The organism is Spirulina sp. CCY15215 (genome assembly GCF_016888125.1).
Taxonomy (GTDB): domain Bacteria; phylum Cyanobacteriota; class Cyanobacteriia; order Cyanobacteriales; family Spirulinaceae; genus CCY15215.
Genome location: NZ_JACSWA010000595.1, coordinates 1 through 57,671, shown reverse-complemented (window position 1 = coordinate 57,671; position 57,671 = coordinate 1). Strand labels below are relative to the sequence as shown.

The 57,671-nt window shown below is 43.3% G+C and carries 41 protein-coding genes (1 of these 41 running past the window's edge); 18 read left to right on the top strand and 23 right to left on the bottom strand.

Features of this window, described 5'->3' with window-relative positions; all coding sequences use genetic code 11:
* Positions 1 to 775, bottom strand: partial view of a pathogenesis-related family 1 protein gene (locus JUI58_RS22600; RefSeq protein WP_239121651.1) — the 5' portion only. It extends 77 nt beyond the left edge of the window; the window shows 775 of its 852 coding nt (coding positions 1-775); its start codon is at positions 773 to 775; the stop codon falls past the left edge of the window.
* 174 nt (positions 776 to 949) lie between these two features.
* Here JUI58_RS22600 and JUI58_RS22595 point away from each other — a divergent pair, with 174 nt between their 5' ends.
* Positions 950 to 1,414 (top strand): M67 family metallopeptidase, encoded by a 465-nt coding sequence (locus JUI58_RS22595; protein WP_204106104.1) that lies wholly within the window; start codon positions 950 to 952, stop codon positions 1,412 to 1,414.
* Between the two features lie 262 nt (positions 1,415 to 1,676).
* Here the strand turns inward: JUI58_RS22595 and JUI58_RS22590 are convergent, their stop codons facing one another.
* Both JUI58_RS22590 and JUI58_RS22585 read right to left on the bottom strand, forming a co-directional pair.
* Positions 1,677 to 2,633, bottom strand: a complete 957-nt coding sequence (locus JUI58_RS22590) for a PleD family two-component system response regulator (protein WP_204106103.1) — start codon at positions 2,631 to 2,633, stop codon at positions 1,677 to 1,679.
* 33 nt (positions 2,634 to 2,666) lie between these two features.
* Positions 2,667 to 6,509, bottom strand: a complete 3,843-nt coding sequence (locus tag JUI58_RS22585) for an ATP-binding protein (protein WP_204106102.1) — start codon at positions 6,507 to 6,509, stop codon at positions 2,667 to 2,669.
* Positions 6,510 to 6,724: 215 nt separating this feature from the next.
* Between JUI58_RS22585 and psbQ the strand changes: the two genes are divergently transcribed.
* From psbQ to JUI58_RS22570, 3 genes are read left to right on the top strand one after another with little or no spacing between them, the layout of a single operon-like run.
* Complete coding sequence (psbQ, locus tag JUI58_RS22580; protein ID WP_204106101.1) at positions 6,725 to 7,186, top strand: photosystem II protein PsbQ; 462 nt, start codon at positions 6,725 to 6,727, stop codon at positions 7,184 to 7,186.
* The gene (locus JUI58_RS22575; protein WP_204106100.1) at positions 7,183 to 8,280 is read left to right on the top strand and encodes an FAD-dependent oxidoreductase; all 1,098 of its coding nucleotides are present in this window, start codon (positions 7,183 to 7,185) and stop codon (positions 8,278 to 8,280) included. Before psbQ ends, JUI58_RS22575 begins: the two co-directional genes overlap by 4 nt.
* Before the next feature lie 14 nt (positions 8,281 to 8,294).
* Entirely contained in the window at positions 8,295 to 8,756 is a 462-nt protein-coding gene (locus JUI58_RS22570; RefSeq protein WP_204106099.1) for an SRPBCC family protein, read from the top strand.
* A 1-nt stretch (position 8,757) separates the two neighbouring features.
* Here the strand turns inward: JUI58_RS22570 and JUI58_RS22565 are convergent, their stop codons facing one another.
* From JUI58_RS22565 to JUI58_RS22540, 6 genes are all read right to left on the bottom strand, one after another.
* On the bottom strand, positions 8,758 to 9,051 hold the full coding sequence (locus JUI58_RS22565) for a DUF1778 domain-containing protein (protein WP_204106098.1): 294 nt from the start codon (positions 9,049 to 9,051) through the stop codon (positions 8,758 to 8,760).
* Between the two features lie 83 nt (positions 9,052 to 9,134).
* On the bottom strand, positions 9,135 to 10,721 hold the full coding sequence (locus JUI58_RS22560; RefSeq protein WP_204106097.1) for a response regulator: 1,587 nt from the start codon (positions 10,719 to 10,721) through the stop codon (positions 9,135 to 9,137).
* Between the two features lie 90 nt (positions 10,722 to 10,811).
* Positions 10,812 to 11,528 (bottom strand): cation diffusion facilitator family transporter, encoded by a 717-nt coding sequence (locus JUI58_RS22555; protein WP_204106096.1) that lies wholly within the window; start codon positions 11,526 to 11,528, stop codon positions 10,812 to 10,814.
* Between the two features lie 25 nt (positions 11,529 to 11,553).
* Entirely contained in the window at positions 11,554 to 12,225 is a 672-nt protein-coding gene (gene phoU, locus JUI58_RS22550; RefSeq protein WP_204106095.1) for a phosphate signaling complex protein PhoU, read from the bottom strand.
* Between the two features lie 102 nt (positions 12,226 to 12,327).
* Positions 12,328 to 13,635: a HAMP domain-containing sensor histidine kinase gene (locus tag JUI58_RS22545; RefSeq protein WP_204106094.1), complete on the bottom strand. Its 1,308-nt coding sequence runs from the start codon at positions 13,633 to 13,635 to the stop codon at positions 12,328 to 12,330.
* Positions 13,636 to 13,688: 53 nt separating this feature from the next.
* Positions 13,689 to 14,438, bottom strand: a complete 750-nt coding sequence (locus JUI58_RS22540; protein WP_204106093.1) for a response regulator transcription factor — start codon at positions 14,436 to 14,438, stop codon at positions 13,689 to 13,691.
* Positions 14,439 to 14,957: 519 nt separating this feature from the next.
* Here JUI58_RS22540 and JUI58_RS22535 point away from each other — a divergent pair.
* Positions 14,958 to 15,701 carry a creatininase family protein gene (locus JUI58_RS22535; RefSeq protein ID WP_204106092.1) on the top strand — a complete coding sequence of 248 codons (744 nt, stop codon included), beginning with the start codon at positions 14,958 to 14,960 and terminating at the stop codon, positions 15,699 to 15,701.
* An 83-nt stretch (positions 15,702 to 15,784) separates the two neighbouring features.
* On the opposite strand, the gene JUI58_RS22530 is transcribed toward JUI58_RS22535, so the two are convergent.
* Positions 15,785 to 19,477 (bottom strand): SNF2-related protein, encoded by a 3,693-nt coding sequence (locus JUI58_RS22530; RefSeq protein ID WP_348539955.1) that lies wholly within the window; start codon positions 19,475 to 19,477, stop codon positions 15,785 to 15,787.
* 159 nt (positions 19,478 to 19,636) lie between these two features.
* Between JUI58_RS22530 and JUI58_RS22525 the strand changes: the two genes are divergently transcribed.
* From JUI58_RS22525 to JUI58_RS22505, 5 genes are all read left to right on the top strand, one after another.
* Positions 19,637 to 21,790 carry a polyribonucleotide nucleotidyltransferase gene (locus JUI58_RS22525; RefSeq protein ID WP_204106090.1) on the top strand — a complete coding sequence of 718 codons (2,154 nt, stop codon included), beginning with the start codon at positions 19,637 to 19,639 and terminating at the stop codon, positions 21,788 to 21,790.
* 156 nt (positions 21,791 to 21,946) lie between these two features.
* The gene (locus JUI58_RS22520; RefSeq protein ID WP_239121650.1) at positions 21,947 to 23,386 is read left to right on the top strand and encodes a BCD family MFS transporter; all 1,440 of its coding nucleotides are present in this window, start codon (positions 21,947 to 21,949) and stop codon (positions 23,384 to 23,386) included.
* Between the two features lie 54 nt (positions 23,387 to 23,440).
* Positions 23,441 to 24,274 carry an inositol monophosphatase family protein gene (locus tag JUI58_RS22515; protein WP_204106089.1) on the top strand — a complete coding sequence of 278 codons (834 nt, stop codon included), beginning with the start codon at positions 23,441 to 23,443 and terminating at the stop codon, positions 24,272 to 24,274.
* Positions 24,275 to 24,316: 42 nt separating this feature from the next.
* Positions 24,317 to 25,504 (top strand): glycosyltransferase family 4 protein, encoded by a 1,188-nt coding sequence (locus JUI58_RS22510; protein ID WP_204106088.1) that lies wholly within the window; start codon positions 24,317 to 24,319, stop codon positions 25,502 to 25,504.
* Between the two features lie 18 nt (positions 25,505 to 25,522).
* Positions 25,523 to 26,731 carry a WD40 repeat domain-containing protein gene (locus tag JUI58_RS22505; protein WP_204106087.1) on the top strand — a complete coding sequence of 403 codons (1,209 nt, stop codon included), beginning with the start codon at positions 25,523 to 25,525 and terminating at the stop codon, positions 26,729 to 26,731.
* Between the two features lie 105 nt (positions 26,732 to 26,836).
* On the opposite strand, the gene JUI58_RS22500 is transcribed toward JUI58_RS22505, so the two are convergent.
* Entirely contained in the window at positions 26,837 to 27,010 is a 174-nt protein-coding gene (locus tag JUI58_RS22500; RefSeq protein WP_204106086.1) for a hypothetical protein, read from the bottom strand.
* Positions 27,011 to 27,255: 245 nt separating this feature from the next.
* Between JUI58_RS22500 and JUI58_RS22495 the strand changes: the two genes are divergently transcribed.
* The gene (locus JUI58_RS22495) at positions 27,256 to 29,682 is read left to right on the top strand and encodes an EAL domain-containing protein (RefSeq protein ID WP_204106085.1); all 2,427 of its coding nucleotides are present in this window, start codon (positions 27,256 to 27,258) and stop codon (positions 29,680 to 29,682) included.
* An 11-nt stretch (positions 29,683 to 29,693) separates the two neighbouring features.
* Here JUI58_RS22495 and JUI58_RS22490 read toward each other — a convergent pair whose 3' ends face one another.
* Positions 29,694 to 29,972: a YiaA/YiaB family inner membrane protein gene (locus tag JUI58_RS22490; RefSeq protein WP_204106084.1), complete on the bottom strand. Its 279-nt coding sequence runs from the start codon at positions 29,970 to 29,972 to the stop codon at positions 29,694 to 29,696.
* A gap of 278 nt (positions 29,973 to 30,250) precedes the next feature.
* Here JUI58_RS22490 and asnB point away from each other — a divergent pair, with 278 nt between their 5' ends.
* Complete coding sequence (asnB, locus tag JUI58_RS22485; RefSeq protein ID WP_204106083.1) at positions 30,251 to 32,146, top strand: asparagine synthase (glutamine-hydrolyzing); 1,896 nt, start codon at positions 30,251 to 30,253, stop codon at positions 32,144 to 32,146.
* Between the two features lie 12 nt (positions 32,147 to 32,158).
* On the opposite strand, the gene JUI58_RS22480 is transcribed toward asnB, so the two are convergent.
* Complete coding sequence (locus tag JUI58_RS22480) at positions 32,159 to 33,331, bottom strand: hypothetical protein (RefSeq protein WP_204106082.1); 1,173 nt, start codon at positions 33,329 to 33,331, stop codon at positions 32,159 to 32,161.
* A 155-nt stretch (positions 33,332 to 33,486) separates the two neighbouring features.
* Positions 33,487 to 33,975, bottom strand: a complete 489-nt coding sequence (locus JUI58_RS22475) for a pyridoxamine 5'-phosphate oxidase family protein (RefSeq protein ID WP_204106081.1) — start codon at positions 33,973 to 33,975, stop codon at positions 33,487 to 33,489.
* A 174-nt stretch (positions 33,976 to 34,149) separates the two neighbouring features.
* Between JUI58_RS22475 and glp the strand changes: the two genes are divergently transcribed.
* The 5 genes from glp (at position 34,150) to JUI58_RS22450 (ending at position 40,782) form a co-directional block, all read left to right on the top strand.
* Positions 34,150 to 35,376: a gephyrin-like molybdotransferase Glp gene (glp, locus tag JUI58_RS22470; RefSeq protein WP_204106080.1), complete on the top strand. Its 1,227-nt coding sequence runs from the start codon at positions 34,150 to 34,152 to the stop codon at positions 35,374 to 35,376.
* Positions 35,377 to 35,464: 88 nt separating this feature from the next.
* Positions 35,465 to 37,447 carry a DNA polymerase III subunit gamma/tau gene (locus tag JUI58_RS22465; protein WP_204106079.1) on the top strand — a complete coding sequence of 661 codons (1,983 nt, stop codon included), beginning with the start codon at positions 35,465 to 35,467 and terminating at the stop codon, positions 37,445 to 37,447.
* A 156-nt stretch (positions 37,448 to 37,603) separates the two neighbouring features.
* The gene (locus tag JUI58_RS22460; protein WP_204106078.1) at positions 37,604 to 37,834 is read left to right on the top strand and encodes a type II toxin-antitoxin system CcdA family antitoxin; all 231 of its coding nucleotides are present in this window, start codon (positions 37,604 to 37,606) and stop codon (positions 37,832 to 37,834) included.
* A 51-nt stretch (positions 37,835 to 37,885) separates the two neighbouring features.
* The gene (locus tag JUI58_RS22455; RefSeq protein ID WP_204106077.1) at positions 37,886 to 39,595 is read left to right on the top strand and encodes an ATP-binding protein; all 1,710 of its coding nucleotides are present in this window, start codon (positions 37,886 to 37,888) and stop codon (positions 39,593 to 39,595) included.
* 194 nt (positions 39,596 to 39,789) lie between these two features.
* Positions 39,790 to 40,782 carry a hypothetical protein gene (locus JUI58_RS22450; protein WP_204106076.1) on the top strand — a complete coding sequence of 331 codons (993 nt, stop codon included), beginning with the start codon at positions 39,790 to 39,792 and terminating at the stop codon, positions 40,780 to 40,782.
* Between the two features lie 105 nt (positions 40,783 to 40,887).
* Here JUI58_RS22450 and gyrA read toward each other — a convergent pair whose 3' ends face one another.
* The 9 genes from gyrA to JUI58_RS22405 all read right to left on the bottom strand — a co-directional run bounded on the left by gyrA (position 40,888) and on the right by JUI58_RS22405 (position 54,046).
* A complete protein-coding gene (gyrA, locus tag JUI58_RS22445; RefSeq protein WP_204106075.1) occupies positions 40,888 to 43,644 on the bottom strand; it encodes a DNA topoisomerase (ATP-hydrolyzing) subunit A in 2,757 nt (918 codons plus the stop codon).
* A gap of 281 nt (positions 43,645 to 43,925) precedes the next feature.
* Positions 43,926 to 45,152, bottom strand: coding sequence for a peptidoglycan DD-metalloendopeptidase family protein (locus JUI58_RS22440; protein WP_204106074.1), 1,227 nt, complete (start codon positions 45,150 to 45,152; stop codon positions 43,926 to 43,928).
* Positions 45,153 to 45,249: 97 nt separating this feature from the next.
* Positions 45,250 to 46,386: an AI-2E family transporter gene (locus JUI58_RS22435; RefSeq protein WP_239121652.1), complete on the bottom strand. Its 1,137-nt coding sequence runs from the start codon at positions 46,384 to 46,386 to the stop codon at positions 45,250 to 45,252.
* A 90-nt stretch (positions 46,387 to 46,476) separates the two neighbouring features.
* Positions 46,477 to 47,613 carry an AI-2E family transporter gene (locus JUI58_RS22430; RefSeq protein WP_204106072.1) on the bottom strand — a complete coding sequence of 379 codons (1,137 nt, stop codon included), beginning with the start codon at positions 47,611 to 47,613 and terminating at the stop codon, positions 46,477 to 46,479.
* Between the two features lie 38 nt (positions 47,614 to 47,651).
* Positions 47,652 to 50,171 (bottom strand): CPBP family glutamic-type intramembrane protease, encoded by a 2,520-nt coding sequence (locus JUI58_RS22425; protein WP_204106071.1) that lies wholly within the window; start codon positions 50,169 to 50,171, stop codon positions 47,652 to 47,654.
* Positions 50,158 to 51,246: a DUF6765 family protein gene (locus tag JUI58_RS22420; protein WP_306465774.1), complete on the bottom strand. Its 1,089-nt coding sequence runs from the start codon at positions 51,244 to 51,246 to the stop codon at positions 50,158 to 50,160. Before JUI58_RS22420 ends, JUI58_RS22425 begins: the two co-directional genes overlap by 14 nt.
* Positions 51,247 to 51,301: 55 nt before the next feature.
* Positions 51,302 to 52,057 carry a peptidoglycan editing factor PgeF gene (gene pgeF, locus JUI58_RS22415; protein WP_204106106.1) on the bottom strand — a complete coding sequence of 252 codons (756 nt, stop codon included), beginning with the start codon at positions 52,055 to 52,057 and terminating at the stop codon, positions 51,302 to 51,304.
* Between the two features lie 133 nt (positions 52,058 to 52,190).
* Positions 52,191 to 53,405 carry an acetate kinase gene (locus tag JUI58_RS22410; RefSeq protein WP_204106069.1) on the bottom strand — a complete coding sequence of 405 codons (1,215 nt, stop codon included), beginning with the start codon at positions 53,403 to 53,405 and terminating at the stop codon, positions 52,191 to 52,193.
* Positions 53,402 to 54,046 (bottom strand): histidine phosphatase family protein, encoded by a 645-nt coding sequence (locus JUI58_RS22405; RefSeq protein WP_204106068.1) that lies wholly within the window; start codon positions 54,044 to 54,046, stop codon positions 53,402 to 53,404. Before JUI58_RS22405 ends, JUI58_RS22410 begins: the two co-directional genes overlap by 4 nt.
* A gap of 128 nt (positions 54,047 to 54,174) precedes the next feature.
* Between JUI58_RS22405 and JUI58_RS22400 the strand changes: the two genes are divergently transcribed.
* Complete coding sequence (locus JUI58_RS22400; RefSeq protein ID WP_204106067.1) at positions 54,175 to 57,423, top strand: DUF499 domain-containing protein; 3,249 nt, start codon at positions 54,175 to 54,177, stop codon at positions 57,421 to 57,423.
* The last annotated feature ends 248 nt before the right edge of the window (positions 57,424 to 57,671 follow it).

Here is a 57,671-nt window from a genome sequence, read left to right as displayed (position 1 = left end):
CCACAGCGCAGCCTACTTCTCGGGTGCTATTCCAAACAACTTGAGTATAGTGACCGCATATTTTGTTCGGTTTACAACTGTTATTATTATAGTTGTAATCTTTAACTTCATCTCCCCACATATTTACAACTCTTTCTGGGCTTAATTGTTGTCCCGATGCCGATGCCAAGTTTTCCCCATAAGGCGAATTTTGGCGGTGTTCAAATTTATCCTCGCGTAATAGTTTATTCGCCCATTCTTGAGCATAATTTGCTAAATCTGGCGACCATTGTAGGGGAGAAACCCCCACTTTCTGCCGCCATTGATTATGAGTGTTTAACATTTGTTCGATCCCGGTTTGACTGGCCAGATCGTAAACATTAGTTGCAATGCCGCGCTGTTGAGCTTCTTGTAATGTTAAAATGCGATCGCGCGTCACTCCCGTTTCTGTACTATTATTTTCAACATAAGAAACTTCATATTGTTCTCCTGTTGAACTATTCCACTGCCAACCTGTTAAAATTGCCTCATACCATTGTCCTTGTTTGCGAACATAAACGGGGCTACCATCAAGGGGAATTGTTGGACTTTGTGCCATAAGATTAGTTTCTCGATTATTCTCTAGAGTATTTTTGGGTTGAGTCGGAGATATTGTTTTATCGGTTTCTGATTGACTGTTGGAAATTGGCATTAAATCTGGAATAATCTTCCCAGACGGTTGAGAAGTTGCATAAATTCCCAGCAGACTTGCCACGACTAAGATAGATAAAGGAATTAAAACTTTTTGTAGTGCCATAATTCGGAATATCCTAAAAGAATCAAATACAAAGGGAGGGTTTGGAAACCAAATACAGACCAAATACAGAGGGAGGGTTTGGAAACCAAACCCCTACTATATTGCAACAAGCTGATTAGTATTATTCTACAACAAATAAATCTATTTTAACAATTCTACATTTAAGGAGCTTTAATGATTATTCAGATCAAATCGGAACAATTCCAGAGCCTTTTTCGTCACGCAGAGAAAACCTATCCAGAAGAATGTTGCGGCATTATCTTAGGGGAAATTGAAGGCGATCGCAAAGTTATTCTCGATTTGATTCCCACCCAAAATGCTTGGAATGAAGAAGACTCAAAATATTTACAAGAAATTGCGAATATAGCCGATCGCAGTGGTGAAAAAGCGAGAAATTTTTCCATTGCCCCAGAAGACTTATTAAAAGCACAAAAAGAAGCACGCGATCGCCATATTATCGTCTTAGGATTCTATCATTCTCACCCCGACGCAGCCGCAATTCCTTCCGAATTCGATCGCGCGATCGCTTGGTCTGATTATTCTTACTTAATTATTGCTGTTAGCCAAGGAAAAGCGAATGATGTACAAAGCTGGACTCTCGATCGACAGCAACAATTTCAATCTGAAATCATACAATAGATTTACTTTTACCAACTATCAACCATAAACTATCAACTATCATACCTATCAACTATCAACCATCAACTATCAACTATCAACTATCAACTATCCACTATCAACTATCAACTATCCACTATCCACTATCAACTATCAACTATCCACTATCAACTATCAACTATCAACTATCCACTATCCACTATCAACTATCAACTATCCACTATCAACTATCAACTATCCACTATCAACTATCAACTATCAACTATCAACTATCAACTATCCACTATTCTCCCTGAAAACAAACGCGGTTTTTACCTTGTGTTTTAGCTTCGTAAAGGGCTTTATCGGCTCGAGCGATCGCCTCGCTGGGAGAAAGATTGTGTCTGGGAATGAGACTGGTTAAACCTAAACTTAATGTAACAACTTTCTCGCTAATGCCATGAGCATGAGTAATTTTTAAGGCTTGAATGGTACTGCGAATAGATTCTGCAACAACGAGTCCCCCTTGGCGATCGGTATCGGGTAAAATAATAACAAACTCTTCCCCACCATAACGCGCAACCAAATCACAAGGGCGTTTAAGTTGTTCTGAAATCCCTCGAGCAACCGCTTGTAAGCATCGATCGCCAGCTTGATGTCCGTAAGTGTCATTGTAGGCTTTAAAAGCATCAATATCACTCATAATTAGAGAGAGGGGTTTTGCTTCTCGATCAAGCCTGTGCCATTCTAACTCTAAACAATGGTCAAAGTGACGACGATTAGCAACTTCCGTCAGACCATCAATATTAACAAGAGCCTGTAGTTTGCGGTTGGCTGTTTCAAGTTGAGTATTTTTCTCTAGCAATTCTTTCGTTAGCGATCGCACTTTCAATTGATTATTAATTCGTACTTGCACTTCTGACAAGTGAAATGGTTTAGTAATATAGTCTGCCCCCCCTACCTCAAAAGCCTGTATTTTATTAAAAGTGAGATTTAATGCACTCAAGAAAATAACAGGAATTTCCCTAGTTATCGCATCTGCTTTCAGATATTTACAAACCTCGTAACCATCCATTTCCGGCATAGCAATATCAAGTAAAATTAGATCGGGTCGGGCGCTTTCGGCAACTTGCAATGCCATTTTTCCCGTCGTAACCTTACGAACTTTATAACCTTCTTGAGTTAGCATAGTATCAAGAAGACGTAGGTTTTCTGGTTTGTCGTCAACGATTAAAATATCGGCTTGGAATGGCTCAGACATATTCAAAAAATGGGAGAGTAAACGTAAAATATTTTATGATTTATTGCCCAAAACTGTTTGGACAAACCCAAAAATCAAATCAACGCGAAAGTCATCGATCAACACTTCAAGCGATCGCCCTAAAGTCTCCTTCTCTGGGGGAATTTCTGCAATTTGTTGTCGCATCCCTTCCTCATCAGCAACAGAGGCCATTTGATAGAATTCTTCCAGCCACGATCGCGGCATACTTGAGAGAATTTCTAAGGGAAAACTGCGATCGCCACTAGATTGCCATTGCAAGGAATTAACATCAGTTGTTATTGCCATCGAAGTATTATAAAGATAGCGAACTCCTAAAAGATTAGCAATCTTTTCTAAGAGAATTGTAGCTTGAAAAGGTTTGCTGAGAAAATCATCGCAACCCAAGGACAGCATTTGTTCGAGATCGCTACTGAATACGCTGGCAGTTAGGGCGATAATTGCTGTAGAGTGTGGGATAGTTTTGGCTGAATTCTTCTCTCTTAAACGGATTTGCCGAGTGGCTTCATCCCCATTCATCACCGGCATTTTCATATCCATTAAAATTAAGTGAGGCTGCCATTGTTCCCAGAGCGCGATCGCGGCTTCTCCATTCTCTGCTTCTGCGATCTCAAAACCGAGAGGAATGAGAAGCGATCGCAGCAACAAGCGATTTTGCCTGGTATCCTCAACAATTAAAATACGATAGATGGGCTGGTTAGGTGCAAGAGCTATGGGTTTTTGACGTGCGGGTTGAGGAATTTGTTCAGCAGTTTGGAAAGGAATAACTAGGGAAAAAACTGTCCCTACTGTTTGGGAATTAATCGGCTCCGATCGTAAAGATAGCGAGGAATGGGGAGAGAAAATATAGCCGCGACTGCTAACAGTAATCTCTCCTCCCATCAACTCGACAAATTTACGAGTTAGTGCAAGTCCTAAACCCGCTCCTAAACCCGATTTCTGACCGCTTTCACTCTGTACGAATGCAGCAAAGATTTGAGGAAGTTCTTCTGGGGATATACCCGCTCCCGTATCGCTAACCTCAAAGCAAATTGTGCCTCTTGCCTCCTCTTTAACTTGTAAAGTAATGCTACCATTTTCAGTAAACTTAATCGCATTACCTAATAAATTAATCAGAATTTGGCGCAATTTACTTTCGTCACCAATAAGTCGGGAGGGAAGTTCAGAAGACCGATGAAAGGATAAATTAATTCCTTTAGATTGAGTTTGTAATTGAAACATACTGTAGAGATTATCCACAAGGCTATCGAGACTAAAAACAACTTTTTCGAGTTCGATATGTCCGGTTTCAATTCTAGACATTGAGAGAATATCATCGATTAATCCTAGGAGATGTTCTCCGCTATGTTCGATAATGCTGATAAATTCCCGTTGTTTTCCTTGCAAAGTTATGTCTTGATACAAAATTTGAGCAAAACCGAGAATGGCATTGAGAGGGGTTCGTAATTCATGGCTCATAGAGGCCAGAAATTGACTTTTGGCTAAATTAGCAGCTTCGGCGATTTCTTTGGCTCGTTGTAGGGCAATATCGGATAAATGACGGTTAATTCCTAATGCAATACTATTAGCTACTGAAGTTAAAGCGCGAAGAATCGTCTCGGAGAAATCAGTGCGATCGCAGAGTAGAAGAATGCCGATCGCCGTTTCATCAACAAGGAGAGGATAAACCGCGATCGCCGTAAATTTGTGCTGTTGCATCCAGTCCAAACTGCAAATATCATCATCCTCAGTGAGATTATTTTTAAGATAAGGCTTTCCTTCAGCAAGAATGCGATCGAGATTTAATTTCTTTTCCAGATCGCGATCGCTATTTTCGATAACGATTCGATCGCCGGTGATCGCTTGTCTTTTGAGATTCCCTTCCGCGATCGTCCAGATACAGTTTAATGCCGTATTCAGATTTTCAGCTAGTCCGAGAGCGCAACATTCTAGAGTATCTTGTAAGTCTTGGTTTCTCGTCAGAGCAAGGCCAATATCTGCATCTAACGAAGCTAAACGCATTTGCTCGAATAAAGCAATTTCAGCCCATTTTTGTTCACTGATATCGCGAATAATTACCAGCACTTCATTTTCCCCACTGGGGGCAATTCTGACCTCTTCATCGTAGCAGCGATCGTCAATGTAGACTTGCCGTTCGTAAACCTGTAATTTTCCTGTAGAAAGTGCTTTGGCGATCTCGTGCATTTGGACAGGAACTAATTCAGGAGGTAGCACTTCAGAGAGGTGTTTGCCAAGGCGATCGACAGATAACAATTCTGGAGAATGCTGGGCTGGAATATAATCCAAATAATAGCCCTTGCCATCGATTCGCAGCATTAAATCGGGAATTGCTGACACGATACCGCGATTGCGTGCCTCGCTCTGACGGAGAGCATATTCCATTTCTTGGCGCTTTTGTTCAATTTTGCGAGAGGCAATATCTACCTCTCGAGCCGCAATAAATTTTCCCAAATCCCGAGCCATTAACTCGATAATCGCTCGATCTTTGCTTTCAAAGGGTTCCTGCTTGGCTTCCGTAGCAGAAAAATTGAGAGTTCCATAAATTTCACCACCAGCAAAGATAGGAGTACCCAAATAAGATTCTAAATGTAAATTTTGGTAAACAGGGTGATTTTGTAGAGATGCGATCGCCCCAACACATTCATAAGTTATCGTCTTTTTTTGGCGAATGACTTCAGCACAGTAGGTATCTCCTAAATCAAATTCGAGATGGGGAGTAAGGTTGCTTAAATTGGAGCAGACGGCATCAATAAAATAGCGGCGATCGCAAACGTGACTGACAATACCTGTGGGAAGTTGAAAAATCTTGCACCCCACTTGTAAATAAGCATTGAGTAAGTCTTCAAAGTTTTGGTAGCTGTTAGTATTTAGGCGATCGATCGCCTCCAAAGCTAAACTATAATGGGTCAATGTTTGCGATTGTGCTTTTAAGGTTTGTTCCGCTTGTTTGCGTTCGGTAATATCCCGAGCGATCCAAATTGCTCGACCATTAGAAATTGGGGCAATACTGGCAGAAAACCATTGTTCTGTAGAATCATCGTGCCTCAAATAATAATCAAGAATGAGGGGTTTTTGGGTCGCGAGAACCTGTTGTACTTTCTCTCGATATTCGTCAATGCGATCCTTACGAAGCAGTTGTTTAATAGTGCGATCGATTAAGTTTTCTGCTTCAGATTCCCAAATTAAGGATGAACGAGTGGGGGGAATTTCAGTCACTTGACATTCTTCATCAAGGACGAGGATAATATCGGTAATAGCTTCAAAGATAGAGCGGATATAGGTTTCTGAAGAAGACAATTTTTGAGCCAAGACTTGGCGATCTTCCACTTCACTTTTTAATTGTTCATTCACTGCTTTAAGGGCTTGAGTGCGCTTTTCCACTCTTTTTTCCAAGTCTTGATTGAGTTGGCGAAATTGCATTTCAGCGCTGTGGCGATCGCGCATTTGCTGTTCTAAATCTTGGTTAAGTTTTTGGAGTTGAGTTGGACTGGGTAATGCCAGAGCTTGAGGAATCACGGGAAAGAGTAATAATACCGTGTAAAATGAAACTAGGGCGGTTATAGCTTTAATTACACCTGAGAGCCAATAGTCCGGATGCCAGAGAGTCCAAATTGCCATAAGGTGAGTAGTGCCGCAAGTGACAATAAACGCCCCAAATAAGAAAAATAACCCTTTAAAAGGAATATCTTGACGTTGGCGAAGGAAATACACCAACATCAGAGGGATAAGATAATAGGAAAGGGCGATAATGAGATCGGCAGTAATATGCAGTCCCACTAACGGCTTTTGCCAGAGGTAGCAATGTCCGTGGGGGATATATTGACCCGAGAAAATTGAATTTTGCCAGAGATTGTTCATCGATCGCCCTGAAGATTAGTTTTCTTTATTTCTAGCACGCACTGTTAATGTTTTTCTGGTTGAGAATAACTGAGCGATCGCCAGCCATTATTTCTCAAACATAATTTGTAGGGATAACCCTACTCTGTCAATACATTTCTTTACATCGCGCTAGGCTCGAACCCCAGAACGTTCTATGCTATTAAGTCGAGTTACTTTGTTGTAAAATCTAAATTATGAAACGCTTGCGGTCTATATTACCGATTGTGTTAGCGGCCTTCGCTATCCTATTGGTCAGTTGCGGGGGCAATGTTGCGAAAGCACCTCCGGTTTACACTCCCGAAAAAATTGCCGAGATTCAAAGATACATGACTCCGGTATACAGCGCACAAGAGCGGATGCCTGAGTTGGCTGAGTATATTGAGTCAGAGGATTGGAAGAATGTAGACTCCTTCATCCACGGACCCCTCGGTGGATTGAGTAGTTCGATGAGCTATATTAATCGTGCGGTTGTCCTGTCAAAGGATCGACCGGCTCTTACAGAATTGTACGAGACTTTTTACGAAGATATCGAGCGCTTGGATGCTGCGGTCGGATTTAAGATTTATCGCGATGCGATCGACGAATACCAAAGCGTGTTAAAAGACTTGAATGGCTATATTGACACGATCCCAACGGAAAGCGATATTGCTTCATGAGGCGAGTTGTCGTAATTGGGAGCGGTATTATTGGAGCCGCGATCGCCTATGAACTTAGTTCGATTCCTAATTTACAGGTTATTTTAGTGGATCGACAAGTTCCGGCATCGGGTGCCACCGGTGCCGCTCTCGGGGTTTTAATGGGGGTCATTAGCCAGAAAACCAAGGGACGACGATGGCAATTGCGCTGCACCAGTTTGGCTTATTATGAGACGCTTCTGCCTCAATTGGAGTCTCTGACGGGAGAAAAAATTCCCTCTAATCGTCACGGACTGCTTAAACTTCTTTTTGCGGGAGACGATCGCCAGAAATGGGAGAATTTAGCTAAAATTCGCCAGTCTCAAGGGTACGAGTTACAGCTTTGGGATCGGCAAACTTTACAGAAATATTGTCCTCAAGTGTGTTGCGATCGCGCGATCGGTGCGGTTTATTCTCCCCAAGACCAACAGATAGAACCCACCTCTCTCACTCGTGCTTTGGTTGCAGCAGCCCAAATACGGGGGGTTGAATGTAAATTCGGTACTGGAGTTCAAGATTGCTTCTCAACTCGGCTTAATGACTCCCAAAACCGCCAATGCAGGCAGATTCAAACCACAAAAGGTATTCTCGAATTCGACGATCTCATTATCGCCGCAGGACTGGGATCGACTTCTCTCACCACTCATTTAAAACAACCCGTTGATATTCGTCCGGTGTTGGGACAAGCACTCCATCTCAAGTTAGCTAATCCTTTGGGAAATCTTGATTTTCAACCCGTGATTACAGGTAATGATATTCATCTTGTTCCTTTGGGACAAGGGGAATATTGGTTAGGTGCAACGGTGGAGTTTCCCGATGCAGATGGAGAGGTCATTGCAGATAAAATATTATTCGCAAAAATGAAAGCAGAGGCGATCGCCTTTTGTCCCGAGATTGAAGATGGGGAAGTATTGCGATCGTGGTGGGGAAAGCGTCCTCGTCCCGAAGGTCAACCGGCTCCAATTATTACTCGCTTATCCGGTTATGATAATGTTCTCTTAGCGACAGGCCACTATCGCAATGGTATATTACTTGCTCCTGCTACGGCTTTAGCGATTCGAGAAGAATTTATTTGATTATTTTATAGATTATGAAATTAGAGCAATCTATCACAATTAATGCCAGTGTTGCTATTGTCGAACGGTGCATCATCGATCTTGATTTAATGCGCTGTTGGCTCAATCCCTCTTTGCGATGCGAACCTATAGGAGAATGGGGTACGGAAGTTGGCGATCGCAGTCGCTTTATCGTTAAGTTTTCCCCGCTTCCTCTCGTGTTAGAAAATACAGTCATTGAGCGAAAATCGGGTTTAGTGGTCTGGGAATTTCAAGGTTTTTTTCAGGGACGCGATCGCTGGGAATGTCAAGAGACTGACGAGGGAACAATTTTATTAAATTGTTTTGAGTTTGTAATTCCTAATCCCTTCATTCGTTGGGGATTTCGCTTATTTGCGTTAACTTGGACTCAAAGGGATATGCAGGCACAACTTCAACGCTTAAAACGGGTTGCAGAAGGACTTGAACAACATCCACCCGGAAAACTTGATCGCTAACTTACAGCAGCCAATTTTCATCTTTTTCCCTTGGAGCAGTTCCTGAACTTAAAGGGCGATCGCCTTGAGGGGGAGCTTGTAAGTTTAATTGTAACTTTTCTCTGCCGCGATCGCTCAATACTAAAGCGTCGGGTTCTGGGTCTGGTATTGCATCTCTTGCGGCATCTAAAACCAGTTTGAGCAAATATTCAGTTAAAGTCATACAATGCTTGGCTGCTGCGCGATCGAGAATTTTTTTATGTTCTCGATTTAATTGCAGGGTAATTGTTTCTTGAATTTCCGTCGAGAGAGACATTAAATTTATCGTCTATTGGTTTATGGCTCTATTATGCTCTATTTGGTTCCCAATCGATCGCCCTCTGGTTCAGAATATGAATTTTAGTAGTACGGCGATCGCATTACTAATGAATTTGTTTCAGAGTAGATTTGTATTCGTCTGAGACGATTGAGAATGCGATCGGCTAATTCTTGGCCAAGAATTGGCTTATTGACAAAATCATCAGCACCGCTCGCAAAAGCACGATTTTGCGTCTCAATATCTGTATGAGTCGTGAGAAATAACACCGGTAAACGCTGCCAATAAGGATGACTGCGTAATACTTGGCATAACTCAATCCCACTAATATAAGGCATTTCTACATCCAGAACTAATAAATCTGGGGCGATCGCTTGCAATACATCCCAAAATTGCCTGGAATCATCTAATGTTGTTAGATTAAATCTCCAAGGATGAAGCAGAGAAGGTAGGGATTTTAATAGGTCTATATCATCATCGACAATCATCACTTTATATTCAATCTGAGAACGCTGTAAAATTGGCAAAATTGAGGCGATCGTTTGCTCGGGGGTTGCGGGTTCTCGAAGTAGAAAACATCCCCCTCGACGCGCAACTTCTAGGCGATCGGCAAAGGTATCGCGATCGCCGATCGCAATAATTGGTAAGGAAGGCGATCGCAAGGAGAGTTCGGAAATTGCCGACAAACGTTCTGCTAAAATCGTCGAATGTTTGCTTAATGGATGAGAATCCAAAAAAGATAATTTGAGCAATGCGGCATCTGGGAGTAATTGGGAATTGGCATTCAAAAAAAAGCGAATTTCTCTGGGATTTAAGACGACTTCTATCTTGATTCCCTGCTCTTTGGCTGCACTTTCTAAAGATTCAATGAAGTGATAATTATCATCAATTATTAATAACAAAGGTGGATTTTTAAAAAGATTTTTGGTTGGTTCTTTGATGCTATTCTCAATATATTTAGCTTGTTTAACCGGTTCGGGAAATCTTTCCGACTCGGGGAGTGTTTTCAAGCGATAACCTTGTCCTCTGACAGTTTCGATAAAATTGCGAGGGGCTCCTGCTTGTTGTAGTTTTCGACGCAGACTCTTTAAATGCGATCGCACAGTTGCTGGGGAGGGTGATTCGTCAGCATTCCATAAACCTTCGATAATATCATTAACATCTAGAACACTGCGATCGTGGTGTAAAAGTAATTCTATAAATGTGTACTCTTTTGCCGTCAGTGAGAGCATTTTACCATTATAACTGACTTCTTGACTGCAAGTATTGAGTTGCAGTTCTCCCCAATACAAAATTGAGAGAAAATTGCCACTTTCTCTTCGCAATAAAACTCGAATGCGAGCATTTAGTTCTTCAAAATTGAAGGGTTTAACAGCATAGTCATCGGCTCCAGCATCGAGAGCCTGAATTTTGTCTGTGCTAGTATTTTTGGCTGTTAAAAAAAGAATGGGCATTTGATAGTCATTTTCTCGGAAGTGCCGACATAAATCAATGCCATTAATATCAGGTAAAACCATTTCTAAAATAATCAGATCGTAAGTATAAGTAGAACCATAAGTCCAACCTTGTTCGCCATTAAAAACGGCATCAACTACATAATTACACTCCGTTAAACTCCTTTTGAGAGATTCAACTAATATTTTATCATCATCAATTAATAAAATTCGCATAATTTATGATTTTATTCACATTCCTGCAAGATAAAAATCTATATCCCTAGATATTGTTATGGCGATCGCCTACTATTTTCAATCTAGGGTTTATTTCTGTTTATCGAGTAAATCCTGAAGAGAAGGATAAAAAAGTTTCTCGATCGCCTCGCGATCGCGATCGCAAACTGGAGAGAATGACTCGATCTCCGCACTAAATAATCTTTGCAGACTTTGTACCAGTAACGGTAATGCTAACAGTGCGATCGCACCACAAACCAATAAACTAACAACACCATCTGCCCAAAACCAGTGTAACCAGATTACCGCGATCGCGGCCAAAATGACCCCGAAAGAGGAAACCACATCGGCAATAACATGAAAAAAGGCACTTTTAAGATTAAGATCGCCACAACTGCATCGATATAACCCCATCGCATTAATGCTATTGACAATCAGCCCTAAGATTGCTAATAATAACATGGGCAATCCTTGTACTTCTGGGTGAGGGGAATTAAGTCGCGCAATTGCTTCCCATCCTACCCAAATTGCAACCCCCAATAAACTTAAACCATTCACTAATGCAGCGATCGCTTCAATTTTAGAAGGAGTGCAGTTAGTTGGCGATCGCACACCTTTTTCCTCAAAACGAGAAGTTAACCAAGTTGCAGTTAAAGTAACACCCAAAGCTGCAATATCAGAAAAAACGTGACCCGCATCAGCCACCAATGATAAACTATGACTCAAAGTAGCTGCCAATAACTCCGCTACAAAAAAACAACTCAAAAGCAATAAAGCGAATTGTAAAAGCCTTGTTTTTTTCCCCATTGATAATTTATAATTTGTAATTGATTTACCCTCTTTGTCCTGTGACAATATAAGCAACGCGCTGACCGATATTTGTTGCATGATCTGCCATACGCTCTAAGTGGCGAATTGTCAAGACCATTAACAAAATTGGTTCTATGGATCCCTTAATATCCTTTGCTTCTGCAAAAGTTTGATAAAGGCGATCGTAAGCATCATCTACCAGATCATCCATTACTTTTACTCGTCTTCCTGCGGTTGCATCTAGCTCCGTTAAAGCGACTAAACTAGCTGCCAGCATCATTTGAGCATTATGGGACATTTCCTCAATATCTGGCAAGCAGGGATGAGGAGAATAAGGGGCTAATTTCATGGCCAATTCTGCCAAATCTTGGGAATAATCGCCGATCCTTTCTAAATCTCGCACGAGTTGCATAAACGCATTTAATAATCGCAAATCCAAAGCAACGGGACGCTGTAATGTAATGATTTTGGCACAATCGAGTTCAATTTGACGATAATAAATATCAATTTGTTTCTCGATCACATCAATTTGGGCGATCGCGTCCAAATTTCTCGCAAAGAGCGCTTGGTGACTTAAACGAAAAGACTGCTCGACTAATGTTCCCATTCTCAATACTTCTTGATCGAGTTCTTTAAGAGAGCGTTCAAGTTGTGTGGGAGGTGTAATATCATGGGTGTGAGTAGAAAGAGGCATTTAATAAAAGGAAAGTGAATTTAGTAATTTAAAAAGAAACTGAAAGAGAAAAACCCTAAAGAATTAAATATTAGAACAAAGATCGCCAATAAACGTTAAGATTTAATGAAAATTGGGTAATTTAATCTGTAACCATGCTCCACCGGTTTCAGGATGGTTTCTCGCCCGAATATTGCCACCATGAGCAATAATAATTTGTTGGGCAATGCTTAACCCCAAACCACTCCCTCGACGCAGAGGAGAAACACCAGAAGAGGAGGAAACTAAATTCCTGTGTCGAGAAGCATCTCCACGATACAAGCGCTCAAATACTCGTTCTAAGTCCGACTCACGAAAGCCACAGCCCGAGTCAATCACATCAATTGTAATCCAAAATTCAGCATCGGTGCGTGTTTCTAAGGGGTAATCTGCTGTGACTTCAACCCGAAGGGAACCGCGATCGCCACTATGCTTGATACCGTTGTCGAGAATATTGAGAAAAACCTGCACGAGACGATCGCGATCGCCCCAAATTTCTAGGGACTCTTCCCCTAAGTAATTAAATGTTAACCCTTTTGCTTCGGCGAGGGGGCGGAGAATTTGCCAAACTGATAAAAGTAATGCTTTCAGGTTCAAAAATTGGCGATCGAGGCAAACTTCGGATTGTTGTTGCAGTTGGGTAACATCTAAAGAGTCGCGAATGAGAGAAATGAGGCGATCTAGCTCTCCCCTCATTTGTGTCACCCATGTTTTTAGGGAGGGATCGACCCGAGTATGTAGAGCTTCCGTGACGAGAGAGATAGAAGTGAGAGGAGTTCGCAGTTCGTGGGTTAGATCGGAAAAAACGCGATCGCGGGAGGCGATCGCCTCAACGATCGGTTGTCGGTTTTCTAGAAAAACCCCCACTTGTCCTTCCGGTAGAGGCAAACTCGAGGCACGTAAAGTTAAAGAATAATCCAGCGATCGCGCATCTTCTCGCGCAAAAGAGGTCAATTGATACACCCATTCTTGTTCTTGGGGAGTTTGCTGGTTTCGAGTTTGTTCGATCAGCCGATCCAATTCATAAGAACGAACCAATTCTAACAATAAGCGTTGGCGATCGGGGTTCCAGCGATCGATCTTTAAAACTTGCCGAGAATACCGATTGCACCAGAGTAACTGATTGAAGCGATCGACCTGTAAATAGCCGATGGGTGCCGCTTCGAGTATCTGTTGCAGGTGTTGTAACTCTGCTTCGAGTTGTTGGTGCGATCGCGATACTAAACTAATTCCCCCACGCAAGCGAGATAAAATCGGCAGGGAAGATTGAGCTTCTGCACCGTGAGGCAATAAAGCGAGAATCTGCTGAACTTTACGGTTAAATTGATATTGCTTGAATGTACAAACCCCCAAGCCAATAACCAGTCCCAAAATAAAGATAAAGAAATTCACATTGAATTATTAACAATTATCAATGGGGAACGCAATTTTACTCAAGATTAAGTTTAGCCCAATCGATAACCAAATCCTCGAACGGTAATAATATATTTTGGCTTGCTGGGGTCTTCTTCTAATTTTTCCCGCAACCAGCGAATGTGAACATCTACAGTTTTTGTATCCCCAAGGAAATCTAACCCCCAAATGCGATCGATCAATTGTTCCCGAGACCATACCCGTCGGGGATGACTCATAAATAATTCCAAGATGCGAAATTCTTTGGGGGATAAAGAGACTTCTTTTTCTTTAACCATAACGCGACATTCTTCGGGAAAAAGAGTCACATCTTGGAATTGCAAAATGGAGGGTTGAGGTGTCGTGCTAAAGTTCTGACGACGCAATAAAGCACGACAGCGAGCCACTAATTCTCTCATACTAAAGGGCTTCGTCAAATAATCATCGGCTCCAACTTCTAAACCCAAAACACGGTCAGTTTCGCTGGCTTTGGCACTGAGAATCAAAATGGGGATAATATTGCCTTGATAACGCAACAAACGACACAGATCGAGACCGTTTACCTGGGGTAACATTAGGTCGAGGACGATGAGATCGAAAGACATATTAGAAGTAGACTCGGCTTCTTGTAATAAGTTAAGGGCAGTTCGTCCGTCGATCGCCGTCACGACCTCATAACCCTGCTCTTTGAGAGCTAAGACGATCATTTCGCGAATGAGGTCTTCATCTTCAACCACCAGAATGTAGGGAGGGTTGGCTAATTCCGGTTGGATGGCGCTTTTTGGTATATCTAGCGACAGCATAAAATAAGAAAGTATGGGTTCTCTGCAACATATAGTTAACCAAAATATAGTCAGATATAAACAAGACATGGATTCCATTTCAGAAATCCCCTTCATTTTGGCTTTGAGAGATTAATTCTCCTAGGGTGAACTACGCACCTCTCTATCCCATAGCCCCTAAAGGCATTTGGGAATGCTTTTGTTCAATTGATGAGGGTTTTCTTCGAGTCTGCCATGCTCAACAAAAGGACAAAGCCCGGTTGATTAAAAGTTACAGCCTTGAAAACATCTATATCTCAATCAATCCTATCTAATTTACCAACTCCTGCTTTTTTGGCTGAGTTGGATAGACATAAGGATGACAGTAATTTACCATAAATCACTCTGTTTGACTATATTTTTAGTTAAACTTTACAATACACTATATCTGGAACGGTTTGTTTTTTGATTAGGAAAATTTTATTTTTCCCCTTTTGCCCGTATTGTTAGACTTATAGGGTTTGGAAACCAAACCCCTACCTTCCCCAAAAATCAGTTATTATGCTCCTACATTTAAGTACCTGGCCGGAAGTCGAAAGTTATTTAGGGCGATCGCAAGGGATTATTTTTCCCATTGGTTCGACGGAACAGCACGGACCGACGGGGTTGATCGGTACTGATGCCATTTGTGCTGAGGCGATCGCCAAAGGGGTTGGGGAAGCTACGCGATCGCTGGTGGGGCCAACGATTAATGTAGGTATGGCACTGCATCACACGGCTTTTCCGGGTTCAATAAGTTTGCGTCCCAGTACCCTAATTAAAGTGATTGATGATTATGTAACTTGTCTGGCGCAACACGGGTTTACACACTTCTTTTTTATCAATGGTCACGGGGGGAATATTGCCACCCTGAAGGCTGCTTTTTCGGAAACCTATTATAATTTGGCTAATTTGCAGATTCCCCATAGCGATCGCCTTCGCTGTCAGGTCGGTAATTGGTTTATGTGTGGTTCGGTGTATCGGTTGGCAAAGGAACTTTACGGAAATGAAGAAGGTTCTCACGCTACACCCAGCGAAGTTGCTCTCACGCAATATATTTATCCCGATGCCATTAAAAATGCTCCTTTGTCTCCAGAAGTTGCCTCGGGTCATGGCATCTATGGTGCAGCAGATTTTCGTCGTTCCTATCCCGATGGACGTATGGGGTCAAATCCCGATTTAGCGACCCCAGAACATGGTCAGCAATTTTATGAGTTAGCCGTGCAAGAATTAAGCGATCGCTATTTGGAGTTTCTCGAAAAATAAGGGACTAGCAATAAATTTATTTGTTGTGAGAATGGGTTAAGGGAGGTAAAAATCTGTCTTTTAGTCTTTTAGCCTGTTTGTCTCTAACTATTCTCATCGATCACAACCCCCCGATCTAAGTGTAGTAAGTTTCGCAACTGTTCCGTATCTAACCGAGTTAACCATTGTTCTCCTGCATCCACTGTTTGTTCTGCGAGTTGTTTCTTGCTATTAATAATCTCATCAATGCGTTCCTCTAAAGTTCCCGTACAGACAAATTTATGCACTTGAACATTGCGTTTTTGACCGATACGGAAAGCGCGATCGGTGGCTTGATTTTCCACCGCAGGGTTCCACCAGCGATCGACATGAAAAACATGATTTGCACGGGTTAAATTTAATCCTGTTCCTCCTGCTTTTAAAGAGAGAATAAAAATTTGTGGACCATTGGGATCGCTTTGGAAGCGATCGATCATTTCTTGACGCTTTTCCCGACGAGTTGCACCATAAAGGAACAAAACTTCTGTTTCCAATTTTCGCGTTAAATAAGGTTGAATGAGTTTTCCCCATTCTGCAAATTGCGTGAAGATTAAAGCGCGATCGCCTTCTAAAACCACTTCTTCTAACATTTCCTCCAAACGTAACAATTTTCCCGAGCGATCGCCTCGGGTCAGGGTCTTTTCTTGCAAATATTGTGCGGGATGGTTGCACACCTGTTTTAGCTTCATTAACAGCGTTAAAATTAAGCCATGACGCTGAATACCTTCCGCGTCCTCAATTGCTGTTAAAGAGTCATCAACCAAGGTTTGATAGAGTTGAGATTGTTCCCTGGATAAGCCACAAAAAACATTCATTTCTTGTTTATCTGGTAAATCTTGGATGATATCTTTGTCAGTTTTTAAACGACGCAGAATAAAAGGTTGTACCAGCGATCGCAATTGTCCGAGGGAGTCGCGATCGCCGTACTTTTCAATGGGAATTGCAAAGCGTCGTTGAAAGAACTGTTTATTCCCCAAAAATCCAGGGTTGAGAAAGTCCAAAATCGACCATAATTCTGCAAGGCGATTTTCTACAGGAGTTCCGGTTAAAGCAATGCGAAATCCTGCTTTTAAAGTTCGGACTGCTTGAGATTGCTTAGATTGAGAATTTTTGATGTTTTGCGCTTCATCTAAAACAACTCCTTCCCAATCAACCATTTCTAGGGTTTTAATATCGCGAAAAACGAGAGAATAACTGGTTAAAATAATGTTTTGATTCTGCACAAATTTGACAAACTCTTTCCCCTTTTTGCGCTTATCTCCATGATGAATAAACTGAGAAAGAGTAGGAGAAAATTTTTGTAACTCTCGCTGCCAATTATTTAATACCGAAGTCGGACAAACCAACAAAATAGGAGCATTTAAACCCCCTTCATCTTTCAGATTTAAGAAAAAGGCGATCGCCTGAATTGTATTGTGACAAACGATGCCATTAGCAATAAAATTATGATATTTTTCTACCTCAAAATCGTACACCCAACCATCATAAAAAACCGGCTCGATCGCTTTGATTTCCCGATATTCTAAGGATTTTCCTGCTTCTGAAGGTAAGGCGATCGCTTCTCCCACCCTAAAATTATTTTTCCAACCCTGACGAGTTAATAATTTATGACGGTAAGTAATAGTAATACTAACCTCATCATCGAGAATAACTTGACGAAGATTTTCCCGTACTTTTTGCCGATAAAGTTGTGCGATCGGTGCTTTAATTAACTCTCCCGTTGCTTCATCTAACGCCAAAATTTCTAAAGATTGCATCGGTTTTGACCACAATCCTTCCCCATCAAAGGCAGTAATTCCCGCATATACTTCCCAAATCTCTGCCGCCATTTTTTCCACGCCATTGACAGTAATAATTGTATCCGCAGCAACGCATTTTCCCAACCCCATATCATCCGCAAGACAGGCACCTAAACTCCACCGTTCTAAAAAGGCCAGCCAACTCGCTCCTCGTGCTTGATAGGGTCGCAATTCTCCCTGAAAATCCTTGGGTTCCTTGAGGGGTTTTAGTGCTTTATTTTCCGTTAAATTGGCAATTAAATCTTTAAGAACCCCCGAAGCTGAAAAACTAAAAACAGGCAATTTCGCCAATACCTTAATATCTCCCGTACTCAACCGCAGCGCATCTTCAACAGTTAAAATTAGTTCGTCTTTTTTAGCAGGAGATAATATTTCTTGAGCCGCACGAACATCCGCCGGTTGTAGCGCCAGCCATTCCCCATTTACCTCAACCAAAGGAGAGCGCTGGGCGAGAAGTTGCTCAAAATCTTCTGCGGATAAACTTTGTTCCCCTACTGCCAATTCTAATTGATAATCAATCGGAATTTTTAGCCCCAAACGCTGCCCGCGTTTTTGTTGAACTTGGGCTTGAATTTTAATCCCCAAACGTTTTTCTTGCGATCGCGAATCCAATCCCGACGGTAAAATAGTATTAAAACCACTATCTTGTAATTGCCACGCACTGGCGCGGACAAACTCATAAACTTCAATCGGATTTAACAAACAACGCAAGGGCTTGCTATGATTTAAACTGGCTTTAATGGGGTCGTATAATCGTGCCGCTAAACCCAATCCTTTCAGTAAAGTTTCTTGGGGATTTTCAATGGTTTGACCCTGATGAACTAAAATATCAACAGGATTTTGCCAAATCATTTCCGCACTGACAACACAATCGGAATCTATTGCCGATCGCAATCCGTAATCCAATTTCCAATCTAATTTTCCCCAAGCAATTTCTCCTGTAGTGGGGGGGATGAGATGAAAATAAACGTGAAATTGTTCTTCTCCTAATTGTTCCGTCCTGGGAGTAACGAGATAATCTACCACGGGAGATTCCCAAGTTTGTACGGCACTATGCAAGCGTTGCAAGGACTGGGGTGGAGCCTTAATACTTGTAGAAGACTGCATCAAGGAATGTAACCAGGGTTTGGCGATCGCATCTCCTCGGGCAGGTAAGGGAATATCCAACCATTCCCGCACCTGCCTCCCTACTACCCCACTTAAAAAGTTGAGGAGGAGTGCTTGGGGTTCGACCCAATTATCTTGCCATTGAGGAGAGGAAAAGGAAGAAAGAGGAGAGTAGCTGCGACAAATACTGGGCATCAAACGTGCAAATTTAGTGAGGCGATCGCGATCGAGCGCACTATCGAGGAGAGGCTGCCAACAACTGTCCCATTCTTCCCCCTCAGCTAACAAACCTGGTAAAAATTTACCCCGCGCTAATAAATCCAAACTCCAGCGATAAACCTGGGACCAAAAGCGGATCGAGTCCCCCAATTCTCCCCGACGCGCTTGTAGGGAGTTCAGAGGTAATCCCCGTAACAAATGAATCGTTTCCACCGCATCAAAAACAATCCCCTCAACTTGCCACCATTGCAGAGAAATATCTTTCCCCGCAATTTCCCCTTCAGTTCCCGAAAGTAGAGGGAAAAACTTGCTCTCCCCCGAGAGAGTTTTGTCAGTAGATGTTCCCCGTTTTCTCCGTCTCCCCTTTTCTGGGGTTTCCGTCGTCTCCTCCCTGCGACTGGGAAGTGCTACAACCTGATGCGATCGCGGAATTTCTGCTTCAGCATTGGGTAAAAATAACTTGCGCGTTTCCAGATAAGACAAGAGTTCTTCCCCCGTCATGGCCAAAGGATGTAAGGAAATTCCCGACTCCCCCAACTCCTCCGAGGCTTGCCCTCGCCAAGTCTCTCCCCAGAGGAAAAAATAACCGCCCTCGGCGGGGCTTAAAATCCAACTCCCGTGTAAAATCGCCATACTACATTTTCGTTCGTTACTTTTAGGGTGAATACTTTCGCGGAGTCTATCTCGCATCTGCCGCAAAAGGCGATCGCGATCATTCCTCTCGGAGCGAGTCTAGAAGTGCTAGGATTGCGAAAGAGAAACAGTGAAAAAATATAAGGAAAAGCACGCAAGATGCAAGAATTTGCCAAGTCAATATCCTTTGACGGACGAGATATTCGACTCCAAACAGGTATACTCGCTCCTCAAGCTGACGGTTCAGTGTTAATTCAATCGGGAGAAACAGCAGTCCTCGTCACGGCAACTCGCTCTACAGGTCGGGAAGGCATTGATTTTCTCCCTCTCTTGGTAGACTACGAAGAAAGACTCTACGCAGCCGGTCGCATTCCAGGAGGATTTTTGCGCCGAGAAGGTCGTCCCCCTGATAAAGTCACCCTCACCAGTCGTTTGATCGATCGCCCCATGCGTCCCTTGTTTCCCCAATGGCTTCGGGATGACATTCAAATCATAGCAACGACTCTTGCTTTAGATGAAGAAGTCCCCCCCGATGTTTTAGCTGTTACGGGAGCATCTGTAGCCGTGCTTTTGGCGCAAATTCCCTTTCAAGGTCCGATGGCTGCGGTTCGCGTTGGCCTGGTTGGGGATGATTTTATCATTAACCCGACCTATCGGGAAATTGACCAAGGAGATTTAGACTTAGTGGTGGCTGGCTCTCCCGATGGGGTGGTCATGGTGGAAGCTGGAGCCAATCAATTACCGGAACAAGATATTATTGAGGCGATCGAGTTTGGCTACGAAGCGGTACAGGAGTTAATTAAGGCGCAACGGGAATTATTAGAAGAGTTGGGGCTGAAGTTAGTTACGGAGGAGGCACCCCAAGAAGATACCGCTTTGGGAGACTTTATTGCCGATCGCACTAATGACAAAATCAAAAAAGTTTTGTCCCAGTTTGACTTAGATAAAAAAGCCCGCGATATTGCTTTAGATGAGATCAAGGCCGAAGAAGTTACCGCCGCGATCGCCGAATTGCCGGAAGACGATGCCCTCAAAATTGCGGCGGAAAAGCCCAAAGCTGTTGATATTTTCTTTAAAAAACAAATCAAAAAACTCATGCGTCAGCAGATTATCACTGATGGCGTGCGGGTAGACGGACGCAAACTCGATGAGGTGCGCCCCATTAGCTGTAATGTGGGGGTTTTGCCTCGTCGCGTTCACGGTTCTGCTCTTTTTCAACGGGGACTCACTCAAGTTTTATCCTTAGTAACCTTGGGAACTCCCGGGGATGCCCAAGATCTGGACGATTTACATCCTCAATCTGAGAAACGCTACTTCCACCATTACAATTTTCCCCCTTATTCTGTAGGGGAAACAAAACCCATGCGATCGCCTGGACGACGGGAAATCGGTCACGGTGCTTTAGCGGAACGGGCGATCTTGCCGATTCTACCTCACCACGATGATTTTCCCTATGTTGTGCGAGTGGTTTCTGAGATTCTCTCTTCCAATGGTTCCACTTCGATGGGATCGGTTTGCGGTTCGACTCTCTCTTTAATGGATGCGGGGGTTCCCATTCGCAAGCCGGTAAGCGGGACGGCGATGGGTTTGATTAAAGAGGGGGATGAAGTCCGAGTTCTCACTGATATTCAAGGCATTGAGGACTTTTTGGGAGATATGGATTTTAAGGTGGCTGGCACCGATAATGGTATCACTGCCTTACAAATGGACATGAAAATCACGGGATTGTCTTTGGATGTAATTGCGGAGGCGATCGAAAAGGCGAAGGATGGACGGCTGCACATTTTAGAGAAAATGATGGCTGTTTTAGATCGTCCGCGCGATGAGTTATCCCCCTCTGCACCTCGCTTATTAAGCATGAAGATCGATCCAGATTTAATCGGTTTGGTGATCGGGCCTGGGGGTAAAACCATTAAGGGAATTACGGAACAAACAGGAGCCAAAATCGATATTGAAGATAATGGTACTGTAATGATTTTCTGCAATCGTTCCGAAAATGCGATGGAAGCACGACGGATCATTGAAGGGATGACCCGTAAACTCAATGAAGGAGATGTGTATGCGGGTCGCGTTACGCGCATTATCCAAATTGGAGCCTTTGTGGAAATTCTGCCAGGGAAAGAGGGCATGATTCACATTTCTCAATTGGCAGATTATCGCGTTGGTAAGGTTGAAGATGAAGTCGCTGTCGGTGATGAAGTGGTGGTGAAAGTGCGCGAGATTGATTCTCGGGGACGCATTAATTTAACTCGCCTTGGCATTCATCCTGATGAAGCGGTGGCGGCTCGAGCAGCAGCAGCAGCCAATAACTAGATTAGTCAAGAACCGCTATTGTATCTTTACAATAGCGGCTTTGAACCATAGCGAGAGTTAAATTCTCGCTATAGTTTTTTGGAGTTGCAGGATGATAACGAGACTAATATAAAGCCGTCCTCCGCGATCGGGACGGGGTTTCTACCCATTTTTCTGATGACAACCGACGATTTATTTAAACCCGAGATTCCCCCCAAACCCCAAATTGAACTTCCCACAATCTTCCGTTTGGGACTCTTTAACCTAGGACTGGGGATGATGTCCGTCCTTACCGTTGCAGTTCTGAACCGAGTCATGATTAGCGAACTCGGCATTCCTGGAGGCGTTACGGCAGGAGTTATTGCTGCCCCCTATTTTATCGCCCCCGCACGGGTTTGGTTCGGGCAACTCTCCGACGCAAAACCTCTCTTTGGTACTCACCGCACCGGTTACGTCCTCACCGGTACCGCCGTCTTTGGCGTGATGGTCTTTGCTGCGGTGCAAGTAGTTTGGCAACTGGCTAGAGTGATGGAAACAACAGGAGGTTGGCTCTGGAATCAGCAAACGACATTATTAACAATATTATTGGCAGGGATTTTTGCCCTTTATGGTTTAGCCGTCAGCGCCAGTTCCACCCCCTTTACGGCAATGTTAGTGGATATTTCCGAAGAAGACAATCGTTCCAAAATTGTCGCCATTGTCTGGTCCATGTTAATGGTAGGAATTGTGATTGGGGGCATCAGTGGTAAAGTCTTCCTCAAAAACATCGACCAAGTGGGAACCCGTACCTCCCTAGAAGCCCTCCAAGGTCCCATTAATGCCCTTTTCCTTATCGTCCCCTGTATCGTCTGGGGACTTGCCGCGATCGCCACCTGGGGAGTCGAAAAACGCTATTCCTTATATGCGTCGCGATCGTCCTTCAACGAGAGAAGCGATGGCATGACCCTGGGTAAAGCCCTCAAAGTCCTCACCTCCAGCCGTCAAACGGGCTTTTTCTTCTCTTTCCTACTGGTTATGACCATCGGGTTATTTTTGCAAGAAGCCGTCTTAGAACCCTACGGTGGGGAAGTTTTCGGGATGTCCATCGGGGAAACCACTGCCCTCAACTCCTTCTGGGGTATGGGGATTTTATTGGGCTACGGTACCACGGGCTTTTTAGTGGTGCCGCGTTTGGGCAAGAAAAACACCACCAAACTCGGTTGCTTATTGGTCGCAATTTGTTTCCTGATTATTATTAGTGCAGGGTTCACTCAAAATCCCCTCGCCTTAAAAGGAGCCATGTTCGTCTTTGGTATAGCCGCCGGTTTTGCCACTATTGGAGCCATTAGCCTCATGCTAGACTTGACAGCAGCAGAAACGGCAGGCACTTTTATCGGAGTTTGGGGACTGGCTCAAGCCTTGGCTCGAGCGATCGCCATTTGGTCGGGAGGCTCTATTCTAGATTTAGGGAGATTTATCTTTAAAGCCCCTCTCCTGGCTTATAGTTCCGTTTTTGTCCTGCAAGCCCTGGGAATGTTGCTGGCGATCGCCATTTTAGATCGCGTTGATGTCCAAGAATTCCAATCTACCTCCAAACAAGCTATTGCAACGATCATGGAAAGCGAGTTAGATGGATAGTAGTTGATAGTTGATAGTTGATAGTTGATAGTCGATCGCTAAGGGAATTAGGTCATGGCAGAGTTTTGGTATCGGGTTTTAGATTTTTGTAAAACAACCACGGAAGGATTGGGACATCGTTTGATGCGAGACTTTGGCCATGTTAGCGCCGATCGCAAAAGCGATGGCAGCTTAGTCACTGAGTCCGATCGCTGGTGCGATCGGGAAATTCGCAGGGCGATCGCGGCCACTTTTCCCGATCACGGCATTCTCACTGAAGAAACCACTCATACTCTCCCCGATCGAGACTGGTGCTGGGTAGTAGACCCCATCGACGGTACTACCAACTTTACGCGAGGAATTCCTGTTTGGGGCATATCCTTGGGGCTACTCTATCGCGGCACCCCCGTCTTTGGCTTCCTGAATTTCCCCCCCCTGCGCCAAGTCTTTTACGGCTATTGGTCGGGTCAAACCGACCTGATGATGCCCAAAGGAGCCTATTTAAACGGTAAACCTATTCAGACCAGCCCAGACGAACCCAGTTTCAACCATTTATTTAACTTCTGCGCCCGCAGCATGGATATTCTCAAAAACCCCTTTCCCTGTAAATTTCGTTCTATCGGCGTTGCCAGTTATAATCTTGTCTTGGTCGCTTGTGGGGCATCCCTCGGCGGGGTAGAAGCAACCCCTAAAATCTGGGATATTGCCGCAGTGTGGGCGATTTTACAAGGGGCTGGGGGTGCCTTCGTTCACTTAGAACCCAACCCGGTTTTTCCCTTAAAAATAGGGAAGGACTATGGCAGTCGTCCCTTCCCCAGTTTAGCGCTCAGTCGCATAGAACTCAGCCCGATCTTTAAACCTCTCGTGGGTTTTATTGGCGATCGCGTTGTTCGTCAATATGAAATTTGAGTGAGTTTATTGTTTTTGATTAAATTAAGGTTTGCATAATCGATGAGGATTTTAGTCTTAGCTTGGGAATTTCCCCCCCGCATTGTCGGAGGTATTGCCCGTCACGTTGCCGAATTGTATCCAGAATTTGTTCAGTTAGGTCACGAAATTCACCTCGTTACCGTCGAATTTGGCTCCACCCCCCGCAATGAAATCGTTGAGGGGGTTCATATTCATCGCGTCGCTGTCTCCCCCGGAAATGACTTCTTTCATTGGGTGGCGAATATGAATGAAAGTATGGGCAGCTATGGCGGTCAATTATTACGAGACAAGGGAGATTTTGCCCTCATCCACGCTCATGATTGGCTAGTGGGAGATGCGGCGATCGCCCTCAAAAACGCCTTTAAACTGCCCCTCATCGCCACCATTCACGCTACGGAATACGGTCGCTATAACGGTCTCTATAACGATACTCATCGCTACATTCACGGCAAAGAATATAATCTCATTTATGAAGCCTGGCGGGTCATTGTTTGCAGCCATTATATGAAAGAAGAACTCGGGCGAGCTTTTGGAACCACTGGGGATAAAATCGACATTGTTTATAATGGCATTCGCCCCCACAAAAAAGAACGCGATCCCAATTTTAACTTGACCCATTTTCGTCGCCGTTTCGCCGAGGATCGCGAAAAAATTGTCTACTATTTAGGGCGCATGACTTATGAAAAAGGTGTGTCTGTTCTCCTCGCCTCAGCCCCTAAAGTCATTGCTGAAATGGGGGGACATACTAAATTTGTGATTATTGGCGGCGGTAATACCGATCGCCTCAAAGAACAGGCATGGAATACAGGAATTTGGAACAATTGTTACTTCACTGGCTTCATGTCTGAAGAAGACCTCGATCGCTTCCAAACCATTGCCGATTGTGCTGTTTTCCCCAGTTTGTACGAACCTTTTGGTATTGTAGTCTTAGAAAGTTTTGCCGCTAGGGTTCCCGCCGTGGTTTCCGACACTGGCGGTTTACCCGAAGTCGTGCGCCATACCAAAACCGGAATAGTCACCCAAACCAATAACCCCGACTCCCTTGCTTGGGGCATTCTCGAAGTCCTCAAAAATCCTGGATATGCTCAATGGTTGATCGATAATGCTTATCAGGATTTACACGCCCGCTTTAATTGGTTAGATTTGGCCAAGCAAACGGAAGAGACTTATCAGCGTGTGGTTCAAGAGCGATCGCGCATCCTGTGGTAATCAAAACATCCTCTCATCATGCACAACCCTCGCCAACCCCTCAAACCCTATGATGCCGTTTTGGGCGGACAGTCTTCCTTGCCGCGAGGGAGTGCGGTTTTAGGGGGATTGCCTGGGCTGAAAGTTCGCTTCGAGAGTCGAGACGAAAATTTGCGCTTATCTGCCCTAGGGGACGTTCTACAATACGGTTCCCCAGGCATCGATCTGGCGATCGCTGCTTTAAAAGATCCGTCTCCGCGAGTTTGCTGGTTTGCCTACTCTTTGTTACGCCAATATTTACAAGAACAGAAGAGAACAGAATTAAAGATTTTGCTGTCCTTGAGAACTTATAACCCTTGGCAACTGTTTAGCTGTATTTTCACCATACAAGCTCACATTGCAGAAGTGACGGATTTAGCAGTCAGTCCCGATGCTGAAACTCTAGTGAGCAGCAGTCGAGATAAAACATTAGGGGTTTGGGATATTAGCACAGGACAGCAAAAGAATTCTTTAATCGGTCATTCCGACTGGGTTTCGGCTGTGGCAATTCCCAGTAATGGTAACATCATCGCCTCGGGCAGTCGCGATCGCACCATTAATATTTGGCACTTAAAAACTGGTCGCTTACTGCGGACAATGGCAGGTCGCGCCAATTTTGTCAAGTCCCTGGCTCTCACCCCCGATGGGAAAATTGCCCTGAGTGGCGGTATTGGCTGCACTCTCAGTCTGTGGGATACCAGTACGGGGAACCTCTTGCGAACCCTCACCGGAGCAGCCAATTCCCTCGATACCCTTGCCATCGATGGGCGATCGCAGTTCGTTGCCAGTGGTAATGGCGACGGCACGATTCAAGTTTGGGAACTGGCAAGCGGACAAATGTACCGACATTTTCTCGCCCATCGAGAGGGCATTACGGGATTATGTTGGAGTCGCGATCGCCAAACCCTTTTCAGTTGCAGTATTGATAAAACCCTTGGCGTTTGGGATCTGTCCACTGGGCAATTAAAACATCGCTTTATCGGTCATTTAGGAACAGTCAACGCTCTTTGTCTGAGTCCAGATGAACAAAACATTTTTAGCGGTGGTAGCGATAAAACCATTAAAATTTGGGATTTGCGAACCAAACGACTGCAATATAGCTGGGAAGGCCATTTAGACTCCGTAATTGCCCTGGAGATTGATCCAGAGGGTCAGCAACTTTTCAGTGGAAGTCGGGATGGAATAATTAAAATTTGGGGCGTAAAATAAACTCCATCGAGAGAAAAATAAAAAGTTTCTTGAGATTATGTCTCTCCAGGATCGCGTCTTTGTGAACTGGGAGAAATATAAACATAAACGCAAATTTTCGGGGTGCTACTCGTGGTCAAAGCCAAATGTTTTTTGACTATTTTCATAGCCGTCTCCTTGCTGGGAAAAGTAAATTGTTTCGTGTCCCCAGAGATTAATAATTTCGCAACTCGCTGCTGTCAGTGTTGTGATGTGAATGGCGAAAATTGTAAGTGTTGTTTGTGTAATTAGTGTTGTCAACCGGTAGAGGAAAATAAATCGCCAATATTTTCCTCTTTCTTCTCTTTTTCCTCTGCTAAAAGAGTAAATCCGATGTTAAAAAGGCAAAAAGAGTATCTCTATTGCTAATCCGAAGAATTTTTTCTGATTTGAGAAGACCTTTTTTTGCGAACAGCGTGTCAGAATAGGAGAATCTTATCGATCTGGGTTTAAATCTAGGTCAATAATGTAACTGGATTTTCTCTTTTCTTGAACGCGATACCCTTATGAGTTGGCAGGTATTTTTTCAGCAATTCCGGCGCAACAGAAGACCTGAAATCCAAATGTTGCAGCGTTTTTTCGGCGGGGTTGCTGCTGCGTTAGCCGTTGGGGGATTGCAAATCGCAGGATTTATTGAACCCTTGGAAAATCAAGTCAGCACTTTGTTATTTAGCCTGCGAGGGTCGCGAAGTTGGGACGATCGCATCGTAATTGTGGGGATTGATGAAAAAACGATTGAAGAATTAGAAACTCTTTCTTGGTCGCGATCGCCCTACACCAAATTACTCGCTATTTTAAAGCGATCGCAGCCCCAAGCCGTTGTTTTTGACGTGCTGATGCTCGAGGAAACCCAAGAAGATGACCTCTTAGCCCAAGGCATGAAACAGGGTATCCCGGTCATTCTTCCTGTCGCTTGGGATCGAAACGGTCGCTTATTGCATTCTCCCCCATCTCTGCAACAAGCCGCGATCGCCGAGGGTTACATTGCCCTCACTCAAAATTTATCCGGTACGACCCAAGCGATCGAACCTAAAGTCCAAGGCTTTCTCAGTTTGGGTTTAGCCGTCACCTCTATTAAATCCTTGGGGTTAAGTTTACCGCAATTAAATCGCCCTCTCTGGATCGACTGGCCGGGAAAGGCAAGAGAAGCAACGCAATATTCCCTAGCAGATACAATTCGGGGTAAAGTTCCCGAGTCTGCCTTTACCGATAAAATCGTTTTGGTGGGAGCGACGGCCATGGGTTTCGATCCCCTGAAAACCCCCTATGATGTCGATCCACCCACCAATGGCGTTTACCTGCACGCAGCCACGATTGATAATCTCTTGGGACGCGGTTTTTTTCATTCTCTGTATCCCACCAATGCGATCGCCGCTTGGTTGATTTATGGGGCGATCGGCAGTCTCCTCAGTTTTAATTTAACGCCGAAGCGGATGCGAACGCAAATCGCTCTGAGTTTGGGGGCGATCGTTGGTTGGTTACTTTTGTGCGGTTTGGGTTTTTATGGGAAATATCTCCTGCCTATTGTTGCCCCCATCGCGGTATTGAGCGTTACTGTTTTCGTCACCCTCTTGCAGCGTCTCGTCCAAATTAGAGCGATCGCTGTGTGGGCAATCCTCTACGACTCTTTGACAGGGTTGCCAGAACATTCCTACTTTTTGCAACAATTAAAACGAGTTGTAGTCAACAAAGGGGGAAAACACGCCTTCTTGGTGCTGAATCTCGATCGCTTTGGGGATTTGAATGCCGATCGAGGTCAAGGATCGAGCGATCGCTTGCTCTTGGCTGTGAGCGATCGCCTGGGGGAGATTCTCAAAGGTTCACTATTTAAAGAATGTCTGTTAGGACGTTGGGGTGCAGATGAATTTCTCATTTTTTATCCCCATCCTACCAGCAGCGCCACGGTGATTTTTTTGGCTCGCACTATTGATGAATGTTTACAAACGACCTTTCAGCTAGAACAACAACAGGCGTTTAGTCGTATTAGTATTGGTATTGCCTTATCTTGGGAATCTACACACTGCCCAGAAGAGTTATTAAACCACGCTCGTATTGCCATGTATCAAGCTAAACTGCAAGGTAAGCGGCGCTACGCCATTTTTAACCCACAACTCCATCAAGCTGCAATTTCCCTCTGGCAGCTTGAAAGTGATTTTCGTCAAGCTCTTGGGGGTATTGAGACTCGATTAGAGCAGGAATTTCGCCTTCATTATCAACCGATTATTAAACTTGAGACGGGTAGAATTATTGGCTTTGAAGCCTTAGTGAGATGGCAGCATCCCCAACGTGGTTTAGTCTCTCCGATTGAGTTTATTCCCCTAGCGGAAGAAACAGGTTTAATCGATCTTTTGGGACAATGGGTATTGTATAAAGCCTGTTATCAATTGCAGACTTGGCAAACTCAATTGAAGCATTGCTCTGGGTTAATTGTAGCGGTAAATCTCTCTCCCAGCCAACTTTTGCAGCCAGAATTGGTGACGCAAGTTCGTTCGGTACTTGAGGCAACTGGTTTGGATAGTCACTGTTTAAAGTTGGAAATAACTGAAAGTAGTTTAACTGCTAATGAAGAAGATGCGATCGCAATCTTGCATCAATTACGAGCATTAGGAGTTCACCTGAGTTTAGATGATTTTGGTATTGGTTATTCTTCCTTGAGACGGTTGCATCGCTTTCCTCTCAATTTATTAAAAATTGATAAATCTTTTGTGAAAGGACTAACCTACGAATCAGAAAGTTTAAATATCATCAAAACTATTTTAGAATTAGCTCGGACTTTAGAGATTAATGTGGTCGCGGAAGGCATTGAAACCCAAGAGCAGTTTTTTCAATTAAAGCAACTTCAATGCGATTACGGACAGGGATACTTATTTTCTAAACCCATTGATGCGATCGCAGCCGAGACTTTATTAATCAAAAACCCTCTTTTTCAATGATCTCCTATCAACTACAATGTACCATGTTCGCTGAGAATTTTCTCTACCCGCGCTTCATCAATGCGGGAGGTAATTCTTTTCGATTCGTGCATATCTCGACTCGTTTTAGCTAAACTCAAGGTAGAACCCACTGTAAAAGTTAAGCCCATACCCATAAAGCCTTTAATCCAATTATCAACGGGAAGATTGAGAATTCCCAATGTCATTCCTGTCAGAGAAATAACAAAAGTCGCCCAAGTTTGAACAATCCATGCGGTGCTATGATCTTGGTTCAATATTTGTTTTGCCATTGTTCTTTCACTCCAATTTGTATTTTCAAACTATATTCAAAGTTTAAATTTTGACCCAGATTGGATTGAGAACAATAGTGACAGTTTTTGGATTGGAGAGAAAATAGCCTCTGTCGCAAGAATGCAGATTTGTTTGGCTTAGAAAGGATTTCGGGCAGGATATAATAAACCGGAGATGACTGGTTTTGGGGACGCGATCAGTATTTTGACTTTCGGCGATCGCCAATACAATACCGATTTGATGGTAAAGTAGTGCATTAACTGTTTACAAGCGATCGATGTGTGGAATTTGTGGGGTTGTATATGCAGACTTGAATCGAGAGGTTAATGCGAAACTAATCGATCGCATGGCCGAAAAGATTATTCATCGAGGTCCCGATGAGGGGGGAAATTATGTATCTAGAAATGTTGGTTTAGGTTCTCGCCGTCTTTCAATTATCGACCTCGCTGGGGGTCAGCAACCTATCTATAATGAAGATAAGACCATTTGGGTTGTTTTTAATGGGGAACTCTACAATTATCGAGAACTGACCGCTTCTTTAACTCGTTTGGGTCATAAATTTTATACTGAAACCGATACGGAAGTTCTTGTTCATGCCTACGAAGAATTTGGCGATGAATTTCTGGAATATCTTAACGGAATGTTTGCTTTTGCTTTGTGGGATTCGCGACGACAGCGATTAATTATTGGGCGCGATCGCATGGGCATTAAACCGCTTTATTATACAATACACGATGATGCTTTAATTTTTGGTTCGGAATTAAAAACAATCCTTGCTTATCCTCATTTACCGCGAACAATTGACCTTGTTGCCCTCAATGAATATCTCAGTTTTGAATATATTCCTACACCGAGAACTATTTTTCAAGGGATTTCTAAATTGCCTCCCGGTCATGCTTTAAGTTATACGGAGGGAGAATTAAAAGTTTGGCAATATTGGGATATTAATTTATCGCGCAGTGAAAATATTAAGCCCAAGCAAATAAAAGAATACGAACAAGAACTTCTGAGTGTTATTAAAGATGCTGTACGCAAAGAAATGGTCAGCGATGTTCCCGTTGGGGTTCTTTTGAGTGGGGGTTTAGACTCCAGCGCGATCGCGGCTATGATGTCAGAAATTGCCCCTGGAAATGTCAAAAGTTTTTCGATTCGTTTTGACGATCCTTCTTTTGATGAGTCTTCCTATGCCCGTAAAGTAGCACATCATTTACAGACGGAACATTATGAATTAACTTTAACCCCAAAATTGACTTTAGATTTAGTTCCACAACTGGCTCAATTTCTTGATGAACCTTTGGGAGACTCTTCAATTATTCCCACTTTTTTACTTTCTCAATTTACGCGCCATCATGTTAAAGTTGCTTTAGGAGGAGATGGAGGAGACGAACTATTTGCTGGTTATTCGACTTTACAAGCACATCGATTAGTTGAATATTACGAGAGATTATTACCTGGATTTGTTCGCCATCGTTTGATTCCTTGGTTTGTCGATCGCCTGCCTGTTTCTTTTGATAATATTAGTTTTGATTTTAAACTACGGCGTTTTATTGCTGGTCGAGGGATTCCTATTATTATGCGACATCATCAATGGTTAGGATCGTTTACGGTAGATCAAAAACGTCAACTCTTGGAACCGTGGACGCAATTACAAGAAAAAGATACCTATCAAGTTGCTTTTGATCATCAGCAACAATCTCAGGCAAAGGAAGCCTTAAATCAATTACTTTATTGCGATTTAAAGTTATATTTAGAAGGGAATATTTTAGCCAAAGTCGATCGCGCTAGTATGGCTAATTCTTTAGAAGTACGAGTTCCTTTATTAAATCATACTTTGGTAGAATATGCGGCACAAATGCCCCACAGTCTCAAATTACGAGGCTTAACAACAAAGTATATCCTGCGTCGTGCCATGCGAAATCATTTGCCTGAAGAGATTATGAAGCGCGGCAAAAAGGGCTTTAATATGCCTGTGGCAAAGTGGCTTACTGGGGAATTACGTCCTTTAGTTGAAGATATGTTATCTCGTGAAAGATTGCAGCGAGAAGGCTTTTTTAATGCTGATTTTGTACAGCAATTATTACAAGAACACATGACAGGAAAAGCCGATCGCCGGAAGTTATTATGGACTTTATTAGTTTTTGAATTATGGTACGAACATTGGGGAAATGGATGAAACAAAAACTTGTTATTCTATTAAATCAAGTTTTTGTAGACGCGATCGCATTGCGCTGGGTTGTCGTTGAAAATGCTTGGCTAAGTCCTTAATACTCATGCCATTGTTAAAAAGAATGCCAAGTTCTTCATCTTCCTCAGTTGTCCATTTTGTATAGGCTTTAGGATATTTTTTGCGGATTTTATCTAGGCGATCGCTATAGGAAGATTCAGCGATATCAGCACAATGTAAATCTTTTTCAAAATCATCTAAGGTCTGTTTTAATAAATTTTGTAAAGTTTGGCGTAAATCTTGTAGCGATCGCCTCTCTTCTGAATACGAATCCCAACAGTTTTGGACGGCTTTACGGATACAACGTTTGACGGGTAATAAGTTTGCATTGGAATGGGTTTCTATTTTGTCGTTGAGAATGCTAGAATGATAATTAGTATTAACTTGTTTTTCTGGGGAATTTAGGAAACTTTTCACATAAGCAGTATTAACAACAGCAGCCACTAATTTAAAACAACAAAGCGGTTCTTCCTGAGAATATTGGAAAGGTTCGCTTAAACTAATGGTTAACAAAAACTTGGTGGGATCGAAATCCTTTAAAGCTAAGGCTGTAATTGCTTGTTCACAGGTATATTCACCGTCATCGAGTCGATCTAAGAGGTTTTTCCAATGGGGATCGGTAATCCCTAAATTATATTGAGTTCCGTTGCAATTAAAGATAGCGCGATATCTTCTTCTGCGGGAAAATGTTGAGATTTTCCAGAGGAGTTTTTTGGGTTTTAATAAACAAAGTGAAGCGCAAGCAGGATTATCCTGTAATAATTCTAATTCAAGGCGATCGCCTTGATTCCCTAATAATGAGAAAGAATAGTTTATCTTTTGAATTTCTGGTTTCAGCAGTTTATTTAACTGGTCGGTTGTCGGCCAACCCATAAATTGCCAGGGGCGATCGCTGACGATCCAGTTTTCCGGTTGATGAATGCGAGAATGAGGGCGATCGCATTCAATTCTAAGAATATTAAAAAGCTCGGGTTCTTGTCCATTGCTCAAGGTATAATGCTCCTGATAGAGCGTTCCATCAGTTTGAGAGGAAACAGGTCTAAGCCATCCCGAACCATCAGTTTTAAACCCTGCAATACACCGTCCACCATGTTTTAAGGAATTGGCTAAACAGATGATTTCAAACGTAGTCATTGCCAAACGCGATCGGATAATACACTCAAGGATTTAATTTTACATTAAAATACGCCCCACGACCGCACAGAAATTTTACCCACAAGTGCGATCGCGATAACCCTAATCTTCAAGGGGTTTTTTGTATGAGACGGGGACTGAAATCCTTGGGATATCTAGCCGGTGATGAGAGTAAGAGTATCACCATCTTCTCGACTAACGCGATAAACTCGACCAAAACCGAGAACAAAACGACCATCGCGAGGGGTTAACTTAACAATGCGAAAATCTGGTAAACTGCGGAGAATCTGGATAGTTTCACCGAATCTTTCCTCAAAGCGATCGCCAATTTGCTGCCATGTTTCTGTTTCTCTCTCCATAAATGTTGCTTGACAATTTAAACTCAAACGAGGACGAGCAAAAATATCTTCGCATTTGCTTTCATCTTCGATAAAAAGAATACTTACTTGGGAATTATCCTTTAAATTTTGAGTATGTAGGGCTAAACCACTGGCAAAGAAGTAAATATTTTGCTGTTCATCCATGACAAAAGGGGCATAACTCGCATTAGGAACACCTTCTTTACTGACGGTACTTAAAATAACGCTACGGACGCGATCGCAAAACTCTTGATAGGCAATTTGAACTTGTTCAATTTGAGTCATAGATATAAAAACCCACTTTATTAGGATTTACGCAGCTAGGGAGCGAGACACTCCCACTGTATTCTCTGGTTATGGTAGTGCGGGCATCTTGCCCGTTAATGCGTAAGTCCCACTTTATGCCATTATAAAACCCGGAGTTCCCTGTTGCCTCTTCCCTAATACTTGTTCAATAAAATGCTATCTGTATCCGAAGCCGAAGCAATTATTCTCGACCTCGTACAACCTTTAGAAAAGATTGAGACAGTTACTTTAGAAAATGCCAGCAGACGCATTTTAGCTCATCCCGTCAGCAGTCCCCTCGATTTTCCCTATTGGGATAACTCTGCAATGGATGGTTACGCGGTGCGTTATGAAGACCTGCGAGGGTGCGATCGCGCTAATCCTAAGATATTAAGAATTATTGAAGAAATTCCCGCCGGAATTCAACCCCAAAAAACGATCGCGTCAGGAGAAGCAGCGCGAATCTTTACCGGGGCGGTAATGCCTCAAGGTGCTGATACCATTGTTATGCAGGAAAATACCCAGCGAGACGGCGATCGCGTCACGATTTTGCAGGCACCTGGCGATCGCGAATTTGTCCGTCACAAAGGGGCATTTTATCAGTCGGGAAACGCCCTTTTGGGGTCGGGAATTGCCATCGGTGCGCCGGAAATCGCCGTTTTAGCGACAGCACAATGCACCCAGTTTTCGGTTTATCGTCGCCCTCGGGTGGCTATCTTCTCCACGGGAAACGAGTTGATTGCCCCCGGAAATGCCCTACAACCGGGGCAAATTGTAGATTCTAATCAGTATGCCCTGAGAGCTTTTGTCTCGGATTTAGGAGCCATTCCCGTCCCTCTCGGCATTGTCCGCGATCGCCCAGAAGACCTAGAAGCGACGATAAAAAAGGCGATCGCCGATGCGGATCTAGTGCTTTCCACGGGAGGGGTTTCCGTAGGAGAATATGACTACATTGAGGAGATTTTGGCGAAATTGGGCGGGAAAATTTATATTCGCAGCGTCGCAGTTAAACCGGGAAAACCCCTCACTGTGGCAACATTTGAGCAAGAAAAGCGCACTTGTTTGTATTTTGGTATTCCAGGAAACCCCGTTTCCGCTTTGGTGAGTTGTTGGCGATTCGTTCAACCTGCCTTAAAGAAATTATCGGGACTGGGGGGAGATTGGCAACCGAAGTTTGTGATGGCGCGATCGCGTCACGATTTAAGCGCCAGTGGCACGCGGGAAACCTATCTTTGGGGACGTTGGGATATTATAAACGGGGGCTATGAATTTTCTCTGGCTGAAGGCGATCGCAGTTCGGGTAATTTAATGAATTTAGCTCAAACAAACGGGCTGGCCATCGTTCCTGTGGGGGAAACGGCGATCGCGGCAGGAGAAAAGGTTTGCGTGATGTTAGTCTGAGTAAGTACAAATATTCTGATAAAAGAACAATAACGTTTTACAATAAAAATTAAGTTTTCCATCGGCGATCGCCCTTTTTAGCAATTCCATGTCTTACGAACCCCTACATCATAAATATCGTCCCCAGAAGTTTGTCGAATTGGTGGGACAGGAGGCGATCGCGCAGACTTTAACGAATGCTTTGGACAGCGATCGTATTGCCCCTGCATACCTTTTTACGGGACCGAGAGGGACAGGAAAAACCTCCTCAGCGCGAATTTTATCAAAATCTTTGAACTGTTTGCAAAGCGATCGACCTACCCCCAATCCTTGTGGAAAATGTGATGTTTGTCGGCAAATTGCTCGAGGTTCAGCGATGGATGTTATTGAAATTGATGCCGCGAGTAATACTGGGGTTGATAATATTCGAGAAATCATCGAACGCGCTCAATTTGCCCCAGTTCAATGTCGTTATAAAGTTTATGTTATTGATGAATGCCATATGTTAAGTACCCCCGCATTTAACGCTCTTTTAAAAACACTAGAAGAGCCGCCAAATCGGGTTATTTTTGTTTTAGCGACGACAGATCCACAACGGGTTTTAAATACTATTATTTCTCGCTGTCAGCGTTTTGATTTTAGACGCATTCCTCTCGAATCAATGGTTAAGCATTTAACTTATATTGCAGTAAAGGAAGATATTAATATTGCTAGTGATGCTGTAACTCTTGTGGCACAAATTGCCAATGGAGGCTTGAGAGATGCAGAAAGTTTATTAGATCAATTGAGTTTGATTCCAGACCAAGTTACAGTGGAAAAAGTTTGGGATTTAGTTGGAGCCGTTCCCGAACGAGATTTATTAGTATTATTAAAAGCAATTCATTCTGACAATCCTGAAGCAGTTATCGAACAATGTCGGCATTTAATGGATCGAGGTAGAGAACCTTTGATTGTGCTGCAAAATTTAGCTACATTTTATCTCAATTTATTGATTGCCAAAACATCTCCTCAACGTAGCGATCTGGTTGCTGTAACAACTCCAACTTGGCAAGAATTGTGCCAAGAAGCGAAACAATGGGATATTGCTGTAATTTTGCAGGGACAGCAAAAACTCAAAGAAAGTGAAGTCCAAATTAAAAATACAACTCAACCTCGGTTATGGTTAGAAGTGACCTTATTGGGACTCTTACCTAGCGCGATCGCGGTATTTTTGCCCAATAATACTGCAACTCAATCTAGCGTACAATCAACATCAAATCAAACTAGAATAGCCCCTAATCAAACAACCCAAGTACCTACTACATCTCAACCCAAACCAGAAATTTCTCAACCTCAACCCACTACGGAAAAGTCACCATTTTCTACAGTGCAAGAACCTTCGCAAACAGTATCAAATTCTGCACCCAGACAAGCATTATCAAATGAAGAACGATTTCAAAAAAGAGTTGAGGAAAGTTGGCAAAAAGTCCTACAAACAATTGAACCTCCAGCCTCACGCGCATTAATTAAACAAAGCTGTGTTTTAATAGATTTTGATATTGATGAATCTATCGCCTACTTAGGGATGAACCAGCCCAACTTACTCAAACTTGCTCAAACAAAAATCCCCCAAATTGAAGCAGCATTTGAACAAGTTTGGCAACAAAAAATTAAAGTAAAAATTCAAACAGAAAAAAAAAACAAATCTCCTAAAATAGAATCTAATTCTAGGGCGATCGCCAAACCTAATGAGAATATTACCCCAACTCAATCTCCATTTTCAGCAACTACAGCGATCGCCAAACCCAATCCTGAAGTTAGATCGAACTTAAGTTCTCAAAATAGTGCAGTTAAAGAAACAGCGATCGCCAATTCCCAAAGCACCAGCATTAAAAAATCCCCCGCATCCCCAGTTAGAGAAAAAATAGATGCTAAGAAAAATAGCGATCGCACTCCTGCTTCTAGAATAGATTCTCCACCAGAATCCGCGATCGTAGAACCAAAAGAAGAAGAAGAAAGCGAAACCTTATTAGCCGCCAATGAATTTGCTAGTATATTTGAAGGAGAAGTTCTAGATTTAGAGGTAGACTTTTTTAAAAACTTCGATAGATAGCACAAGGAACTATCATAAATACTAAACTTTGTCAAGTTTAATACTTAAAAATTAACAGTAATGCAAACAGCATTTTGCCTTCCTCCGTTTCTCTGGAGCGATCGGGTAATATAATAATAGACTGCAAAATTATTAAACAGGCATAAGGAAAACGCCATGAGTGAAAATGCAACCCCCTCTCAGCGTCTTGCGGAGAAAGTTGAAGTTTCCATCCGTCTCGATTCAGATTTACTCGACCAACTCAAGCACCTGAGTAACGATCCCAGCCGCATTATTGAAACCGCAATCAAACAATGGTTGCGAGGGGAACGAGAGCAAGATGACGAACTGACCCGAACGTTTAGACGCAATCCTCCCGTTCCCCCCCGAGGAGAATGGAACGATTGATGAGAATGGGGTGTACGATTAATTTCTGAGTTGCTTATGGGGTCTATCGAAATGAACGCTGCTGCAACATCGATCCATTCCTTGAATTGGCAGGATTTGGGAGCGGAATTGATATTTACTCAAGATATTTCGGGTAAATATCTTTCTTTTTACTGGAAATTTGCTCAAGAACATGGTTTAAATCCCGAACAAATCATTGGTCATCATTGGCGAGATCTGTTTACTCCCAGTGATGCAGAAAGCTATCAGGAAACCTTGATGCAGGTAGTGGAAAAGAGAAGACCTCAGAATTTTTATTGTTTTTTTGTCTGGAAAGAGGAATCATTACCCTTTGAACTATCCATCACTCCAATTTTGCAATCGGAACATCCCATCACCTCTGTTTTGGTTATAGGTTCTCTGCTTGACAAAAATGCGATCGCCAAGTCTCCCCAGTTATCCCAAAACAGATCCCAAACAATACCGGAAGATAATTATCAAGAATTTATCACTCAAGTTGCTCGCAATATTCACCGCAATCCCTATCAAAATTTACTTTCGCAAATTTCTCGCACTCTGAGAATTACCTTAGATGCAGAAACAATTTGGACTGAAACCGCTCGTAAATTAGGGCAAGAATTAGAGGTATCTCGAGTTTTGATGATTTCCTGTCATCCCAATACGAAAGTTTTAAAGGTAGAAACAGAATATTGTAAAAAACCCTTTAAATCCCTGTTAGGAGAACGATTAGATATTCGTTTAGAACCCTATTTGCAACAAGCACTGCAAACCGATGAACCGATCGCCGTAGATTGCGTTGAAACATCGCCTTTTGAGCAAAAATCGGTCTTAGTAGTCTCTGCTTTTTACCAAAATAAACGCAATGCTTTGATCTGCTTGCAACAATGCGATCGCCATCGTCGTTGGAACGATGTCGAAATCGAACTCATGCGGGAGTTAGCTGATCTAATGGGGATTGCGATCGCTCATGCTAATCTCTACAAGCAAGCCAAACAAGCCAGCGAAGAAGCAGCCGAAGCCTCTCGTCTCAAAAGTGAATTTTTAGCGGGTACTTCCCATGAGTTAAGAACACCGCTTAATGGAATTATTAATTTCCTTAAATTCGTTTTGGACGATATGGCAGACGATCCAGAAGAAGAGCGAGAATTTGTCGAACAGGCTCATAAATCAGCGCTGCATTTGCTCAATCTCATTAATGATGTTCTCGATCTGGCCAGAATTGAAGCTGGGAAAATGGAGGTGAATTTTGATGAATTTTCTCTCAATAATACTTTTATTGATTTAGACAAAAAAATGAGACCCTTGGCTGAAAAACAAGGGTTAAGTTTTGAGATTCAACTCCCCGAAACTCAAGAGCCTATTTTTCTTTATGGAAGCTATCAACGTCTCTTGCAAGTTCTCTTGAATTTAGTCGGTAATGCGATTAAATTCACCCATGAAGGAGGTGTAACCATCGATGTTGATATTACCAGTAAAAAAGTTGCAGTTAACGATCGCGAATGTCCTGGAATAGCGAGGATTCGCGTTGCTGATACGGGAATTGGTGTTCCTTTAGATAAACAAGATACCCTATTTCAAAAGTTTGCTCAAGTCGATGGCGGTCGAACTAAATCTTATGGAGGAACGGGATTAGGATTGTCAATTTCTCAAACCCTTGTTGAACTGATGGGAGGAAAAATCAACTTTTTTAGTATGGGTGAAAATTTAGGTTCGACAGTCACATTTACTATACCGCTTTCCACCCTCCCCTTGAATAACTAAAAATCTAAAGAATCCTTAGAGAATATAAATTTTTGTAACAATTATGGAAATATTACATAAAATCTTGTTGAGATTTACGAAGTAAGAGGGAAGGCGATCGCAACTATAAATCAAAGAAGCAAAGAAAATGTCCCGTTAGATCGCCTTTCGTGTATCCAACAGACGAATGAATAATTAGCGCTGGAGGTCATGTTATGTCAAAGTGGTTCGCAGATAGTTTAGCAATTGGTTTTTTAACCGTTGCTATTGGTGGGGGAATCTCTGTACTGATGCCTCAAAATCCTCAAGCTATCGTCATCGGTGCTGGTTTAAGTGCAAGTGCAAGCTCGGTTATCCTCACTAAACGTCGCAGTCAACTGTCAGATGACGATCTGGAGTCGGGGGAAAAAGAGTGGGATCAGCAAACCGAGGAAGCAACTGTATCGCGTCTTCGTAATCCCTGCACGGCTCTGGGTTCGGAGAAAGCGATCGCTTGCTTGGAGAGTCGGCAGATTGCTGTAGAGAACATTCGTTCTGCTAATCCCGATGTTGACCCAATTTTTGATAAGCACGCTATTTATCTCGGGGAAAACCTCGCCCATGAAAATGGTACTCTTTTACTGACTCCGTTACTGAAAACGATCAAGTATGCAATTGCGAATAATCGCGGTGTTTACTATCAATTCCGCAAAAATCCCACCCAACTGCAAATCCAAACTTTAACTCGCTTTTGTTATGGATTGAACAAGGATACTTTGTTATCTTCTTACAGATATAACAAAGACAATAAAACTATTTCTGCCAAGATTCAAGATCGATCTGATGTTCGTCACTTTTTTATGGGTCAATGGTTTGAACGATTTATCTGCGATCGCATTTGTCGGCTGTTTGATGAACTCAAGTTACCGTATTCTTACCTGATGAATCCGATTGTCAAGTTTACCAATGGCGATCGTTTTGAGTTAGATTTGGTGTTGTGGGTTAGTGGCAAATTGTTCTTAATTGAATGTAAAACTGGGGGAGATGCTAACGCGCATTTCAAGAAATTCTCCAATCATTGTAAACGACTCTCAATTCCGCCATCTCATGGATTTTTAGTCATTCTCGATCGCGAAGATAAACAGAGTCAAAGTGATAGTCAATTCTGGAAATTTCAAGTTACGAATCAAGATAATCTCGTTTTGAGGTTACAGGATGTTTTCGGCTAATATGTTGAGGCAGCTTAATAATATAAATCTGGTTAATAAGCTAGACAAGCCTTGGGTTTGCACCCAAGGCTTATTTAAAAAACAGACTAAAGAAAGTCAGCTAGATTATTCCTCTTCTCTCGTATTTTCTTCGGTTATCATTTCACCTTCAGGCGCTTCAACTTCAGTAGCTTCAACTTCAGTAGCTTCAACTTCAGTAGCTTCAACTTCAGTCATTTCTAAACTTTCATTTTCCTCCGATAGAGGTACGATCGCCACGGCGGCGATCGCATCGTCTGTATCCAACTTTTGCACCCGTACCCCCGTCGCCCCACGAGACTGAGTAGAAATAGCATCCACCGCTTGACGAATAATAACACCTCGGTTGGTTACTAACATCAACTCATCTCCCGCATGGACAACCAGTAACCCGACTAACTCATCCTCCTTGGACTTGAACTTGATCGATCGCAGTCCCATTCCCGCCCGATTTTGCAAGCGGAATTGAGACACAGGAACCCGTTTTCCGTAACCTTTAGCGGTAATAACTAACACCCAAGGACCCTCTCCCGCAGTCGTTACGGTTTCCTCCTCCGTATCTTCGCTATCTTCCCCTGATCCCTCGATATCTTCTGCATTGGTTGCGGTTTCCTCGTCGATATCCTCTGCATTGGTTACAGTTTCCTCGTCGATATCCTCGAAACCTTCCTCCTCTTCTGTATTGGGGGCGAGACTGGCCACCACTTGACTGAGGAAAATATCCATGCCGATCGCATTATCATTCTTTTTCAACTTCATGGACTTCACCCCTCGCGTCGCCCGTCCGAGAGGTCGCAACTGTTTATGGCTGGCTTGAAAATGAATCGCCATTCCCAGACGCGATCCGATAATAATGCTATCTTCTGCCGTGGCTAAACGTACCCAGCGCAAGCGATCGCCTTCTCCGAGAGAAATAGCAATCAAACCATTGTTGCGAATATTACTAAAGGCAGAAAGGGCGCTTTTTTTAATGATGCCATTTTGAGTGAGCATGACGAGATAACCATCATCGGTAAACTCACTAACTGCAATTAAAGAAGTGATTTTTTCTTCCCGAGGGATGGGGAGAAGCTGCACGATCGGCGCACCCCGCGCCGTCCTGGATGCCGTGGGAATTTTGTAAGTATTGATGGAATAGACTACGCCGCGATCGCTGAAAAATAAGACCATATCGTGATCGCAACAAGTTAAGAAATGCTCTACCGCATCATCTTCCTTGATTTTGGCACCCGCCCGCCCTCGGGTGGCACGATTTTGCGCCTCAAAGGTATCCACAGGCATTCGCTTAATGTAACCTTGTTCGGTCAGGAGAATCACAACGGGTTCATTGGCAATTAAATCCGTTTCGTCTAATTCTCCTTCTGCGGCCAGAATTTCCGTGCGTCGGGGGGTTGCATGGATGTTTTTAATCTCTGTAACTTCCTCAACAATAATGCCTTCGATGCGCTCCCGCCGTGCCAAAATGTCTTCTAAGTCTGCAATAACTGCCAGTAATTCTTCATGTTCTGCATTAATTTTCTCAGATTCTAAAGCCGTTAAACGACGCAACTGCATTTGCAAGATAGCATCGGCCTGCACTTCTGAAAAAGCAAAATTCTCTACTAATTGCTGTTTGGCGGTCGCCGTGTCTGCTGCTTGGCGAATGAGTCGAATGATCGCATCTAAATTCTCGAGGGCGATCAGCAATCCTTGCAGAATATGATCTCGCTCTTGTGCCTTGCGAAGTTTATACTGGGTGCGGCGAGTAATGGCTTCAATGCGGAAATTGAGGAAGACTTGCAAAAAGAACTTTAGATCGAGGAGTTGGGGTTCTCCGTTGACCAAAGCCAGCATATTTGCGCCAAAATTGTTCCGCAGGGGGGTTTGTTTGTAGAGATTATTGAGGACAACTCGGGCGATCGCGTCTCGTTTGAGTTCAATTACAATTCGCATTCCATCGCGATCGCTTTCGTCGCGAATGTCGGAGATGCCGTCGATGCGCTTATCGTTAACTAAATCGGCAATTTTCTCGATTAAGGAGGCTTTGTTGGTTTGATAGGGAAGTTCGGTGATAATAATGGCTTCGCGATCGGGACGACCTCGATGTTCCATCAGTTCGATCGCCGCCACCCCCTGCATCGTAATCGAACCTCGTCCCGTGTCATAAGCATCGCGAATGCCAGAATGACCTAAAATTTGCGCTCCCGTGGGAAAATCAGGGCCTTTAATATGGCCGCGCAACTGTTGAATGGTAATTTCTGGATTTTCAATCAGGGCAATTAAGCCGTCAATGACTTCCCCTAAATTATGAGGAGGAATATTGGTGGCCATCCCCACCGCAATACCCGAAGACCCATTCAGTAAGAGTTGTGGAATGCGGGAGGGAAGGACAACGGGTTCTTGTTGCGCCCCATCAAAAGTATCAGCAAAATCAACGGTTTCTGCTTCAATGTCTCGCAATAAAGCATTAGTGGCTAAAGATTGCAAGCGACATTCCGTGTAACGCATGGCTGCGGGGGGATCGTTATCTACAGACCCGAAGTTCCCGTGACCGTTGATGAGGGGGTTTCGCATGGAAAAATCCTGCGCCATCCGCACCAAGGCATCGTAAACGGCTGTATCTCCGTGGGGGTGGTATTTCCCTAAAACTTCCCCCACAACCCTCGCGCATTTGCGGAAGGGGCGTTCGGGGGTGAGTCCCAATTCGTACATGGCATAGAGAATTCGACGGTGAACGGGTTTGAGGCCGTCTCGCGCATCGGGTAATGCCCGTCCTACGATGACGCTCATGGCGTATTCGAGGTAGGATCGGGACATTTCGTTTCTCAAGTCCGTAGGGACAATCCGTTCCTGAGAGGAAGTCATAGGGTCACAAACTCCGTAAAATTGAAACTGAGGTGCTGGGAAAATCTTAAAAAATCAAGCTAAAAATTAAACTCATTGGGTATTGTTTAATCCGATGCTTTTTTTTCCAGTTGATTTGCTAAATTACTGTAATTTTCTCTACTATTTTACCTTGATTCTGTGCTTCTGGGAAGAGGATAAAGCTATAAAAAACCGCAAGTTTTTTGGAGATTCTTAAACAGGTGGCGATCGCCCTCACAGAAAGGTCAAATTCCTAACTCCCGCCAGTATTGTCTTTATCATTAATAATTAATAATTGATAATTGTTCATTGTTGAGCCTCAAATATTGAAGGGGATCGATCGGTTGACCTTCTTTACGAATTTCAAAATGGAGGTGAGGTCCATTAGAAAAGCCCGTCGATCCGACTTCGGCGATCGCATTTCCTTGTTTAACTGGCTGTCCTTCTATAACGCTAAATTTACTCAGGTGGCCGTAGAGGGTTGTCATTCCTCCTCCGTGGTCAATGACTACGGTTTTACCATATCCACCATACCATTGAGTGAGGATAACTGTACCGCTATCCGCCGCAGAGACGGGACTACCGTAATCTCCTGCAAAATCAATCCCGCTATGTAGTCGCTTCCCTCCCCAGATGGGATGCTGTCGCAACCCAAATTTACTAGAAACTTTCCCTGTGTGGGGAGCAATAAAGGTATTTGTACCGCCAAAAATGGCGCGATCGCGGTTTTCCATGCGTTTTTGAATCATTAAACCGATCCCTTGAGAATCTTCGGCTAATTTGGCTCGGAAATTATTTAAGTTCGAGCGATCGCCGTTGAGTTGTGCTACTAATTCTTGTTGAATTTCCACTTGTGCTTCTAGATCGGTCTTCTGGGTGCGGATTTGTGTTTGTAGGTGAGAAATTTGCTTTTTTTGTTCCTCAATGGTTTGTTTTTGTTGTTTAATTTTATTGGCGGCGATCTGTAGGAATTGCAAATGCTTGCGATCGGCTTGATAAACCAATTTAAGACGAGTGCGGCGATCGAAAAATTCGTTGAGGTCGTCACTTTTGAGGAGAAAGCGCCAGCCTTGACTGGTGAGGGACTGACGTTGAAGAAAGCGCAGTCGAGCAATGGTCGCGGTTAATTTAGGTTTATAAGTTTGGCGTTCTCGATTTAATTTTGTTTCTATTTCTACTAATTTTTTGTTGGCATTTTCATATTCTTTTTCATAATATTTTAATTGTAAATCCATCACTTGTACGGTATGTTGTAAGCTGCCCAAATACCGCTTTGCATCTTGTTCGATACTTGAGAGATGATTTTGTTTTTCAACCGCTTCTACTTGTTCGCGATCGAGGTCATTTTGCCATTCCTGTAGCAAATCAAGAGATGCTAAAAAGGGGTACCCTAAAAGTTGAGCGCTTGTGGATTGCCCTCCAAGTCCCCAAAAACCGATTGTTGCACAAAAGAGACAGACTAGCCCCAATATCGCGCGTCTTTTCCATCGTTGTATCCAATCTGGCATTACTTCAAGATTGTTACCTTTCTTATCATACCCGATGAATTGCCTTCACTGGCGATCGCCAAAGATGCAATTTTTCTTCATCTCCGCAATTCAGGTTTTAACTGGGAGAAGGTTCCTTGGGTAAAGTTTTAATCTCTTGAGATTCTCCAGTAATAATGCGTAGATTTTCCGAGGCTACTTCTTCTGTTTTGAGAGATTTAATTGCACTCAGTATTTCTTTAATGATAACGGCTGTCGGTACCGCAACAACAACCCCTAATAATCCTCCAACTCTTGCACCAGTCAGAATGGCAATGAATATCCAGAAGGGATTCAACCCCGTAACTTTTCCTAAAACTCGCGGTGCAATAATATTTTCTAGGACTTGTTGAATAATAACCGAGACAATCACAACTTGAATGGCAATACCAATATTTTGTAATGCTAATATGAATGTGACTGAAGCAATTCCGACAGAACCACCAAAAGGAATAATTGCCATTAAACCAATGGTTAAGCCAAACAATAAGCCGAAGGGAACTTTTAAAAATAAATAAATTAAAGTTAAGCTCACTCCCAGACAAATCGCTAAAATAAACTGTCCGATAAAATAGTTGCGAAAACTCGATCGCAGTGTCACAGAAAAAGGCTTTTGGATTTTAGAAGGGAGCCATTCTATCAAACTACGCCAAATATCATTGCCATGTAAGAGCAAGTAATAGGTAATAACAAAAGTCAAGACAATATCTAATAATTTAACAACAGTAAACAAAGTGACATTTAAAGCAAAATCTAGGGTTTGTCCGGCTAGATTTTTTAATTGTTGTTTAATTGTATTCTTAGCCGGAACGATTAAACCATCAAGGTTAATTGACAAACCTAGATTATTAAATCTTTCATCCAGTATCATTAATTGATATTGCCCTGAGTCAATTAATTCAGGTAAGCGATTTACTAATTGTTGCGCCTGAGAAATCACAGGAGGAAGTAAGGTTATTCCGACAGATAGTAATGTTAATATCGCGACCAAAGTAACGACAAAGGTTGCGATACTTCGCTTCAAGCCAATCTGTTCTAAAAAACTGGCTGGGTAGTTCAGCAAAAATGCCAATAATGAAGCAACCAAGATAATAATCAAGAGGGAGTGAAAATATCCAAAAATGGTCGAGAAAGCCCACGCATTTAAAACGATCAGAGGTGCAGCCAAGGCGATCGCCAAGACGCGAGATAAGGAAGATAAAGATTCCCACCACATTTTTAATCTACTTTTGGGTTCGGAGGATACTGAATTCACAAGACAAAAAATAAGCAATAAGATGGACTATTGAAGAAGAGAATCAGAAAATCAAGAATCGTGAGTATTTCCAACTGTTATTGATTCTAGCGGAATTTGTGGTTCTTGAGTCGGTTTTGGGGTGGGAATAGAGGTGTCTTTGTCTCGATCTAGGACATCTTTGATCCAGGCTTCTTCAATCCATGTTTTAGTCACGACAGCGAGGGGAAGTGCTAAAACCAGTCCTAAAAAACCAAAGAAAGTGGCAAAAAAGATTTGCGCGGTGAGGGTTGCAGCCGGTAATAAGGAAACCTGCTTTTGCATAATCATTGGACTAAACCAATAACTTTCTAAATTTTGGACGATGATATAAAGGACGATCACTGCGATCGCCTGCCAAGGGGATTCGAGGAGGGCAACGGAGAGGGGAAAAACAACACTAGCAGCCGGGCCAATATTCGGCATAAAGTTAAAGACAGCCGCTAAAAGTGCATGGGTAAAAACAAAAGGAATACCAATAAATAATAAACCGACTCCACAGCAAATTGAGACAAATAAGGAGTTAATACAAATGCCTCGCATCCAACTGATTAAGGCTAATTCGCATCGATCGAGAATTTCATCTGTCCGTCGTCGATAAAATGAGGGAAATAAAGTTAAAAATAATTTTCGATATGCGAGGGGATTCGCAAGAAACATGACGGCAAAAATGAGGATTAATAAGATTTGCAGTAACACCGTCAGGGAATTACCAAAAAAGTCAAAAAAGTTACCTAAAATACCCTGGGCAAATGGTCCAAATTGTTGGGTAATCTCGGTTAGGTTGGGGAGTTCTAATTCAATTTGATCTAAAGGAAGCCAACCGGGAGGATTTTCAAAGAAAAGGTCTAATAACTCTAGAACTTTATTAATAGCGATAGGAACTAAAGCAATTAATTTCTGAAATTGTGAGAGAAAGGGAGGTAAAACTAAGCCTAAAAATAAGAGGCTAAAAAGAAAGACTAACCCTAAAGAAATTGGGACAGCACGACTGCGGGAAATGGTTATTTTTCTCTGTTTACCAAAGTCTTGTAGCCAACGGACTAAACTATTGAGGGCGATAGACAGGACGACAGATGTAAAGATGAGTAACACTATCTGGCGAAATTGCCAGAGTATAATTAAGGAAATAATTAAACAAAATAAGCCAACCCAATTACCGAATTTCATTGCATTTCTCCTCAGAAGTTCTTTAAAAATTTGTTGTATTAATTACTATTTGTTGTTGTTTTAGCGTTTAATTTTTGGTTTCCCCCTAAGCCAAACAGCCAAACAACAACGACAACCCAATGCACGATCGCGACAACCCAAATAGAATAACTCAAACTATAAGCGATCGTGCAAGCAATTCCTAGCAATCCTGTTAGAATCAGAAAAGTTGGCTGGAAAAAGGTGGGAGATCCAGCAGGGTAAAAACTGTAAGCATTAAGAGGATGATAAATAATATACCCGACAAGGCTGGCGATCGCCCAAAATCCCCAGGTTAAGGCTGAAACTCTTTCCGTTGGATGGGGAAGCAATAAGACGCGGAAAATGAGTTCTTCAAAGAAGGCTGGGAAGAAGAAGACTTTCAGCCAACCTAATCCTTGTTGTAAGGGATGATCTCCGGTGAAACTGGGGGTAATAAAACCTGTAGATTTAGCAAAGGGAATCGCGATCGCGCTATAAATAGCCAAGGTTCCTAAGATGGTCAACCCATCCCTAGGATTAAGTTTTGTCAAAGCAGAAGCGAGACGATTAATGGCGATCGCAACGATAGGAATTTGACCGAACAAAACTGTAGGGGCAAGGGGCAAAATATCCGGATCGACACCCCCAACTTGATTACTGCGAATTAACCATAAACTCGCCCCATTGTCAAGAAAAATATTGGCAATTTCATCGTGAACTCGCCGAGGAAAGAGGGATCGCCAACTTAAAATGATATTAATAAAATGACTATCGCTAACAAATCCATTGCGGTTATTGACTCCTGCTAAATATTCTGCATTTTGCTGCCAATCTGGGCGCACTGTCCCTCGGGGAGTTAAACTTTGATAAAGGTCTCGAGCTAGGGCAGTAAATGCTTTGATTTGATGGGTTTGTGGATCGTCAGGATGATTGTCTATCCAGGCTTGAATAGTTGGATTAATTGTGGCTTGATGTTTGATTTGCGCGATCGCAATATAAAGGGCTTGACTGGAATCTTGTACGCAAGATGTTGCGGGAGTTACGGCTGCATTTCCCGTACCATCTCCGGTGCGATATCGTGCCATTATGATTTGAGTTTGTAAGCGTAATTCGCGAAATAAGGAAAGGCGAATGCGATCGAAATGATAGTCGCGAGTAAATGTATCTAATTTAATGAGAATATCAGAGACGGGACGAGTTCCTAGCCAACCCCGTTGTAAGTTTCCCATATAGGCTTCCCATGATAATGTTCCCGCAATAATACCATCAGGATTATGGGCGTAAACTTGTTGATATTTTATATCCCATTGCAATTCATCAGTAAAGCGATCGCGAACAATTTCTGCAATTCCATAGGAAAAATGTCCGGTTACTGTCCAAGGAAGATGTTCTTCCCCTTTATCTCCTCCAATGCCACCAAATAAATGTAATACTAAGGCAAGATCACCTTCTTGCCATTGAGCAATTGCTTCCTCGTTATTGTTGGTTTTTGGGTCGATTAATATCTTTTGTACTGTTCCTTTTTTTTGTTTAAGATTGTCCCAATTTTCCTGTTTAATATAGTTGAATCCGGCTTGTTGATTGAGAATAGTACGATCGGCTTTAAGCTGAACCAGTAAGCGAGGTTTAAGGGCTTGAACTGTAAAAATACCTGCTTTATCTTTGGCACCATAAATATACCAGCCTGCTTGGCCGCTAGGAGATTGATTGATTTGATGAGGTGTAGAAAAAGTGCGATCGTTGAAGCTAGAGGGTTGTTGAGGAATCCGAATAACTTCTTCTAAATTATCAAATTTATGGGTGTTTTTATTATAGTGACGAACGCGAAAATATTCTGTTACACAAGATGAATGATTGAGACAAGTCTGGGAGTTTTTTGGGGTTATATCAATTGGTTCTATAATCTTAACAAGGGCATAATAGCGTCCAGTCACTTGTATGGGTTCGCGATCGGTTTGTAAGATTGTTTGTCCTCCTTTATCTTTCATCAGATCGACAGCTTCTAAACTAACTATTAAATCATTTTGAGGTCTTCCTCCTGCGAGAGATTCTAGCGGTCCGACACGATCGCGATCGCCTAAACGAATGGGGTTAATATTTCCTTGTTCGATACTTTTTTGAGTCGCTGCTGAGAATTTAATATTGGTGGTCGTTGCTGCTACATAAAATCGAGTAAAATTGGTTTCTTTCCATTCTAAACGCATAATTTTCCCTTCTAAATCTTTATTTTCAGAAGGTGTATTATAGATTTCTAGCCAAACCCAATCGGGTAAAGTAGAGAGGGTTTTGATTTTATTTTTTTCTGCTGCTGTTGGTAAAATTAGCCGTCCAACCCATTCCCCTGTTGAGGAATAAAGTGTCTTGTTGATGGTTTGTTTTAATGGGTAATATCGAGGATGATTAAAGGGAGATTTAAGACTAATTATATAGTTTGATTCTGGAGCAATTTGGGATAATGCTGGTGACAGATAAAAACTAGAAATAAATGTAAATAAGAGTCCGATGATAACAATTAGAAGGCAATAAAATTTTAAATTCTTAATTTTAAATTTTGGCATAATCATTGTGCTTTGAAGAATGACTAGAATAATATTGAGGAATATCTAAATAGCGAAATTTAGTTTCATATAAAATATTCCAAGCTGCTTTTTGTTGATTTTTTGCAGCTTCTTGGAATTGGTACCAGTGACTTTGTTGATAATTTTCTCGCCAAAAATAGGGGGCTTTAAAAGTTGTTAAACTAAAAAATAAACCTTTTTTGCGGTGTCCTTTGTTGCGATCGCCAAATTCATTTTCGCTGCGAGTAACCGCACGTTCAAGCCAAAGATATTTATTATATAGTGGAATTTGTTCCTTTCCATAGATTTTTTGTTCGCTTAAGGCAAGATAACGTTGAATGCGATCGCGTCTGTGACGATTTTTAGGATCGTAATCACCAATGGCGCGATCGAGATCGCGAACCAATTCTAGAGCATCTTTTTCTCTGCGATCGCGAGGATCGACACCTTCTAAATAGAAACAATATTTATAAAATAAATGTTTAGCTGCATCCAGAAAACGCAATTTATTGTTAACTTTATCGTGAGGAGAAATGAGGCGATAATCGTGCCAAATTAAAGCCGGCCAATCGGGATAGCGCTTGACATCAGCATGACCGACATGAGGTAAAGCCGATCTTAACATTCCTTTAACGGCATTAAATTCATCATAATAACCGACAAAATTTTGATGCGCCCAAGTATCGACATAACCATGAGAAGCAATACCAATCCGATAGAGATTTTTACTGGCTAAAGCATCATCAATAATGCGATTAGCACTAATACTATTGGGGGTCGTATTCAGAAAATGGCGCTGTCCATCTTTGCGTCGGGCGCTAACGGCAAAAGGGTCTCCTGGGATAAAATGAAAGACAGGATATATTTTCAGTAATTCATTCTTGGACTTCAGAATATTAAAGGTTTGGGTAATATGATTAAAATATTCACTATTTTTCCCTTCATCAATTTTAAAAACCGTTGAATTATTATCGACATACTGAGAAGAATAAGCCAAAATTCTCGCCTCGAGAGGCGAAAATCCCGCTCGCGTTGCGATGGAGTATGTCATATAATAATGAAATTCAATGTCCATATTTTTAGCAATTAGCAATTAAAGAATTACCGATCCCGTTATCAACTATCAACTATCAACTATCAACTATCCCAGACCATTGTACTTTTTTCTCTTTGGTGCGGCGATAAGAGAAGAAGCGATCGCCATTTTGATAGGTACAGAAAGGGGCGATCGCAACAGATTCGGGTTTAACTCCCAATTGTTCGATTTGCAGTGCATTCACCCGTCGCACGTCCAAGCGCACTCGTCCGGGTTGAGGATCGGGCAGGATGGGGGGGGATTCAATCTTCTCTAAGGCAGCTAGAATCGCCTCTGGGGTGCTTTTCTCTGCGTTTTCGACTAAACTTGCCCCAACCTCAGCAGCAACGTATTCCGTGACCTGATAGACCTCTCCGGCGATCGCGGGACCGAGGGCAAATCGTAAGTCTTTTATATTACTTCCCTTCTCAATCAAGCGAGAAACCGCTTCGGGAACGATTTTCTGTGCGGTTCCGCGCCATCCCGCATGAAGGGCGGCGACCCGTCCCGTGGTAGTATCGCCTATTAAAACCGGGGTACAGTCGGCACTTGCGACCCAAACCGATTGATTTTCAGCTTCCGTTAAGACACCATCTGCGGGGGGAAATTCCGTGTCCAATTCTCCGCTTTTGATTTCGCGATCGATCTCGCTGGGGGTTAAAACTCGATTGCCGTGAACCTGTTTGAGACGATAAGCTGGGGCTTCTGGGTGTAATATTTTGGCTAAGTCAACGGGAGGACGAGGATAAAACTGTTGACTGAAAAAGCCGTGGGGCCAATCTTGCAAAAGGCTACAGGTCAGATAGGGCATACCCTCCCAGTCTTGCCAGTGCCATGCGGGGGATTTAGAAACGCTCAAAACTCACACCTCAAATTGGATAATTGCTCATTGGTAACACTTTAAAATTTTACCTTCGCATGGGCGATCGCGGGGAGGATATCCCTTAGAGGTGCGTTAAATATCGCCAACATTCAGAGGCGATCGCCCAATCTTCTTGGGTATGCACCACCAAAACTCGCACTTTTGATTCAGTCGTGGCAATGTCTGCATCGACGGGATGCGCTAAATTTTTCTCTCTATCCAAATTCACCCCCAAAAACCCCAAACCCTGACAAGCAGACTCTCGCACCCTCGGGGAATTTTCCCCCACTCCTGCCGCAAACACCAGGGCATCTAACCCACCCAGGCTGGTTGCCATTGCCCCAATTCCCATCTTTAAGCGATGGATGTACATGGCAAAAGCTAACTTGGCGCGAACATCTCCCTTGTCTATCGCCGCCGATATTTCTCGCATATCTCCCGACGTGCCAAAAATTCCCTTTAACCCCGATTCTTGATTTAAGAGGCGATCGAGGCGATCGACGGTGAAACCCTCTTCTCGCATAAGATAGATGCCAATAGCAGGATCGATCGAACCACTGCGGGTTCCCATCATCAGCCCTTCCAGAGGGGTAAAACCCATTGTTGTATTGATACTTATCCCCTTTTCAACTGCTGCGAGAGAGGCACCATTGCCCAGATGACAAGTGATAAGTTTGAGGGTATTGAGGGGACGATCTAAGATTTGCGCGGCGCGACGGGCGCAATATTGATGGCTGATACCGTGGAAACCGTAGCGACGGATGCCCTTTCCCAACCAATCATAAGGGATGGGATAAGCGGCGGCGGCGAGGGGGATTTGACTGTGAAAGGCGGTGTCAAATACCGCTAATTGAGGAATATTTGCCAATATTTGCGCGATCGCCTCCATTCCTTCTAAATGTGCTGGGTTGTGGGTTGGGGCGAGGGGGATCAGCTTGGCGATCGCCGCTTTCACTTCTGGGGAAATTGGTGTCGGTTGGCTGTATTCCGTGCCACCGTGAACCACTCGATGCCCAATAATATCAATCTCCTCTAAGTTCTCTAAAACTTTTGTTTCTTCTTGAGTGATAGTTTTTAAAAGGTGAGTTAATGCTTGCGATCGCGACTTCGTATTGAGAGAGATTTTGCGCTGGCGATCGTTGGCTTTGATAGTTAACTCCACCCGATCCGATCGCCCCCAATCGATCGCCCCCTCCCATAACGGTTCTAGAGCCTGTTCCGGTAAACTTGAACTGGGGATATTGTAGAGACAGCTTTTTTGCGTGCTTGAACCTGCATTGAGTACCAACACTTTCATCCTTGTATCTCCTTTCTCTGGTGCAACTCTTCTCGCAAGTGAGAGCAATCCCCCATCCTGTGTAAGAGGGGACCGCGTTCAGCTATTTCCACAACACTGACCGAAGCAACAGGCATACCAATGCGATCGCGGAATCGTCCCACATCAATTCCCAACAGAGAACATAACATAATGCGAATTGTTGCTTTATGGGAGACTACTAAAACATTACCATTCTTATAGGTTTGTTCGATTTCTTCCAGTACTTCAGAACTGCGACGGGCAATATCAATCCCTTTTTCGCCTCCCGTCGGACTACTCCAGCCAGGATCTGCCAGCCAACGGACATAATCATCGTGAAAATCTCGGTTCACTTCTTCCGGTGTTTTCCCTTCCCATTCCCCATAGAAAATTTCCTTAAGTCCATGTCGTCGTTGGCTATTAATTCCGAGGAGATCGCACAGGGGTTTAGCAGTAGCGATCGTCCGTTGTAGAGGACTAGAATAGATGGCTTTCCAAGGAATATCTTGATAGGCCTTAGCGAAATCTTCCGCCATTTGTACCCCTTCTGCGGTTAAATCGATATCCAATCTGCCACAATAAGTTCCAGTTTGACTGGAACTCGTTTCTCCGTGGCGCAAAAAGTAGATTTTTAAGCTCATAATCAAAAGTATTTCAGTCTATAATTACTTACTGTTGATTCAATAAATTACTCTATTCACTCTATTCTACCCATCAGTCCTTCTCAAGAAAATTTTCTAGCCCAAAAGTACGATCTTATTACGATCTTATGTTGCCATCCATTTTAACCACCTGTATTCCCAGAGCGGAAATTCAAACCGGAGAGTTAGCAGAAGAAATATTTGCGGCCAAAATTCGCCCAGTGGTGGAAGGGACAGCCCCTCGGGTTTATCAAGATGCGGAGGTCTTTTTTGCCAATACTTTTCCCACGGATGGCATTAAAACCCTCATTCGCGAAGTATTTGGACGCTTGACGGGGGGAGAGGTAGGATCTGCCATTATTCGCCTTGAAACTAGCTTTGGGGGGGGAAAAACCCACGATGAGATCGCCCTCTGGCATATTTGTAGACAAGGACGAAGAATTTCCGGTTTAGAACGTTTTGCTGACCTCGCTTTGATTCCCGATTATGCTGTTAGGGTTGCGGCTATAGACGGTCGGGATCTTGACCCGGAAAATGGCATTTATCACCCCGATACGGGCATCACAACCTATACTTTATGGGGGGAAATTGCCTATCAAATCGGTGGCATTCGCGGTTACGATTTGCTTAAAGGTTCCGATGAAAGTGGGATCAGCCCAGGAACTTCGGTGCTAGAACGGTTGATGGAGGGGAAGCCTGGGGTTATTATCCTTGATGAGATCGCCCGCTATCTTCGGGCTGCAATGGCTAAAGCGGTGGGACAAAGTACCCTGGCGAAACAAGTGGTGGCTTTTCTCTTTTCCTTGATGGATTTGGCCGCTTCTTCTTCTCAATTGATTTTGGTGTATTCTCTGGCTTCTGCGTCGGATACTTTTGCGGAGGAAACCGCCGATCTCAATGAACTGATTCAGGCATCCAGTCGTCAGGAGAGGGTTTTGAGTCCTTCGACGGATGTGGAAATCTATAATATTGTCAAACAAAGATTATTTGAGAGGGTCAGTGAGGATGCCGCCCAAGATGCCGCTAAAGAGTACCTCAATGCCTATCGTACCAGTCGATTGAACTTGCCGGATGGTTGTAAAGATTCTTCCTATGGTCAGGCGATCGCCTCCTCCTATCCCTTTCATCCCGAACTTTTCAAACTTCTGACCCAAAAAATTGCATCGATTCCCGAATTTCAACGCACTCGGGGGGCATTGCGTTTATTTGCCTCGGTGGTAAAATACCTCTGGCAAAATTCCGATCCCGCTTCAGATTGGATTCCCCTCATTCACACTCATCATATTCCTGTGGGGGTGGAGGAGAAAGTAACCAGCGATCTCACTTCTCGCTTACAACTTCCCCTCATGCGTCTACCCATTCAAGCAGATATCTACAATCCTGACGGTCGGGAGGCTTATACTCAAGTACAGGATCGACACTGGATCGCGGCCGGAAAACCCCCATTCTCAACTTGGGTAGCCAGAACTATTTTTTTGCACTCCTTGACCCAAGGGATTTCTTCCGGTATCCGACGGGCAGAATTAAACCTTTCTCTTTTAACGCCTGATACGGAGATTGGTTTTGTGGAGCGGGTTTTGGAGCAATTGGGGAAAGTTGCGTGGTATTTGGATATCGATCCGGTGACATCTATTGCTCGGTTTAAAGAAGAGCCTTCCATTAATAAGATTATCACGGAGGAGAAAGAACAAATCGGCAAAGCAGAAGCGAAGGAAGAACTACGATCGCGCCGAGATAGTATTTTTGCCACGAAGGTATTTAAGTTGGTTTCGTCTCCAGATTCAGCCTCAGATGTAGATGATACTGCGGATTCTCTGGCTCTGTGCGCGATCGATTTTGATGAGGTGACGGTGACATCTTCCCAGGATCCTCCTCCTCCCCTAGTTGAGCAGATTTTTAACAATACGGGGGAATCGGGGAAATTTCGCACTTTTCGCAATCGTCTCTTGTTTTTGGTGGCCAATCGTCAGGAATTGGAGAGGGCGATCGACTTGGCGCGGGAGTATAAGGCGATTAAAAATATTCTCAAAAGTCCTAATCGCTTGGATGATATTTCGGAAAGCCAGAAAAAGCAACTCAAACAAAAAAATGGGGACATTGATTTGGCTGTGCGTATCGCCCTCACCAATGCCTATCGCCATCTATTTTATCCCGCTAATGATAAAGTGAAAGCTCCCAAGGGCTTGCTACACTACACTTTACCCGCGCAGGATTCCAGTACGGTGAAGGGGAAAAGTAATCAACAAGATTTGATTTTAAAAGCCCTGCGAGACTGTCAAAAGATTCGCCAGGAAGGGGAGGAGATGGCGAAATCTTTTGCCCCGGCTTATATTTTACAAAAGGTTTGGCCGGCGGGGTTGGATCGCTGGACAACGAAGAGTTTGCGGGAGGAATTCTCGAAAAATTTGTCTCTGAATATGCCTATCGATGCAGAAATTCCTAAACTGCGTCAGACGATTTGCAGGGGGTTGGAGTTGGGACAATGGGATTTAGAAATGGGTCAAAAGGTTTATATCAAGACTGAGGCCGCGGCTTTCACTCCCCCAGATACGATTGAGTTTAGCGATCGCCAAACTCTCTATCGTCGCGGTATTCTCGAACCCCCTAAACCCAAGGTAATCGAACTGAATGCCCAATTAATGCCCTCAACGGCGGCGATTAAACCAGTGCGGGTACGGTGGAAGGCGAAGGAAGCGCTAAAAATTCAACTCTATCAGAACGATCGCCCTATTCCGGGGGAGTTTCGCCCATCGGATGAGTATGAGGGAGAGGTGGGGGAAAATACTCTGTTTCGTTTGGTGGCGGACTATGGCGACGGGGAAACGGCGACCCAGGAAGTACAGGTTAAAATAGCGGGGACGGGGGGAACTTATGGGTCCGGTGCCTCGGCTAGTTCTCCCTCAGCCGGGGATACGCCTGGACTGTTTGATGTTAAACCGGAACAGTTGAATTTTGTCGGGACTCCCAATCGGGTTTTTGCGGAGTTTGGCGATTGCTGTGCTGATAACAAGGTGACGGGGATTTCTCGTTTTACGGTGTCTGTGGAGACGGTGATGGACTATCGCAAGCTGGGGACGGCTATTTCCTTATTGGAACGATTTAAGCCGCAAATTGACCAAACTACGACGATTCAAACGGGGGAACAGTTTGTGCGTTTGTTGTATCAAGGCGATAGGCGCGGTTTTCAGGGGTTTTTCTCGACTCTGAATGGGTTACTCAGTCAGCCGAAGGTAGAGGGGGATGTGAGTCTGAGTTTGACTTTTGAATTTGAGTCGGCGATCGCGCCAAATGGGACGGAATTCAAGGCAATTCAAGGTTCTCTCTTTCGCAATCCTGTGGATCGCTTGAGTTTAACGGCGATGGTCAAATATGATTAATCGGGACTATTTATGCAATTAGCGAGGAAGTTTATGCAATTAGCGAGGGATTTTATTAAAGCCAGCGAGGGATTTTATTAAAGCCAGCGAGGGATTTTATTAAAGCCAGCGAGGGATTTTATTAAAGCCAGCGAGGGATTTTATTAAAGCCAGCGAGCAAGATGCTCGCACTACGATAAAATCGTGAATTGTTAATGCGATCGCGTTTAAATGGGGTTCATTGGGTAGACTATTTATGCAATTAGCGA

Bases quoted from the DNA above. Each gene is read 5' to 3' on its own strand.
- JUI58_RS22595 (WP_204106104.1), top strand. From the start codon at position 950: ATGATTATTCAGATCAAATCGGAACAATTCCAGAGCCTTTTTCGTCAC.
- JUI58_RS22590 (WP_204106103.1), bottom strand. From the start codon at position 2,633: ATGTCTGAGCCATTCCAAGCCGATATTTTAATCGTTGACGACAAACCA.
- JUI58_RS22585 (WP_204106102.1), bottom strand. From the start codon at position 6,509: ATGAACAATCTCTGGCAAAATTCAATTTTCTCGGGTCAATATATCCCC.
- psbQ (WP_204106101.1), top strand. From the start codon at position 6,725: ATGAAACGCTTGCGGTCTATATTACCGATTGTGTTAGCGGCCTTCGCT.
- JUI58_RS22575 (WP_204106100.1), top strand. From the start codon at position 7,183: ATGAGGCGAGTTGTCGTAATTGGGAGCGGTATTATTGGAGCCGCGATC.
- JUI58_RS22570 (WP_204106099.1), top strand. From the start codon at position 8,295: ATGAAATTAGAGCAATCTATCACAATTAATGCCAGTGTTGCTATTGTC.
- JUI58_RS22565 (WP_204106098.1), bottom strand. From the start codon at position 9,051: ATGTCTCTCTCGACGGAAATTCAAGAAACAATTACCCTGCAATTAAAT.
- JUI58_RS22560 (WP_204106097.1), bottom strand. From the start codon at position 10,721: ATGCGAATTTTATTAATTGATGATGATAAAATATTAGTTGAATCTCTC.
- JUI58_RS22555 (WP_204106096.1), bottom strand. From the start codon at position 11,528: ATGGGGAAAAAAACAAGGCTTTTACAATTCGCTTTATTGCTTTTGAGT.
- phoU (WP_204106095.1), bottom strand. From the start codon at position 12,225: ATGCCTCTTTCTACTCACACCCATGATATTACACCTCCCACACAACTT.
- JUI58_RS22540 (WP_204106093.1), bottom strand. From the start codon at position 14,438: ATGCTGTCGCTAGATATACCAAAAAGCGCCATCCAACCGGAATTAGCC.
- JUI58_RS22535 (WP_204106092.1), top strand. From the start codon at position 14,958: ATGCTCCTACATTTAAGTACCTGGCCGGAAGTCGAAAGTTATTTAGGG.
- JUI58_RS22530 (WP_348539955.1), bottom strand. From the start codon at position 19,477: ATGGCGATTTTACACGGGAGTTGGATTTTAAGCCCCGCCGAGGGCGGT.
- JUI58_RS22525 (WP_204106090.1), top strand. From the start codon at position 19,637: ATGCAAGAATTTGCCAAGTCAATATCCTTTGACGGACGAGATATTCGA.
- JUI58_RS22520 (WP_239121650.1), top strand. From the start codon at position 21,947: ATGACAACCGACGATTTATTTAAACCCGAGATTCCCCCCAAACCCCAA.
- JUI58_RS22515 (WP_204106089.1), top strand. From the start codon at position 23,441: ATGGCAGAGTTTTGGTATCGGGTTTTAGATTTTTGTAAAACAACCACG.
- JUI58_RS22510 (WP_204106088.1), top strand. From the start codon at position 24,317: ATGAGGATTTTAGTCTTAGCTTGGGAATTTCCCCCCCGCATTGTCGGA.
- JUI58_RS22505 (WP_204106087.1), top strand. From the start codon at position 25,523: ATGCACAACCCTCGCCAACCCCTCAAACCCTATGATGCCGTTTTGGGC.
- JUI58_RS22495 (WP_204106085.1), top strand. From the start codon at position 27,256: ATGAGTTGGCAGGTATTTTTTCAGCAATTCCGGCGCAACAGAAGACCT.
- JUI58_RS22490 (WP_204106084.1), bottom strand. From the start codon at position 29,972: ATGGCAAAACAAATATTGAACCAAGATCATAGCACCGCATGGATTGTT.
- asnB (WP_204106083.1), top strand. From the start codon at position 30,251: ATGTGTGGAATTTGTGGGGTTGTATATGCAGACTTGAATCGAGAGGTT.
- JUI58_RS22480 (WP_204106082.1), bottom strand. From the start codon at position 33,331: ATGACTACGTTTGAAATCATCTGTTTAGCCAATTCCTTAAAACATGGT.
- JUI58_RS22475 (WP_204106081.1), bottom strand. From the start codon at position 33,975: ATGACTCAAATTGAACAAGTTCAAATTGCCTATCAAGAGTTTTGCGAT.
- glp (WP_204106080.1), top strand. From the start codon at position 34,150: ATGCTATCTGTATCCGAAGCCGAAGCAATTATTCTCGACCTCGTACAA.
- JUI58_RS22465 (WP_204106079.1), top strand. From the start codon at position 35,465: ATGTCTTACGAACCCCTACATCATAAATATCGTCCCCAGAAGTTTGTC.
- JUI58_RS22460 (WP_204106078.1), top strand. From the start codon at position 37,604: ATGAGTGAAAATGCAACCCCCTCTCAGCGTCTTGCGGAGAAAGTTGAA.
- JUI58_RS22455 (WP_204106077.1), top strand. From the start codon at position 37,886: ATGAACGCTGCTGCAACATCGATCCATTCCTTGAATTGGCAGGATTTG.
- JUI58_RS22450 (WP_204106076.1), top strand. From the start codon at position 39,790: ATGTCAAAGTGGTTCGCAGATAGTTTAGCAATTGGTTTTTTAACCGTT.
- gyrA (WP_204106075.1), bottom strand. From the start codon at position 43,644: ATGACTTCCTCTCAGGAACGGATTGTCCCTACGGACTTGAGAAACGAA.
- JUI58_RS22440 (WP_204106074.1), bottom strand. From the start codon at position 45,152: ATGCCAGATTGGATACAACGATGGAAAAGACGCGCGATATTGGGGCTA.
- JUI58_RS22435 (WP_239121652.1), bottom strand. From the start codon at position 46,386: ATGTGGTGGGAATCTTTATCTTCCTTATCTCGCGTCTTGGCGATCGCC.
- JUI58_RS22430 (WP_204106072.1), bottom strand. From the start codon at position 47,613: ATGAAATTCGGTAATTGGGTTGGCTTATTTTGTTTAATTATTTCCTTA.
- JUI58_RS22425 (WP_204106071.1), bottom strand. From the start codon at position 50,171: ATGCCAAAATTTAAAATTAAGAATTTAAAATTTTATTGCCTTCTAATT.
- JUI58_RS22420 (WP_306465774.1), bottom strand. From the start codon at position 51,246: ATGGACATTGAATTTCATTATTATATGACATACTCCATCGCAACGCGA.
- pgeF (WP_204106106.1), bottom strand. From the start codon at position 52,057: ATGCCCTATCTGACCTGTAGCCTTTTGCAAGATTGGCCCCACGGCTTT.
- JUI58_RS22410 (WP_204106069.1), bottom strand. From the start codon at position 53,405: ATGAAAGTGTTGGTACTCAATGCAGGTTCAAGCACGCAAAAAAGCTGT.
- JUI58_RS22405 (WP_204106068.1), bottom strand. From the start codon at position 54,046: ATGAGCTTAAAAATCTACTTTTTGCGCCACGGAGAAACGAGTTCCAGT.
- JUI58_RS22400 (WP_204106067.1), top strand. From the start codon at position 54,175: ATGTTGCCATCCATTTTAACCACCTGTATTCCCAGAGCGGAAATTCAA.